Raw genomic sequence first — 57,671 nt, 5'->3', positions numbered from 1 at the left:
GCGCTCATCACTACGCAGGCGCTGGCACCGTCAGACAGTTGCGAGGCATTGCCGGCCGTGATGAACTCGCCTTCTTGCACCCACTGACCGTTCTTCCAGACGGGCTTGAGCTTGGCCAGGCTTTCCAGCGTGGTTTCAGCACGGTTGCCTTCGTCGCGGGTCAGCGTTACTTCTTCGGTGCCGGTGACGTTGCCTTCTTTGTCAAACAGCTGCTTGATGGTGGTCAACGGCACGATTTCGTCGTCGAACAGGCCCTTGGCCTGAGCGGCTGCCACACGCTGCTGGCTGCGCAGCGAGTATTCATCCTGGGCTTCGCGGCTGATGCCGTAGCGCTGGCTGACCAGCTCTGCCGTCTCGATCATCTGGATGTAGGCCGTGGGCTCTGCCGCCAGAACAGCCTTGGACTGGGCGCGATACGAATTTTTGTACTTGTTTTGCACCAGAGAGATGGACTCCAGACCACCGGCCACGGCAATGTCCAGCTCACCGGTCATGATGCTCTTGGAGGCAGTGGCAATGCTCATCAGGCCCGAGGCACACATGCGGTCGATCACCATGCCACCCACGGACTCGGGCAGACCCGCCGTGTAGCCGCACAGGCGGCCCAGGTTGTAGCCCTGTGTGCCTTGCTGGGCAGCGATGCCCAGAATGACATCGCCCACATCCTCACCCGCCACACCCACCTTGTTCAGTGCCGCACGAATGACGTGACCACCCAGCACCGGAGCCTCGGTGTCATTGAATGCACCGCGGTAAGCCTTGCCAATGGGGGTACGTGCCGTCGAAACGATGACTGCGTCTTTCATATCTTTGTCTCCTAACTAACTGTTCGTCGCGCCCTGGACAGCTTGCGCTGCCCTGATCGAGGTCGGCCACTCTGTCGGCAGCTCATCCCTCTTCATAAAAAATGCAAACGCTGCCGGGACAGCTGTTTGCACTCACTCAATTTTCCTGGATAAAAAACAATCTACTGATCGTTTCGACCACGCACCCGGGTTTGTCCTGACCCCGAACCTGCACCGTGATGCGGATCGTGACTTGCACGCCGTCCGTGCCAATCGGGGTTGCCGCAACCACCTCGCCACTGCCGCGAACCCATGAGTTCACCAGCACGGGCGATGGAAAGCGCACCTTCTCGCAGCCATAGTTGACGCCCATCTTCAGGTCTTCGTAGACCACGAGCTGGGGCAAAAACAGGTTGGCCAGAGACAGGGTCAGATAGCCGTGCGCCACACAGGCACCAAACGGGCCGCTCTTGGCTTGCTCGGGGTCCACATGAATCCACTGGTGATCGCCCGTGGCATCGGCAAACTGGTTGATGCGTTCCTGGTTGATCTGCATCCACTCGGTTTCGCCCAGCTGGCGGCCGACCGAAGCCAGTACCGCAGCTGCAGAGCCAAACACGACTTTTTCAGCAACAGCGTTCATCGCTCAAGCCCTTTGTGAGCTGACGGACACCACTTCACCCGTCATGTACGAGGAGTAGTCACTGGCCAGGAAAATCATGACGTTGGCCACTTCCCAAGGCTCGGCACCGCGGCCAAAGGCTTCTTTTTCAGACAGCTTGGCCAGCAGCTCTTCAGAAGCCGACTTCTTGAGGAAAGCGTGGATCGCAATGGAAGGCGCCACCGCATTGATGCGGATACCGAACTCAGCCGCTTCCAGCGCAGAGCAACGGGTGAACGCCATCACACCGGCCTTGGCCGCGGCGTAATGCGCCTGCTCGGTCTGAGCGCGCCAGCCCAGTACCGAAGCGTTGTTCACGATCACGCCCTTGCCGCGTGGCTGCATGACCTTGAGAGCCGCGCGGGTCATGCGGAAGGTGCCGGTCAGCGTGATATCGATGACCTTGGCCCACTCGTCGTCGCTCATGTCCACGACTTTGCAGCTGGTGCCCATGCCGGCGTTGTTGATCAGTACATCGATACCGCCCATAGTGCTGTCGGCTTCGGAGATCAGTGCCTGCACCTGCTCTTCCTTGCTCACGTCGCATAGCTTGCCGAAGACCTGGGTCAAACCCGTCTCCTTCTTGATCTGCTCCACCGCTTCAGCCAGGCGCCGCTCGTGCACATCGGAAATCACCAGGGCTTTGCAGCCTTCTTCTGCTGCACGTTTTGCAGCGGAGAAACCAATACCAGCGCCAGCAGCAGCGGTAACAAGCACAGTCTTGCCCTTGAGCAAGTCGTGGGGAGCAACGTAAGAAGGAGCGCTATTCATGAGTCATCTAAGGGGAAGTTAAGTTCATCTTCAGGCTCGCGCTGCGCTGCAACATCGTCACTTTGGACGATAGGTCATTCCCTAATGTCGTCCTACGGACACTTTTAAGGCGGGAAAGCGGCAAAAATCCTCTGGCTAACCCTAGGTTTGCTCGCATTTCCAATGACACCCGTCAGCGTATTTACCTACGCCAAAAGGCAGCAGCGCGGCCCACAAAAATCAGCGCGGCATGCCTAAAGCGCGCTCAGCCATCAGATTCAGCTGAATCTCATTGGTGCCGGCGTAGATCGTGTCCGCGCGGCTGACCAGCCACAGCTGCTGCAATGCCGCAAGAGCGGGATCCTTGAGCTCCAGCTCGCCCTGCTCGCCCAGCACATCCATGGCCAGCTCCCCCAGATCGCGGTGCCAGTTGGACCATGCGTACTTGGAGACCGAGGCCACGCGGAAAGGCGTGTCTTCACGACTGGAGCGCAGCGCATGGGCGCGCAGCGTCTGCAAGCCCATGTCGGCCTTGGCAATGCGCTGACGAATCAGCGGGTCGCGGGCCGTGCCATTGCGCTTGGCCAGATCAATGATCAGGTCCAGCTCATAGCGGAAATGCGCCTGCTGGCCCAGCGTGGATGCACCGCGCTCGCAGCCCAGCAAATACATGGCCACCTTCCAGCCATCGCCCACGGGGCCCAGATGCAAAGCACCATCGGTGCGGGCTCCGTCGAAGAAGACTTCATTGAATTCAGAAGTCCCTGTGATCTGGCGAATCGGACGCACTTCCACGCCCGCCTGCTTGATGGGCACCAGCAGCAGCACCATGCCGGCATGGCGGGCACTGGCCACGGGCACGCTGGCTTCTTCGGTGCGGGCCAACACAAAGACCCATTCGGACTCATGCGCCCACGATGTCCAGACCTTCTGACCGTGAATCACCCACTCGCCCGTGGCCGGATCGCGGTTGGCTTTGGTGCGGATAGCCGCCAGGTCAGAGCCCGCGCCGGGCTCGGAGTAGCCTTGAGCCCAGTAATCGGTGCCCGCCAGAATACCGGGCAGAAAACGGGCCTTTTGCTCAGGCGAGCCAAACGCCATCAGCGTGGGAGCCAGCAACGTCTCGCCAATATGGCCGATACGGCCTGGGCCGCCGCTGCGCACATATTCCTCATGGAAGATGACTTGCTGCGACAGGGGTGCATTGCGACCGCCGTATCGGGTGTCCCAGCCCAGACCTGTCCAGCCGCCTTTGGCCAGTTCCTGCTCCCACTCTTTGGCGAGCTCGGCGTCATAGCCTTCCGCACCCAGACCGCTGGCATGCTTGAGGGGGGCGAACTTGCCCGTCAGGTGCTGGGCCATCCATTCACGCACTTCGGCGCGAAAGGCTTCATTGATTTCTGATTCCTGCATGTTCATGCTGCCTCCGTCACGCTCTCGTCCAACAAACGCGCAGCCACTTGCTCGCGCCACTGCTCCACGGTCCCCAGACGCTGGCTGGCAGCCTGCGCGCGGCGGAAGAACAGATGGGGATCAAACTCCCAGGTAAAGCCCACGCCGCCATGCAGCTGTATGCTTTCACGCGTAGAAAAGAGAGCTGCTTCCGTAGCATCTGTGCGGGCTTGCGCTGCGAAATAGGTCAGATCTGTTGTATCACCAGCGGTATCAGCTATGAAAGCTGCAGCGTAGACGGCCGATCTGGCCGTCTCCACCTTCACCAGAATTTGCGCTGCACGGTGCTTGACGCCTTGGAAGCTGCCAACGGCTTTTCCAAACTGCTGGCGCTCTTTGGTGTAATCCACTGCCAGATTCAGCGCACGATCGGCCACGCCGACCTGCTCCGCAGCCAAGCCAATCGCCGCCAGATTGCGGGTCTGAGCCCACAGTTTTTTGAGCGCATCGCCATGCACCAGCACGGCGGCGCCGGTCAGGCTCACATCAACGGCAGCCACATGGGCGCTGCTGCGCGTGGCATCCACCGTCGTCAGCGCCTGCACGCTCAGGCCTTGTGCCTTGGCGGAGACTTCCAGCAAGCCCAGCGATCCGCAGGGCAGCGTGGCGGGCAGCAAAAACACATCGGCGTGCGAACCCGAACCCACTTGATTCCACTGACCGTTCAGCACCAGCGTATCGCCGTCAACCTTCACCGTTGCCGCAGCAGACAGCTCGCCACGCACCGTCATGCCCAGCACGCAGATCTGGCCGGATGCCGCCAGTCGCTCCACCACGGGCAAGCCTTGCTCTGTCTGGCTCAGCACCTTCCACAGCGGGGTGACGGCAATCACGGCATCAAAAAACGGCACGCAAGCCAGGTGGTAGCCCATCTGCTCCTGCAGCAGCACCAGCTCGCGCCAGCCAAGGCCCATGCCACCTGCCGCTTCAGGCAGCGCCACGCTGCACCAGCCCATGTCCACCACTTCCTGCCACAGAGCGCGGTCCAGGCCACCTTCGGTTTCTGAGACTTTGCGCACTTGCGCCGTGGTGCTTTTTTCCTGCAAAAACACCGCCGCGCTTTCGGCGATCATTTTTTGTTCTTCGTTCAGACTTAAATCCATGATGGCTCGCGTCCTGCATTTTTATTGAATAACCAGAGCCGGGCAGCGTGACCCGGCTGCTCTATTGCCGGTACTGCAATCAGGTGCCATAGACCTTTTGCGGGGCCTTGCCTTGTGCAATCAGCTGATCCACCACCGCCGTCAGTTCAGCGGGAGCCCAGCGGCCTTGCTTGTCGTTAATGGTTCCGGTGAACCAGCCATCAGCCACGGACAGCTCGCCGCCCTTGGATTCAAAGCAACGGCCCGTCACATGCCTGGACTGGCTGCTGCCCAGCCACACCACGATAGAGGCCACATTCATGGGGTCCCATACGTCAAAACCGGACTCCGGCTTTTTGACCATGTCGGGCATGGCACCTTCCGTCATGGAGGTCCGCGCGGCAGGTGCCAGGCAGTTGGCAGTAATGCCGTAGCGGGCCAGCTCGGCGGCCTGCACCAGCGTCAGGCCTGCAATACCGGCTTTGGCTGCCGCGTAGTTGCTCTGACCGATGGAGCCTTGCAGACCCGCGCCGGAGCTGGTGTTGATGATGCGAGCGTCCACGTCCTTGCCCGCCTTCTTCTGGTCACGCCAGTAGCCACCAAACACCTTGGCCATGCAGAAGTGGCCACGCAGGTGCACGCGCATGACCATATCCCAGTCTTCTTCAGACAAGCTCAGGAACATGCGGTCGCGCAGCACGCCGGCGTTGTTGACGATGACGTTCACATCGCCAAAGGCTGTCAGCGTGGCATCCAGAATCGACTGCACGCCAGCCACAGTGGTGATGTCACCGGTGTTGGCAATGGCCTGGCCGCCTGCGGCCTTGACTTCATCGGCCACCGCCTGAGCGGCTTCAGCGCGAATGTCATTGATCACTACATTTGCACCTTCTTGCGCAAAGGCCAGCGCATAAGCGCGACCCAGGCCACCGCCTGCACCGGTAATGACGACGGTTCTCTGGTTGCAAATACCCATTTCTTTCCCCTTTTGATTGCTGCGCAGACGGTCTCAGAACCCGCCTGCTTTCTTGAAATTACGCTTTGAATACCGACAGATCCGGTGTGCGATCTGCCCATGGAACGGTTTGTTCCAGCTGCGCAGCCAGGCCAAACAGACGGCCTTCGCGACCGAACGGGGCCGCAAAGTGCGCGCCCACCGGCAGGTTGTCTTTCGTCCAGTGCATGGGCACAGACATGGCGGGCTGGCCGGTCATATTGAACAAAGCGGTATAGGGCGAGGCCTTCACCGCTTCGCGTGCGAACGAGTCATAGGGCTGGTCCAGCGTCAGCACGCCCAGCAGGGGGGGGGGCACGGCCATCACCGGTGTCAGAACAAGGTCGTACTTGAGGAAGAAACGATCCAGAATCTGGCCCGCCGTATCAAAGTGGGTACGCGCCATCAGCATCTGCTCGGCGGTGTAGGCTTTGGCTTTTTCCAGATACAGCCAGTCCATCTGCTCTACCTCATCCTGGCGCACAGCGCGGCCCAGAACCTTTTCACGCGCACGGATGGTGGCCATCATGCCCACCGAGGTCACGATGCCCAGACCCGAGAACACATCAGCCACGGGCAGCTGTGGCATGTCTTCGACAATTTCGTGCCCCAGTGCCAGACAGGCCTTGATGGCCTTGTCCACGGCGGCCTGGCAATCGGCATGTACCGGAATGCCAAAGTAGTTCTTGGGCCAGACCGCAATCTTGAGCTTGCGAGGGCCCTGATTCAAGGCTTCGAGGTAGGTGCCATCGACATCACGCGGCGGCACGGTGCGCGAACCAGGCTCACGCCCCTGTGTCAGATCCAGCAGGTGTGCGCTGTCGCGCACCGAACGGCTGATGGCATGGTTCATGGACAGGCCCATCCAGCCCTCCATGTTGGCGGGGCCCGCAGGCAGGCGGCCACGGCTGGGCTTGAGGCCGAACAGACCGCAATGCGAAGCAGGAATGCGGATGGAGCCGCCGCCGTCACTGGCGTGGGCCACTGGCAGAATGCCCGCTGCCACCACCGACGCTGCGCCCCCCGACGAGCCACCCGTTGTGTGGGCAGCATTCCAAGGGTTGGGCGACTTGCCGTAGAGCAAGGATTCGGTCGTAGGCGTCTGGCCAAACTCGGGCGATGCCGTCTTGCCAAAGATATTCAGGCCAGCCGCCTTGTAGCGGGCCACCAGAGTGCTGTCGTACTCAGCCACCGCGCCCTTGAAAAAACGGCAGCCGTTGGTGGTGACCGTGCCTTTCATGTACTGGTTCAGATCCTTGACCAGGAAGGGCACGCCCCACATGGGAGCCTTGGCGGTCGCTGCGGCGCGGTCTGCAGCGCTCAGCGCAGACATCTGCTTGGCCAGATCACGAGCCAATGCATAGTCCTTGATGACAACGGCATTGAGCTTGGGCAACGCTTCTGTGCGTGCAATGGCTACGTCCAATGCCTCAAGGGGGGTGACATCACCACGGCGAATCTGCTCAGCCCATGCGTATCCATCAAGCATCTGTGACTCCTTCTTGTCCTTGGCCATTGCCGGCACCGCAGCGGAACTCATCACAGCGGTAGTTCCTTGAATAAAGCTGCGTCTGCCTATGTTTTGATTCACTGATTCCATGCTCTTGCTCCTCATATCGCTGGAACACTCAAGCTTTGAGTGCGGAAAGATCAGGCACGCGATGTGCCCATGGCAAGGTCTTCTCCAGCTGAGCAGCCAAGCGCAGCAACCGTCCCTCGCCGCCAAAAGGCGCAACAAATTGAGAGCCGACAGGTATGTTGTCGGCCGTCCAGTGCAGAGGCACCGACATGGCCGGGTGGCCGCTGATGTTGAACAGCGAGGTAAAGGCCGAGGAGTTCATGGCCTCTGCGGCATAGCTCTGGTATGGCTGATCGAGTCGCAGCACGCCCAGCATTTGTGCGGGCACTGCCGTAGTGGGCGTCAGAATCAGGTCGTACTTGGTCAGGAAGGCATCAAGCAGCTGCCCTGCCTTGTCAAAGCCAGCACGACCGCGGTACAGCTCCAGCGCCGTCGCCTTTTTGGCCGCTTGCAATGCAGCCCAGTTCAGCGGCTCCATCTCGTCTTCACGCACCGCGCGGCCCAGCTGTTTTTCACGGTATTCAATACTGCTGAGCAGGCCTGCAGACATGCCCGGCCCCATGCCGGCAAAGATCTCTGCCACAGGCAGGTCGGGCATGGCCTCTTCGAGAATGTGACCCATGGCTTCGCAAGCCTTGGCGGCCTTGTCGACAGCAGCCAGGCAGTCGGCATGTACGGGCGTGCCGAAATAGTTCTTGCGCCAGATGGCAATGCGCAGCTTGCGTTCGGGTTTTTGCATCGCTTCGAGGTAGCCACGCGGCGAATCCGAAGGTGGGCGCACACGCGATCCAAACTCAGGACCTGCGCTCAAATCCAGCAGCAAGGCGGTATCGCGCACGCTGCGGCTGATGACATGGTTGACCGAAAGACCGGTGGCACCATCCAGCGAACTGGGCCCGGCGGGTATGCGACCACGGCTGGGCTTGAGGCCAAACAGGCCGCAATGCGCAGCCGGAATGCGGATGGAGCCGCCGCCATCGCTGGCGTGGCCGACGGGCAGAATGCCTGCGGCAATCACGGCTGCCGTGCCGCCAGACGAGCCGCCCGTGGTGTGTTTGGTGTTCCAGGGGTTGAGCGTAGCGCCATAGAGCTTGGACTCTGTGGTGGTCGTCATGCCGAACTCAGGCGAGGCGGTCTTGCCAAAGATGTTGAGTCCAGCCGCCTTGTAGCGCGTCACCAAGGTGGAATCCTGCGTGGCGACGGCATCTTTGAAGAAGGCACAGCCATTGCTGGTCACGGTGCCGGCCATGCTCATGCCCAGATCTTTGAGCACAAAAGGCAGACCCCACAACGGCGCGGAATCCGTCGCCTGCTTGCGCGCATCGCGGCCCATGGCCGAGATCTTCTTGGCATGGTCGCGTGCTTGTTCGTAATCCTTGATGACCACGGCATTGAGCCGGGGCAAAGCTTCAACGCGAGCAATGGCGGCTTCAAGCGCCTCCAGCGGCGTCACGTCACCCTTGCGAATTTGGGCCGCCATGGTAATGGCATCGGCCGGTGCAGTGGCCTGCACCACAGTCTTGGCGCTGGCTTGCGCCGCTGGCAAGGTCACTGCTGCGGCTGTAATGGCTGCCCCCATGAGAAATTTTCTGCGATCCGTATCTGCCGCGTTGTCTTGCATGTCTTTGTCTCCGTTGATATTTTTTGGATGACTTGCTTAACCGCTAACCCCTGACCGTTGACTTCAACGCCACGCCATGCAGGCACCCACAGGTGCCCGCATGGCTATGCGTCAGAGTCGCTCAATGATGGTCACGTTGGCCTGACCACCGCCTTCGCACATGGTCTGCAGGCCGTAGCGGCCCCCGGTGCGTTCCAGCTCGTGTAGCAGTGTGGTCATCAGCTTGGCACCCGATGCACCCAGCGGGTGTCCCAGAGCAATCGCACCACCGTTGACGTTGGTCTTGGCATGGTCGTAGCCGGTTTCCTTGAGCCAGGCCATGACCACGGAAGCAAAGGCTTCGTTGATCTCAACGAGGTCAATGTCGGACATCTTCATGCCGGCCTTCTTGAGTGCGTACTCAGTGGCGGGAATCGGAGCTGTCAGGTGCCAGATGGGGTCATCGGCGCGCACGCTGATATGGTGAATCCGGGCGCGGGGCTTGAGGTGGTAGCGCTTGAGCGCTGCTTCCGACACCACCAGCACGGCAGCCGCCGCATCGCAGGTGGAGCTGGACACCGCTGCGGTGATGGAAGGATAGGTGGGGTCCACCGGCTCCAGCGTAGCCATCTTTTCCAGCGTGCTCAGACGGGCGGTTTCGTCCATCTTGAAGTCGCCAAAGGGCACGATTTCACGGTCAAAGCGGCCTTCGGCAATCGCCTTCAGTGCACGGTCATGGCTTTCCTTGGCAAACACTTCCATGTCTGCGCGGCTTGCTCCCCAGTGATCGGCAATGCGCTGCGCTGCGTAGAACTGGTTGACGGGAGCGTTGCCAAAGCGTGCCTGCCAGCCCTTGCTCTCCGCAAACGGCGTGGTGAAGCCCAGAGGCTGACCGGCCAGCATGGCCGAGGAAATGGGGATGGCGCTCATGGTCTGCACGCCACCGGCCAGCACCACATCCTGCGTGCCGCTCATCACCGCTTGCGCCGCAAAATGAATGGCCTGCTGGGATGAACCGCACTGGCGGTCAATCGTGGTGCCGGGCACGTTCAGGGGCATACCTGCAGCCAGCCATGAAGTGCGGGCAATGTCGCCGGCCAGAGCGCCGATGGTGTCCACGCAGCCAAAGACCACATCGTCGTAATCCGCCGCGGGAATGTCATTGCGCTCCACCAGCGCCTTGATGACATGGGCGCCAAGGTCGGCACCATGCACGGCAGCAAGAGAGCCTTTGCGCTTGCCGGTAGGCGAGCGCAGTGCGTCAACAATATAGGCTTGGGCGCTCATGCAGCCACCTCTTCAACAATGTTTTTGATAGCTGCTTGCGCAGAGCAGTCGCCGCAGGAAGCGCTTTCTCGATCAAACGTAGCGCCAGGGCCCACGGGGGCATCGGGGCTGCGCAGCAGACCTTGGGTCAGGCGGGCCGAGTGATAGGCCTTGTCGCCCCATGCCGCATCCAGCACCCAGGCGCGCTTCATGAACATCTGCAGATCGACTTCCCAGGTGTAGCCCATGGCACCATGCACCTGCAGGCTGTTGCGCGAGGCAAACCAGCTCGCTTCGCTGCACTGCAGCTTGGCGTGGGAGATGCGCACGGCCAGATCAGGCTCGTTGTGCTGCAGCGCATAGAAGGCCCGGTACAGAACAGGCTTGGCAAATTCAATCTTGGTCACGATGTCTGCCAGATGGTGCTGCACCGCCTGGAAGCTGCCGATCACCTTGTCGAATTGCTTGCGCTGAGCGACATAGTCCACAGACAGGTCCAGCATGCGCTGGGCCAGGCCCACCATCTGGGCGGCAGCCGCCAGAGCGCCACGCTCACCAGCGGCATCCCAGACCTTCTGGCCCTGGGCACCCTCAAGCACACGGGTCGCGTCAGAAGCGATCCAGCTCACCCTGGAGAGGCGACGCGAGGAGTCAATGCTCTTGAGTGCCGTAATTTCGCACTGTGCAGGAGTCAGCAGGTGCAGCTCCAGCCCCACTGCCGTAGCCTGGGGCAGCAGCAAGACATCAGCGTGCTCTGCATCGGCAACAGTCGCATTGCTGGGGTGACCCACGGCCACGCGGCAGCTGCCGCTGGCGATCTTGGGCAGATAGGCGCGGGCGGCATGGCCTTGTGGCAAAGCAGACAGCATGCCCACAGCCACATAAGCGGTATCAGTCAGCGCATCAGGCAGTGCGTAGTAGCCCACCTCCTGCAGCAGCAACGCCCAGTCAATATCGGCCATGCCCATGCCGTCATCAGCCTCGGGAACGGACAGGCCCATCAAGCCCTGCTCCGCAATCTTGGCCCACAGCTCGGGCGAGCGGCCGCTCTCGGTTTCCCAGATATCGCGCAGCAGCTCGGGGGCAGCTTCCGTCATCAGAAAGCGGCTGACCGAGTCACGGAATGCGGTTTGATCTTCGGTAAAGGTGAAGTCCATGGTGTTCTCCCAGCCGATCAGGATTTGGGCAGACCCAGCATGCGCTGGGCAATGATGTTGCGTTGAATCTCGTTGCTGCCCGCGTAGATGGGGCCCGCTTGCGCAAACAGGAAACCTTCCAGCCAGTCATTGGCTTCTTCGTCATCGATCAGCTCTGCACGCTGACCCAGAATGCGCATGGCGGTTTCGTTGATCAGAATGTCCAGCTCGGACCAGACAATCTTGTTCGTACTCGCTTCAGCACCGATCTGCGCGCCCTTGTTCAGGCGGCCCACGGTGTGGTACGAAGACAGTGTGTAGGCCTCGGCACCCTGCCATGCCCGCAGAACAGCGTCGCGGATGGAGTGATCGCGGTCGGCATCGACCTGGTTGCGCAGGTACAGGTCCACCAGTTTCTGGGCGCTGCGCTGATAGCGCGCAGGAGAGCGCAGCAGCAGACCGCGCTCAAAGCCCGCAGTCGCCATGGCCACATGCCAGCCCTTGCCTTCGGCACCAATCAGGTTCTCAGCAGAGACTTCCACATCGTCGAAAAAGATTTCGGCGAAATGCTCGCGGCCATTGATGGCACGGATGGGGCGCACAGTGATGCCAGGCGTGTTCAGCGGCACCAGGATGTAACTCAGGCCGTGGTGACGGCTGGAAGTGGGGTCGCTGCGGAACAGGCCAAAGACCCAGTCTGCAAAGATGGCACGGGTGGACCAGATCTTCTGGCCGTTCAGAATGAATTTGTCACCCTGGCGCGTGGCACGGCTGCTGATGGCCGCCATGTCCGAGCCCGCATTGGGCTCAGACCAGCCTTGCGCCCACATGTCATCACAACGGGCCATGCGGGGCAGGAAGCGGGCTTTTTGCTCAGGCGTACCAAACTCCATGATGGTGGATCCCAGCAGCAAAATACCGTTCTGGTTCACGCGAGCAGGTGCATCGGCGGCCCAGTATTCTTCTTCAAAGATCAGCCATTCGGTCAGATCGCAGCCGCTACCTCCCAGATCCTTGGGCCACATGACGGCGCTGTAACCGGCACCTGCCAGCAAAGCTTCCCATGCACGGTGCTGCTCAAAGCCTTCGCGCGTGTCGTAGCTCTTGAGGCGCTCTTTGGGAACGTTGTCCTTGAGCCAGGCGCGCACCTTGGTGCGAAAAGCCTTTTGCGCAGGGGTATAGGTCAAATCCATCTTGTTGTCTCCTCGTTGCGCTTGGCGAATCAGAATTTGGCGTCGCGCTTTTCCACGAAGGCGCTGCGCGTCTCGGCGGAATCGGGGCTCATATAGGCTTGCAGAGTGAAGCCCTGCTCCCAGCGATATTTGTCTTCCAGATTGCCGTCTTCGATGCCGGTCAGCGCCTCCTTGGCGATGCGGATCATGGCGGGGCTCTTGGCTGCAATCTTGTTGGCGATTTCCATGGCGGTATCACGCAGTTGCTCACGGGGTACCACGCGCTCGACCGCCCCCATGCGGAAGGCGTCCTGCGCTCCAATCATCTCGCCCGTAAAGAACAGATAGCGGGTCTTTTGCACACCAAACATGCGCTGCAGGTGTGCTGCGCCACCCATGGCACCGCGATCGACTTCAGGCAGACCGAAGGTCGCGTCTTCAGCGGCGATCACGATGTCGGATGCGCCGCAGATACCGATGCCGCCACCCAGCACAAAGCCGTGCACGGCAGCAATCACCGGCACCTTGTTCAGATGCACAGCCTTGAACGTGGCGTAGTTGCCTGCGTTCACATCAATGATGAGCTTGTCGTTAGTGGCCAGTTCCTTGATGTCCACACCGGCGCAGAAGCCACGGTTTTCGGCACGGATCACGATCACGCGGACCTCAGGGCGGTCGCCCAGCGACTGGATTTCGTGGGCCAGGCCATACCAGCCAGCGGAATTCAGGGCATTGACAGGAGCGCGGTCAATCACCAGCTCTGCCACGCCGTTGTCGTGAATATTGGAGTGAAATTGTTGAGTGGACATATTCCGTCTTCTCGTTGGCCTGTTAATGAGCGTTATTACGCAGTAGTCAATTCATTGAGTGCGGTGCGACGGGCCATGGCCTGGCGAACAATGCCGCTGATCACGTCTTCGCAGCTGTCGAGCTTGCCAATCAGTGCAGCCACCTGACCGGCAGACATCACACCACCAGCCGGGTTGCCGTCGACCATGGAGCGCTGCAGCAGCATGGGGGCGTTGGCCGCCATGACGGTCTGGGCCACCGAGGAGGAATCCTCACGCATGGCTTTCATGAAAATACTCATGGCCTGACCTGTGGTCATGCCGGTTTCGGCCTTCCACTTCAGTGCCAGATTCACCGCAATGCGCAGGCGCTTCATGGGGCTGGCCTTTTCCAGCATGGACAGGTATTCGTTCGGAATCATGCGCTGGGGCATGCCGTCGACCAGATGCGATACGGCGATTTTTTCGGCATCTTTAGTGGCCAGGTAGCGCTGCAGCGTGGCATCCGGAACCTTGGAATCGCTGGTCATCAGAAAGCGGGTTCCCATGGCAATGCCCGATGCGCCAAAGGCCAGCGCAGCCAGCAGGCCACGGCCGTCGTAGAAGCCACCAGCAGCAATCACGGGCACGCTCACCGCGTCCACCACCTGGGGCAGCAGCACCGTAGTGGGCACGCTGCCGGTATGGCCGCCACCTTCACCACCTTGCACGGTGATGGCATTGGCTCCCATCTCGATGGCCTTCTGGGCGTGCTTCAAAGCACCCACGGTAGGCATGCAGACGATGTCGGCATCACGCAGACGGCCGATGACCTTCTTGTCCGGGCCCCGGCCATAGCTCACCGCGCGCAAGCGGTACTTCACAGCCAGGTCCAGCAGTTGCTGAGCGTTGGGCTGGAACATGTGAAAGTTCAGGCCGAAAGGCTGATCATCCGTCTCGCGCTTGACGCGCAGAATCTCTGCTTCAATCTTGTCGGCGTGAATCGTGGCGCCGGCCAGAAAACCAAAACCCCCGGCGTTTGTCGTACCAATCACAAGATCCGCGCCCGCGACGTAGCCCATGGCGGTCTGAACGATGGGGTAACGGCATCCCAGCAAATCGCACAAAGGCGTGTGCAGTGCATTGACCTCGCTCATTGTGCGGCCTCCTTCTTATTGGCACTGGCCATGGTCCTGGCGTCTTGACCGCCGAGCTGGCCCATGCCCATGGCTTGACTGTGTGCGTGCGCAAAGTGGTGGTAACCAAAGGCCATGTCCATGGTGGAGCGCAGACCCTGCAGCTCCTCAGCCTTGTTGACTACCATCTTGGTCAGTGCCAGACCCAGACGGGGTTGTGCTGTCAGGCGCAGGGCGATGGCATCGACCTGCTCTTGCAGCTGGGCACGTGGCACCACGCGGTTGACCATGCCCATCTGGTAGGCACGGTCTGCAGTCATGCGGTCGCCCAGCAGCAGAAATTCTTTGGCGATGCGGGGGTGCAGCTCGTGGGCATGGGCAAAGTACTCCACGCCGGGGATACCCATGCGCACTACGGGGTCCTGAAAGAACGCGTCATCGCTGGCCACGATCAAATCACAGACCCAGGCCAGCATCAGGCCGCCCGCCACGCAAGCGCCTTGCACCATGGCAATCAAGGGTTTGGGAATGTCGCGCCAGCGGCGGCACATGCCCAGATAAACCTCTTGCTCGCGGGCGAACAACTGCTCGCCGCCGGGTTTGTTGGTGTGATCCCACCACAGGTGCGCACGGTCAAAGGACTTGTTAATGTCTCGACCGGGCGTACCAATATCGTGCCCCGCGCTGAAGTGCTTGCCTGCACCGCGCAGCACGATGACCTTGACGCTATCGTCATCGGTCGCCTTGCGGAAGGCAGCATCCAGCGCATAGGTCATTTGCGAGTTTTGCACGTTGTTGAACGTGGGCCGATTCATGGTGACCGTGGCAATGCCCTTGTCCACGCTGTAGAGCACAGGCTCGTCGGTTTCGTAGACGGCCTTGTCTTCGCGTGTCACAAATTCGCTGGAAGCTGCATTTTCCATATCAGGCTCCCATGGCCGTAGCGCGCAGGTTGTGCGGATCGAGCTGGGCCAGCAAAGCCAGCTGCTCGGGTGTGGGATCCGCCGTCACACCCACGTTGGCTGGGATATGCACAGGGAAACCTGTGGCTTCCTGCACCTGCCCAACCGTCACACCGGGGTGCAGAGAGACCAGACGCGCCTGATAGTCAGGGCCGCCGAAGTCCAGCACGCACAGGTTGGTAAAGATGAAACGAATGTCCGTGGTTTCTTCCAACGTCCAGCCCTTGGCCAGACGCGCGGGGTTGTAACCCACAGAGCCGACCACATCCACCTCGCCCGACACAAACACCTTGGGGCTGTGGTTAGGCACAAAGAAGGAGTTGGCGTGGTTGATGGAGTTACCCGGAAAACCGCGCACGCCCAGCATCATGGACTTGGGACGTGCGTAGTCGCTGCCCACCATGGAGATGTTGCCCTGACCAAAACGGTCCACCTGAACAGGACCCACCATGGCGTGGCGTTTGCCACCCCAGACGTTGTCGAAGATGCGAGAGAAGCCCATCCAGGACTCACGCTTGATCTTGTAGTCACCACGCGGCCCGACGGGCGCAGGTTCGCTGACCACCCAGGCTTCGGAGTCCGTCATGATCAGATCCGTGTTGATGGACTTCATGCACAGCGAAGCCGCCAAACGTGGCACCAGGCCAATGCCGGTGGCCAGAACTTCACCGTCTTTTTCCCAGGCGCGTGCCGCGGCGCAGATGACGCGATCTACCAATGCAATTTCACTCATCTTTGCCTCCTTAGAACACAGGCAGGGGCAGGCGCTTGATTGCATCCATACCACCCACTTTTTCCAGATATTCCTGCTCCGTGCACTGCACGTACTTCTGCTGGTATTCGCTCCAGCCGCCCTCTTCCTTGCTGCTGGCTACGTATTCCTTGAAGTGCTTGACATCAAAGCCATACAGAGGCGCGCAGGATGTGGGGTGAGCACCACCAGGGAGATGAACCACGCCGGTCGTCTCAGAACGCTCCCAGAACACCAGTCGCGCAGCATCCGCCGATTCGAAAGTGCTGGATTCCACCAATTCGTCGCAGCTCACGAACGTATTAGTCGCGGCACGGGCAAACAGGTCGTCCATATAAATATCGGGGCCTGCAATCTGGCAAACACCACGCGAGTCAGCGCGGTCCACATGCAGCAGAGCCACATCCAGATTGATAGCAGGCATCGCAACCCACTCCTTGTTGTCATAAGGAGAGTCCACCAGCTTGATGTTGCTGTTGTGCTTGATCACATCGGTGCCTAGACCCACGCGAGTGGGGATGTAGGGGATACGCATGCCAGCAGCTTTCAGGCCCAGCACCATGTGACCTTCGTCGATTTCCATCACTTCAATGGCACCGTTCTGGCGAGCCTTGCGGAAGTAAGGCTCCAGTGGAATAAAGTCCAGCGACACAAAGGCGAAGATCAGTTTCTTGACCTTGCCAGCGGCGCACAACATGCCCACATCAGCACCGCCATAAGCCACCACGGTCAGATCTTTGACGTCGCTGCGCAGCAGCTCTCGCACCAGAGCCATGGGCTTGCGGCGAGGACCCCAGCCACCAATACCAATCGTCATGCCATCCTTGATGGATGCCACAACGTCTTTCGCTGTCATTAATTTATTGGCCATGTCTCAAGCCTCCTATTAGTTGTTTTCAGGACGACCTACGCTGAAGTCGTGTCCCCAGAGGCTGACGGTCGTGAATTCATGCGTGATGTGGTGATCCCAGTCGATGATGGCTCCGCCATAGCCGAACTCCAGATCGAAGTTGGAAGGCGTTTTCATGTAGAACGAGATCATCTTGTCGTTGGTGTGCTGACCCAGCGTGGCCGACAGTTTGACTTCGCCCTTTTGCATGCGATCCATGGCACGGCCCACTTCGGGCATGTTGTCCACTTCGACCATCACATGCACGCAGCCCGAGGGCGAAGGGAACTCAGCCAGCGCCAGGCTGTGGTGACGTCCATTGGCGCAATGGAAGAAGTGAATGCGGATGGTCGGACCTTCGTCGCCTGCGGGCTTGAAGTTGTAGATATCCGAGAGACCAAAGCCCAGCACGTCGCGCACAAAAGCTGCGGTCTTGTCAAAGTCGGGGGCAGGCAGCACCGTGTGGCCCAGGCCATAGTCACCGGTGATGAAGCGCGACACACCTTGGGGCGATGCGAAATGGGTGAAATCGGACTTGAAGCCCCAGACGATTTCATGGCGATTGCCCGAAGGGTCCTGCACGATCACCAGCTGCTGCACGCGACGCTTGGTGCACAGTGCGGCATTGCCAATTTCGTAACGAACATCAGCGGCTTCCAGCGCCTTGAGCGCCTGCTCGAAGGCTTCCTTGTTGGCCACTTCCCAGCCGGATGCGAAGTACTTGTCCTGGCTGCCAGGCTGAACCTGGAAACGGAACTGACGTTCATCCATCTTGATCAGCAGATCGCCATCAGCGGTGGTGCTGGGCATCATGCCAAGCACGTCCCGTGCATAGCTGACCCAGCGATCCAAATCAGAGCTCTCAGCGACAACGTACGCTAGTCCACGTATTTCCATCATGATGCCGGGGCCTCCAACCCAAATCTTGTTTAGTGATGTGATGGATTCTGGTTCTGACAGAGGGTACAAACATCGTCCATTGAGACTAACGAATTGCCGTCTGTTGCAACAAATTTCATAGCACTCATCCAATAAACAGAAAGCGATACAAGCCAATAGGACGAAACCCTTTCAGCCATTTGAGGTAGTCCAGCTCGACAAGCAGACAACAATGGAGAAAACAAAAAAAAGGCCGCACTTCCCAAAGGAAATGCGGCCAACACGATGAACTACTTAGGGATCAACCCGAAGGCCGATCAGCAATCTCTTAATCAGGCGATCTGAATCTCGTCAGCCTGCGCATAGTCGTTGTAGCCCTTGGCACCAGCGGTGTAGAGGGTGTTTCGATCAAACTTGCTCAAAGGCAAGCCCAGGCGCATGCGCTGCACCAGATCCGGGTTGGCAATGAAATGTCGTGCAAACGACACCGCTTGACCCTCGCCAGCCTGCAGCGCCGCTTCAGCGCTTTCTGCATTAAAGCCATCGTTCAAAATCAGGTTGGTACCAAAGTTCTCACGGGCCAACTTGAAGGCATCAATCGAAGGCTCAAACAGTGCACGCATCACATGCAGGTAGGCAAGGTTCAGCTTGGCGGCCTGGCGCATCAGTTCTGCATGGGTGGCCTCAGAGTTTTCATCCGAGGTGTCATTGAAGGTGTTGCCAGGATTGAGGCGTAGCCCCACGCGGTCAATACCAATCGCATCACCCATGGCCGCCAGACACTCCACAGCAAACCGCGCACGTCTGGCAGCGTTGCCACCGTATTCGTCGGTACGCTGGTTGGTGCTGGAGTGCAGAAACTGCAGACTCAGATAGCCACTGGTACCGTGCAGCTCTACGCCGTCAAAACCCGCATCCACAGCGCGCTTGGCGGCTGCGGCGTGCTCGGCAATAGCTTTACGTACTTCATCAGCGCTCAAAGCATGGGGTACATCAAAGTCCTGCATGCCAGCGGCATCGGTCCAGATCTTGCCCTGCGCCTGAATGGCCGACGGTGATACCGATCGCACCCCCGCAGGCTTGATCTGGCTGCTGCCAATACGACCCGAATGCATGATCTGCAGCACGATGGAACCACCGCGCGCATGCACCGCATCCGTCACCTTGCGCCAGCCGCGCACATGCTCGGCGGTTTCAATGCCGGGCTGGCGGCAATAGGCCTGGCCCGTCACTTCAGGCCATGCACCTTCAGCCACGATCAGACCGGCATCACCGCGCTGACCATAGTGCTCGGCCATGATGTCCGTGGGCGTGCCATCTACCTCTGCGCGATTGCGCGTCATGGGCGCCATGACCACGCGGTTTTGCAGTGCAATCTTGCCGAACCGGGTGGGCGTGAAAAGTGTTTGATTCATACCGACTCCTTAGCGCACACGCATGCGCGGCGCGGGCGTTCCACGGCGCATGGTCTTGAGGAACTGCTCCAGCGGCGCAGGTGCGGCCACTTGCGGCAGCTCATCCTTGCCGGGGCGGTTCATCCAGAACTCTTTCCAGCTCGGGAACAGGTCGTGGAAAGCACCGTGATAGGGCTCGCGGCCGGGCCAGCGCATCTTCATGTCGCCAATCGGCGGCTTGTTCAGATCGGTGGCATACCAGTAGCAGGGCAGACGACGGCGAAAGAACCACTGACCGTCAATGCGCTCGTAGTCATCCCAGTACAGCATCTGCATGATGACCCACTCGGCACCGCACTCATGCTCGTTCTTGGAATAGACCACGCCGGTGGCGTGATCCTTGTCCACGAACTCGATGATGTGCTGCCCCAGATGATGGGAAGTGCCCGTGAACTGGTCACGCAGCGTGCTGTCCTGCCAGGCCATGAAATGATCACGCCCCACCTTCTCCTTGCCGACCTTGATATCGGGGGCAAACAGGTTGACGTGGGCATCCATGTCACGCATGTCCAGCGACAGAGAGTACTTGCCAGCCAGCTGACGAATCGCATCCAGCGACTCCAGACGGTCGATACGCTCTTCCAGCGTTTGTGGCCACTGATTCACGGGTTCACTCATCTTCAACTCTCTCTTACAGCGCTGTCACCAGCACGGCAGAACGACCGCCATCCACAGGCAGTGCAGCGCCAGTCACATAGCTGGCTTCATCGCTAGCCAAGAACAGAATCGCGTTAGCCAGCTCGTTGGACTGACCGACACGGCCCATGGGGATGAGCTTTTCGGTGGTCTTGCGCGAGGCTTCATCAGCCAGCATGCCAGCCGTTGCAGGCGTTTCAACCACCGCAGGGATCACCACGTTCACGCGCACGCCAGCAGGTGCTCCTTCGGCAGCAGCTGCACGAGAGAAGTTGATGATGGCTGCCTTAGCTGCCGAGTAACCCGACATGAAAGGCGTTCCCAGCGTGCCACAGATAGAGCTGATGTTGACGATGGCCCCCCCCTTGCCGCCCATCAGTTTCAGCGCTGTACGTGTACCCCAGAATGTGCCATCCACAGAAGTGCTGAAGTTGGCATGCCAGTCAGCCGTGGTCATGCCATCAATACCGCCCCATGTATAGGCCATGGCGTTGTTGACCAGAATGTCCAGGCTGCCATGCTTCTTGGCAGTCTGCTCCAGCGCGCCAACAAACTGAGCTTCATTACCCACGTCAGCCACAATAGCTTCAACGCTACCGCCGGCAGCCTTGATCCTGGCCACGACTTCATCCAGAGGGTCCTTGCGGCGACCGCAAATCACCACCATCGCACCTTCTTGTGCGAAACGCTCAGCCGTTGCGGCACCGATACCAGAGCCACCACCGGTCACAAATGCAGTCTTGCCTTCCAGGCGCTTGCTCATATTCATTCTCCTTACAGGAAGGCGCTGCCGCCGTTAACAGCCACGTTCTGACCGGTCACAAAACCGCTGTCATCGCTGGCCAGGAACACGGCCACTTTGGCAATGTCATCGGGTTCAGCCATGCGGCCCATGGGCACACCGGCGATGATGGCGTCAGCCCATTCCTGAGGAATGCCTTGCATCATGGGTGTATTGGTGGGGCCGGGAACCAGCGTGTTCACGCGAATCTTCTTGGGGGCCAGTTCCTTGGCCATGCCACGGGTCAGACCCATCAGCGCAGCCTTGGAAGCGCAGTAGTGCGCTGGGCCGTCTCCGCTTACAGCAGAAGTGCTGGAGATGTTGACGATGGCGCCGCCCTGGCCTTCTTGCATCTGCTTGACTGCTGCACGGGCGCAGTAGAAAGCGCCATTCAGGTTCACGCCAATCACGCGCTCCCAGGTGGCATCGGTGATATCGGCAAACTGATCCACAGAGCCCACGCCTGCGTTGTTCACCAGCACATCCACAGAGCCCAGGTTTTGCTTGATTTCAGCAAACAGTGTGTCGATGGCAGCGCTGTCACCGACGTTGACAGAGCGTGCCAGGTGCTTTCCGCTCTTGCCTTCCAACGTCTGCTTGGCCGCTTCTTCGTTCAGATCAACCGCCACCACGGTAGCGCCTTCATCGGCAAAACGCTGCGCAATCGCACGCCCCATGCCTTGGCCAGCCCCTGTGACCACTGCCACTTTTCCTGTTAAACGCATTCTTGTCCCCTTGTTGATGTGCAATCAAGATATGGAGACAGCGTAAAAAGAAAATGGATTCAGCCCATCGTCCATCAAGACTAAGCAAATTTGTTTAATTTGCTACGTAATCAGGAGCACGCAGCGAAATACTGGCGCTTGCAAAGAGCATTTCAATGCTGAAATAGAAAAAGCCAGAACTCGTGAGAGTTCTGGCTTATCTTGGAGGCGCGAACCAGAGTCGAACTGGTCTAACCGGATTTGCAATCCGGTGAAACGCATCGTAAAATGTTGATTTTTAATGATTATTTCAACCATAAAAAACTTGCTACCTTTTTGCTACCTTTAATTAGTCATGGAGCAGGAAAACGGGCTCGAACCGTCGACCTATACCTTGGCAAGGTATCGCTCTACCAACTGAGCTATTCCCGCAGATCTCTGTCCATTTTTTGGCGACTGTTGATTCCATTGAATTTTTCTGACGCTTTGCATAAAGCGTTGTGCAAGCTCCATAAAAAAGGACCCTGCTGGGTCCTTCTTCATGCCTGGTATCGGTGTCGCCCGGTTTCTATGAAGAGCTGCGAAAACAGCTTCCAATCAGTCAAAAACACCAATGTGTCTGGCCCATCAATTCGCATCGTTGAGCCCCTGGCGCTGGCTTGCCAGAACTCAAAAAACGGCAGTGCTTTGATGTCGCTGAACCTGACGAATTGAGTGCCATCTGACACAACGACTGGCAGCCCAAAGTATGTTTTTTCAGTCACCGAAGCCCCTCCACGGGATGCACATGAACACAGGGATCGGGCCTGCGTACTCGTTGATTGCACGTTGAACAGATGATGCAGCTGTTGGCTTTCCAACCTTAAATCGACCGCTCGGCTCATACGATGGTGAGTCTGATCGCACCTCAAACGAGATCACTCCACCCTCTTCCTTACGCTTTACAACTCCAATGGGGGTGTCGTTTTTGCCGGTGCATTTGACGCCAGACGTCAATGGACTGTTGATGTCAGCACCCGCTGGGATTTTGCTGGGTGTGCGGTAATGCTGTGCAGCATTGACGCCAATGCTCGCAATAAGAGAAACAAAAAAAACAATGGTTTTGAGGCTCATGCTTGCTCCTGTGTGGAGATTCAATGTTTGCACCTTAATGATTATTTTCAAAAGATTTTGTTGCTAGAAAGCAAATAAAAAATTCACCAAAAAAAATGACAGCTTCGTGGAATATGTGATATCAAACATATCTCAATACCTGATTTTTCAACATTGACTCAGCAAGCAAGATTTTGAGTCGTTGACTTTCGGCCAGCAACTCATCAATCTGAATATTGCTATCGACCTTCAGATTCCTGTATTCCAATATTTTTTCGCGGAGTTTTCTGCGCCAATAAAAATAAAAACCATGGTTTATTTTGTAATGAGCAAGCCTATTGACTGGACCGTTAACATCAATATCGGAAATGATCTCAATGAGCTGTTGCTCTGTGTATACGGAATGATTCATTGCGCCATCATTTTTTGATATAAACGAATGTATCACTATTTTCTAAAGCCAATAAAAAAGTGAAGTTAGCTTAAAAATAACCACAAACTAGAGTCAAGAAATGCTGTAATTAATTCGTCATCACCTTAATTTCAATGAGGGCATTCATGAAAGATCTCTCAATTAGAAGAATGCTGAAATTAGCGCGCGTCGCATCTACCGATCCAAAACTCGCTATTGATGCTGCATCAAGATTCGGCTGGCTCGAATCCAAAGCGATTAAGCGTTTTTTATATAGAGATAAACATCTCCATGAGATCGAATTCCCTGGCGGCATATACGATGGTATTTGGCACTCTAAAAGCAGAAGATTCCCTGAATCATGCGATCTTGATGATCTATATCCACACCTGGAAAGAGCGCTCTCAAGCACAAAATTTCAGATCGAGTATGTACTGAACAGCAAAAAGCACCATCAAATAACCATTGTTGTTAATGACGACTCATGCTCCATACAAGAGAAATTGGGCTATTCAGTCATCAAAGCATCTGGGATTTCGCACAACAGGCATCTTTGCATCAGTTCTCTGCTATGCATCGGACATATTCCGACCTGGATTAATATCGTCAACGATAAAAATCATTGAATCCAAGAATTATTGAGAACATAGCACGCTAATAGCGTGCTGAAATATAGATACAACCTAAAACAGGGGCTATCTATGAATCAAATCCGTTTTTCTTTTTCTCTTCGTCATGGACATCCCCAAGAGTCCATTGCAATCAAAAAACTGTTTGATATTCCAGCGTCTCGGCGTGCAACAATTATTCGCGGCTGGATTTCCAGTTCAATCGGTAAAATGCCTTCGCATTTCGACTGGAGCGACGCGAGAGAAAGCATCCATCCTCCGGCCAAATTTTCGCTTTATCTTGAGCCCCTTGCCCCTGAAGATGGCGACATCATCGACTCTATAAGCAAGATTCCACCGCAATTCATAAACGACTGGATTCGCGAACGAATTTGCGCAGCACAAGCTCCTGAATTTTTGCAGCTACAAGATAAAGCTCAACTTCAAACACCAACGCCAACACTTCAATTAGTTTCTACTGCTGCAGCAACTATTACTCAACAAATAATCGATGATGTGCCAAAAAAGCAGGCAGTTTTAAGCGGCCTTTTTGGATGAAATGATGACGACCCAGGAGACCTCGATGCTGAACGATCGCGCCGATGCGTACCTACTTTTGAAGCAATTGGGCGCTACGAAGCGTCTGCTGCTACATTTGCAATTAGTCGACGATGCCGCTGATCTGTTGATTGCAGGTTACAAACGACTTGGCATCCCTTTCGATAGCAAGCTAGTTGGATTAGGTGTCGCGATTCATGATATCGGGAAGATCAACTATCCTGCCGAGCTTGACGCTCCAGGATCGCTTCATGAGTCCTCAGGTCGAGCAATCCTGTTAAGTCAAGGTGTTCAGCCCGAGGTTGCGCAATGCTGTGTATCCCACGCAGCATGGGACGGCCCTGAAGTTTCATTCGAAGAGCTGTCTGTTGCTCTTGCTGACAAACTCTGGAAGGGCAAACGAGAAGCTGAGCTAGAGCTTCTCGTTATCGACGCATCTTCAGTTAAGCTTGGCGTTGAGCGCTGGGATGTCTATCTGCAGCTTGACAAACTCTTTGAGAGCATTGCAGCGGATGCTACTGAGCGCATCAATAGAAGCCGCAAAGTGTAATCCCTCCGTCAATGTACAGCTTGCACGCAAACTGCCAATTTTTTATAGCTTTGCTGTCATGATCTCATCCAGCAAATCAATTGCGATGCTTTTTCCTGCTTGAGATCTAATCGTCGCATCCAAAAATTCAATTTCTTTCTCAATTTTTTCATCGTTATTCGATAGACGCTGCAAAGACCACGAAATTCTATGATCAAATTTATCTTTATTTTCCTGAACTTCTCTTAACTCAATCAAGATTTTCTGCGATTCAGATAGTGTATTTCTGCCATATTTTTCAATGTGGCGCATATAACTATCAATCAATTTTCTCGATGAATCTACTGCGCTTTCTTTGTATTTTTCCCTATTTTTCTCGTGCTGCATATTGTAGCGACGAACTGTTTCAGCATCTGTTTTCGCTGCATTTATTGACTTCAATTGCTTGATGTCGCTTGTTTTTGAAACGCTTTCTATAGCTGAGTCGAGCAGTTTGTCGAATGCCTGTCCGGGTGTTTTACCAGCTGCAGTTAGCATAAATTCAAGCAACATTTTGCATGTTTTAGCATCCCCAGCGTTAACGTTTCCGAGTCTTTCTTTTGCCTTACGGTATTCATCAAACTCAACTTCTGATTTTTTCTTGGCCAGAATATTGAGATCATTAATCTGCTGCAGCAAAGTTCTTTTTGTATTGAGTGTCATTTTCTTCTCCTTACGCAGATTTTTTAATTGGCGTGACCAACGCGTTGTTTTTGTCATGCAGTTTTTTAAGCATAGATCCAACTTCTTTCGCTTGATTTCCAGTCACAACACCAGATGAGACAAGCTCCGACAGGCCGAAAATTGAGCTTTTATATGTATCTTCCAGGCCGGAAAATATGCGTTTAACAGCATCCAACTGACTACCAAGAAGCTCAAGATTTTTGTGCAATTCATCTCTCAAACGCATTGCGTCTGCTTTGTCTTTTTCGAGTATTTCGAGTTCAAGTGCGAGTCCAGACATATCTTTTTTGATCCCGGACTCTAATGCCAGCAGCATTGCGCTTTTATGTTGCTGCGCATCTGCTTGCATAGCTAGCGTTTTCTCGATCGCATTGTTGCGATCTTCACGCTCCAGAGCCTCTTTTTCACGCTTATCAATGTCAGCAGTGAGATCCGAAACTTCACTGTTTAGACGTTTGCGCAAAAGTGCTTCTTTATATCCATAGCGCATCCAGGATTTGTCTGCGCAGCGCTGCATCCCGATGGGCTCTGATACTGCTGAAAAATACTCATCCTGCAGCTCCCTGCAGCCTTCTTCATACGCAATCCGAGCACCTTTTTTACAGGCGTTTTCACGCTCTCGATACGTCAAGCCTGGTGGTTGCAGCTTCATTAAATCGTGAAGTTTTTGATCTTGTTTTGCCGCACCAGGGTGGAGGTCCCGAACAGACCTTGCATCGGGTTTTGCAACGATGATATGCAGATGCCCCATGGCCTCATCAACATGCTCATAAACAGCAAGTATGTGAGATCCCCAACGCCTCCTGGCCCACACCAGCACAAGCTCTTTCCAGCTTAAATAGCGCTGATCATTGTCATTAGGAGCCCCGGGGTAGCCGGCTACAACACCCATAAGTGTTGGTATTGATGTCGCCTGGCTGCGCTCATGCGCAGCTTTGAATTTGTCATTTTTATCGATCGTCTCCGAGACAAAAACTATGTTTGATTTTGCTCGCAATGCGTGCTCACGAAGCCACCCACGGAGCATATTGGGAGCCGCACCCTGCAGCACCACAGGAGGCTTTGCCTCTAAATTTTGCAGAGCTAGATGCTGCACAAACTCATCACCAAGCCTGCCAGCTTCACCCAAAACCCCCATCGCTTTGCTTGCTGTGTACAGCTCTGCTCGCATAAAACCAGCGTCTGCACCAGCCGCTGACTTAGCAATTTTTTCAAGAACTGGACGATTTTTCTTCCTACTTTTGACCATTTTGAACCTCCATCCCCCCAGATGAAAATTCCCAGCCGCCTAAGCAGCCCTCCCCGCAAAACCAACCAGACCTAACTCACAGACACGTTCTGTGCATAAACAACTCAAACAAACCGGGCGGCATGCTATTTTCACCCGACTCATATCGCTGTCAAGTTCGTTTTGTCACATATTTATCAACCCTCTTGGCCATAGACTTCGACATTTTTGTTCTCATCAACAATGCGCATATTGCGCCACCCGATATTTAATCCAGGTCTCGCATTGCTGACCTTGCGGCTTCAAAAGTTTCTAAATCACCGCTCTCGATGCCTTCATAGAAGGTGCTGATAGACCTGAAGAGGTTAGCTTGAATAGTAAATATATTGCCCCTTTTCTTGATACTTTTAATGTATCTTTATTTGTTTATTAGAAACAAAAAAATTTCGATGCATTAACCATATGACAACCTATCATTTAGATAAAGTGGTTTCTGTTATTATCATGTAAATATTTTAAGAACACTTGCAAACATAGACAATCTCATTATGCATGGAAAAATCAAGCTATCAATTAAATAGTAACTTATTGAAGAACATCCACTTCATTACCGAACTTTTCATCATCGAAGACCTTACGCACGCATATATAAAAGGTGCCGGATTTCAGCCCCTCCATATGGACAGGACCATCACCCTCGCATCCCCTGCTCTACCACACCGGCATATATAGGGACCACATTTCGCGCACAGGCCATTTCATTTGCGAACCCCTATCGCCAACGCCTCTCATCTCGAAATCAAAGAGTTTTCGACAAAAAATCGGCCAAAATTTGGCCGATTTTGCATTTCTATAAGAAGTAACAAGCCTCAGAGGTTGCTATCAAAATAGTAGTGCCTGAAGTGCTGGATTTCGGCTCTTCACTGGAGGAGTTGATGGCTGCAAACTTCCAAAGCACACGCTATGCTTTCCATAGCGCTTGAAGCCTTGGCATGCTCGCTCAAGTCAGGGCTTTTGAAGAACATCACACGCAGCCTGCTGAATTTTGGCGTGATCACCGCAGTGAGCCCCTTCTGGGCTGCATACGCCTGCAGATCCTTGGCCCATGCACCTCTCCATGCTGGATTGGCCACCCCTCGTCTCCCCTCCTGCACCATCGAGAGCAGGGACGCTGGTAGATCTGGCAGCGCATCAAGATCCACGGCATTGCATGCAGACCTCACATCATCATCCATGGCCAACCTCCTACCCTAAAGGGCCCAGGGGGCTGCGCCCCCCCCACACACCGTCAGCAGGCAGCGCAACGAACACGAAACCCTGCGTTGCCGAACCACCTTGTTGCGACAGCGAACCTGCATGCGCCGCATGCAAGCCACCCTACCCTATAGGTGGGTGGCCATCTGAGTTGGCGAAACCGCGAAAACGAAATGGCTTCGGTGACGAAACCTTCGGGAACGGGCTTGCAGTGACGAAAAACGGGTCTGCGAAATCCGCGGACCAACTTCGCGGGGGTGTGACGGGGACTAACGCTCATAACAGAATTAGTGTTAGTCGACGGAGGTGCGACGATGTTTGTCAGCGGAATTTTTGGCTCTTGCCGGTCCTAGCAATCGTCATAATGATCTCAAACGCAATCGCCTGATCTTCATAGTACGAATTGGCTTCGTCGACAGCGATGTCAAAGAGCAGTTTTTCATTCTGCGTCATCGTTTCGCGCAGAGTTTGTTGTACGTGTTTTTCTGCCAGATCTAGGATTTCAACAGAGAGATTTGGATGCGTTATGAGCCGCTCTTTGGCTTCCCTCAGTTGATACTGCAGCTTGGCCGTGAGGGCTTGTCTGTGCGAGTTCCCTTCCAAAATTTTGTGGTACTTCCTGGGCGTGCCATCGCCAAAAAACACTTCCGCAAGGGTTATCTGCATCCATGCAAGGAGGATTTCAAGTTCTAGTAATTCATCAATTTTTGGGTTGGCTTCAGCAAGAGTCAGATGCGCGTATTCACGTGTGCACATTTTTAGCCTTTTTTGGGATTAGCATCTGCGCTACTGCGCAGACATAAATCCATGAGTTTGCGTTGATGAAAATCCTTGAGTTTGCGTTGATGAAAATCTTTGAGTTTGCGTGGATGAAAATCCTTTTTGGGATCACTGGATGGCTTTCAGGTACTCTGAGTAGACTTCATTTGAGACATCCTTGTACGCTTTGATGCCTCGCAGCACCGCGAGGTTTTGCCAGACGTAAAGCGCGTCCCTGCTGGCTCCTGGTGGGCCTGAGAGCTTGTATATGCGGCCAGATTGGGTCTCTGCGACTAATGCCGCAATGTTGAATTTTTCAATTGGCGAGGTTGTGCGAGCTTCAGCTATCTCAATGCAGTAGCCAATCGCTGCGCGCAGCGTTTTGCCATCATGCTGGAACTCGAAAATGAGCCAGGGGCAGAGCGTTAAATTGGGCTGTTCATTGACGGATTGAACTGTCCAAATGGGCATTTTTTGGCTCCTGTATTGCCTTTTTAGTGTTCCCAATCTTTTCGTATGCTCCAAATATTTTGAAGCGTTTGCGCAACGCTGCGCGCTTTGGAGAAACGCTTTTTTTGATGTATTGGCGCGCGTAGACTGATGTGCACACATTGCATGTGAGATCACGTTGATTACGCCCTACGCTCCTGAAGGGCGCAAAGGCCGCCCTCCATTTCCTGTGGAGATGCAGCAGCAGCAGTGGTTCACGCTCAGCTGGCCGACTGTGCAAGAGGCTTTGACGACATGCCGCTGTTTTGGGACTGTGCGGAACTGCCATGGTGTTGATTTCCACGCAAAACTGACCCGCCCGAGATGGAAACCAACATCTTGCACCCAGACCTCCTGCATGCGGCGATAGCCCCATTGCAATACACAAATGCCGAGCCTTTGCGTATTCGAGCATTTGTTCGCGGATGAATGATTGGGATCGCACCACGCCCATTCACACCACATGTACCTTTGCCACGACATCCTGAATCTTTCGAAGGCTGTGCTTCCGATCTCAATTTTTGAGCATAAATAGATCGCAGTCGATCTACCTATTTTTAAATAAAGATCGCAAACGATACATTTCAATATTTTTTTATATAAATTGTTACTAAACTACTTTCACCGCACTAAATAACTTAGGCTGCCCATGCACATAACCTTGCCGCCCGACGCCCCAAGACGCACGCCAAAACAGCAGCTCGCGCTGAGCGTTACCGCAGCACTGCGAGTCGCTGGGCCAGCCCGTGCAGGCAAGCCCAACAAGCTGCGTCAGACCGATGTCATGCGCCTTACGGGGATGTCGCGCACCACGCTCAGGCCGCTACTGGATACGACTGAGTCCAGCCAGAGGAACCCCGACCTCACAACCCTTAACAAGCTAGCTCAGGCAATTGGCGTCCCGCTAGCCTTCCTTCTGATGACGCCGACGGACTGGCGAGTCCTGATCAAGGCAATCGGCGCTATCGCTGATCACCAGGCTGCAGCAAACGGTTTGGTGACCGACGCGCTCGGCAGTCCCACATTGGCGGAAGCCGTGTTGAAGCGGTGCAAGGTTCATCCTGAGCGACCACCATTTGGCGCGGACTACGACCTGCAGGAAATCAAGCGTCTTGATGCGCGCAACGAGTGGCGGCGGCGGTGCAGCTTGGTAATGGCTGCACTGGCTCAGCCCGCATCGCGTGGCAACCGCAAATCTTTTGTCGACATGACCGCTCTGGCCGCTGCCCTCGCCAACGAAATGACCCCGTACAACCCGGCACCTGACAACAGCAGCCAAGACCAAGAATAAGCCTGATCATGACCTCTCTCATTTCCGACCCGAATCTCGCTAAGGTACTAAGCTCCGCCGATGTTGACGACCTGGCCGTGCTGGTTGATCACATTACCGATAGAGGCGAGGGCCGTATCTCCCTGTCGTCGGACACCTGCAAAACGCTGATGGACGCGAAATCCGCCGGGCGAATCGACAAAGCGACCCGCGCCTTGATTGCTGAGGAACTACAGCGTTTTGGCGGTAACTCGCTGTTCAATCTGATGCGGGGCGGCGCGGGCGTGCCCTACTTGGAAATCCTCTGCGACGTGGCCAGCCACGTGAAAGCACGGCACAACCCCAAAAGCGATTGCGCCCAAATCGAGATTGCCATCCTTGAGGCGGTACTGGAGCAGTCATTGGGCAAGATGAGCGAGCAGGAGAAGAGCAATTTGTTCGCCGAGTTTGGTAGTACCTACAAGCCGAGCGCCGGCCCTGCCTTAATGGCGGCACTCCAGGCCGCTATCAATGCTTCCGGCTTTGGTGCCTACAAGCTCGCGGCTGTAGTGGCCAATGCAGTGGCCAAGGCGATCCTCGGACGTGGCCTAGCTTTCGGCGCCACCGCCGGGTTGATGCGTGGTATCAGCGTGTTCACCGGCCCCATCGGTTGGGCCATCACCGCGATTTGGACCGTCTTCGACCTGGGTAGCCCCGCCTACCGAGTCACCGTACCCTGCGTAATCCAGATCGCTTATATGAGGCAGAAGGCGGCTTATCGCAGTTGTCCGACCTGCAGGGCTCCCGCGGAAGCCGGCAAAAAGTTCTGCGGTGAATGTGGGAGCCCCCTCGCCCTGCTGCTCCGCTAAACCGGTCCAGTCAAAACCCAGCCACTCTGAACTGAGCTCAAAGGAGGATCCCATGATCATCATCGTCTCGACTCCGCTGCGAATCGCTGCGTCCTATGCCTTGGCCTTGGCCGCAGGCGCCGTACTCACCTGCCGATGGCGCATCGGCCGTAATCCCATTCGCTCGAACCCGGCAGAGTCCGCGCCTAGTCTCTGAATCAGCTATCACCCACCCAAGAATATCCCAACCCCAGCGCGGAGGACAGATTGATCTCGAACCCTTTCACCAAAAACCTCGAAGCGCTACAGCGAGAGCGTAATAAATCCAACCTCGAGCTACTGGATTGGAAGACGAAGATCGCTTGGTTCCAAGGCTTTAACCTTGATCGGGAAAACTCCAACCTAAGGCACGCTGAACGAATGGCGTCGGGAGCCCAGGCCAAGCTCCATCAGGCGCAGCAAGGTATGGTCGGGCCAGCGTCATCGGTCCAGCAACTGGAACTTCAGGCTGCCCTGGGCTTCAATCCACGATATTGGTTTTCGTCAGAACGTGCCGTAGCAAAGCGAATGCTCATGGAAGCACAGCAGGGTTTGGCCGCGCAGAAGTCGATGCTGACAAGCGCAGAGATCGAGTTCTCGAAGGCTGCGGAGCTTGGCCGCAAGATCCAAAGCGAAATCGCAATGGCACGCGCGTTTGATCCGCTACTAGCGCAGTCGGCCATCGCAGCACTCAAGGCGAACCTAGACCGAATCGAACCACAGCTAGCGAGCCTGCGCCAACGCAGCAATGATTTGGACGAAATCATGCGGGAACCGCTGGAAAACATACGCAAGCAGGAGGCCGAGCGTGACATGGTCATGTCACGGATCTCTCTCGCCGAGGCGTTCGACTCGTCGCTGAGCAACGCAAGCAGCAGTTATGAAAGAGCCAAGATCCACGAGCAATGTGATATCGAACTGGGCGATAGTAAACCGGGGAACGTGCTGCGACAGAGCAGGAGCGCATTGCGCAGCATCGACGACAGGATTAGAAAGCTTCAGGCCCGAGTCGACAGTCTCATCCGATTCGCCACCTGGGACATCCGGCACATCGTCATTGACGGCAACAACCTGTGCTACGAGGGAAAGCGCTTCCTTAGACTCGCTGCGCTTGAAGCCCTAATCCCCGTCCTCGTGCGGAAGTACAAGGTCACGCTCATTTTCGATGCCAGCATCCGACGCAAACTGGAGCTGAATACCAGGGACATTGAGGCCCGGTTTCCACAGGTGGAGCAAGTCCACATCGTTGCGTCAAAGCGTACGGCTGATGAAACCGTCCTTGCGGCGGCCGGCGATGATCCGCATACCTTCGTGCTTAGCAACGACCGGTTCGTCGACTACCCAGAAAAAATGGTAGTCAAGGAGGATCGAGTGCTACGTCACGAGATAGTCGGCCAGACTGCCTATATCCATGAACTACGGATTGCAGCAAGGTTCGAGATCACACAGGACATCGAAGCAGCGTGAGTAATGTTTTTGATTCTCTTCCGCGGCGTCCAATAAGTGGCCGGTAGTCACGGCAATAGTTAAGCCGGCTACGGTGATCCAGTTGTGTTGACTACCACACCGGCACCAGCAGCTATTGGTTCAAATTCAGCAACTACAGGTCAGCGTCGCGCACTGAAATTAAGGCATTAGCTCATCCCAGTTGCCCACCCTTGCCTATTCGAAACCGCTTCGTCCATGCATCGCATGACTACTAGGAAATTAAACATGGAACTTCAAGGTCATCTGCTCTACATCGATATCACCCAGATCTGCGGCATCGGCTGTGGATTCTGCATGTATGCCGACAAGCACAAGGTGGGCACGAGCATGGAACTGTCGACATTGGCACGAGAGAACCTTGCTACGTTGATAAATGAGCCGTCAGTGAAGCGCATCTCCATCAGTGGTGAGGGCGAGCCACTTAATAATGCGAAGGTATTCCACGAAATCCTTAACCTCTCGAACGGAGGCAAGCGATTCGAGTTCATCACAAGCGGGTTCTTCCCGCACTCCCAAATGGTCGAGTTTTATCATGAGACCAATCGCATCGTCACATCCAACGGAGACACATGCAATATTCGTCTGAGTGCAGACAGCCATCACATTGAAAAGGTCAAATGGCGTGCCCACGGGTTTAGTCTTGACTATCTGAAGCGCCACCAGCCTTCAGGGCTAAGCTTCTCATTCCGCTCCATCGATACAGACAGACACTTTACGCGTCGGTACCTCACTCAAGAGCTACAGAGCTGGGGAATCAAAGCCAATATCACCGAGTTAGGCCCCTTGGAGGATGAGCTAGTGATAGAGCAGGAACGTTTTGGTATAGATTACAAAAACTTGGTGCATCCCGCCGTGGAAACGCCTGAGGGCTACCTCAACATGCACGGCTACATTACGGCCATCGAAGCAAAGGTCAGCAAGCACTTTACCTTTGGCAGCCTGAATCCGTCGCCTCAGGCCAATGGCATGGATGTGACCATTAAACCCAATGGAGACGTATACCTGTATGGTATCGAAACCCAGTGCTTGGGCAATATACATCTTGACCAGCTGGGCTGGTCACGCTTGAAGGCTCTCTTGCTAAATGACCCACTGGCCAGGGCACTCTATACCCAACCTTTGACTGATCTGCTGACTCAATTGAAGAAGCCCAATTTAGTGAACTCGATCATTACACGGGTGAACAACCCATATTGGTTGATCAAGGAGTTGGCCAAGCACGACGGAATATTTCAGGCATGGGAGGCCGCATGATAGATTCGCACAGTCATACTTTTTACTCCAAGCATGCCACAGGCTCAGTAGATGAATTGGTGCGCGCCTCAATCGAGGCTGGTGTCAGCATCCTAACCATCACCGACCACGCGCCGTTCCCCGTGGATATGAACAACCGCCTGCTGGCGAGCGAGCTTGATCGCTATTTTGCCGACATCCAGCAGGCGCGGACGACCTACGACGGGCGGATAACGATCCTGCAAGGCTTGGAGTTCGACTACATGCCTGGGGCCGAAGCCTTCACCCGTGACCTGTTGGCGCGCTATCCACTGGATTTTGCCATCGGCTCGTGCCATTACGTGGAGATGCCCGGCGAGCCCATGGTCAAGGTCTGGGAGTTGCCACGGCTATCGACTGAGGCCTTCCTCGACTGCTACTTCGCTAATCTCGAAGGCCTGATTTCATGCGGCTTGTTTGACTCAGTAGGGCATGCTGACACACTGCTGCGCGGCTTGCCAGAGGACGTTTTCCTGCACCGCTTCGAGCCTCTGCTAGCATTATTGGCACAGAGCGGCATGGCCTTTGAGCTCAATACTTCGGGGCTGCGTAAGTCGAGCTTGACCCCGTTTACACGACAAGAAGTCCAGGGGCTCTGGTCGTACCCATCAAAACAACTGTTGCCCCAGCTTATTGCCCACAGAGTGCCGTTCACTATCGGTTCTGATACTCATGCCCCCGAAGATGCGGGCGCGGGCGTGGCTGAACTGATGAGGGTCCTCCGGCCATTGGGGCTTGAGCGCATCAGTTACTACCAGAGCCGCAGACGAGTTGATGTCGACATAGACACTCTGCAGCCTGAAGATACATCCACCATACTGAAGCAAGGGGCGGCACAGCCATGACTCTGCTTTCCTCCATTGCTGAGCGTTCTTGGACAGAGATGCTGCAGGCGTCGGACGATATTCAGTTGGCTTTATTTCGTCAAGCAGCAGCGCGCCCCTGCAGCAGTGATGTACAAGCCGGTTTGAGAGCATTCGCTGCCGACCTACTAGCGCGCGGCCTAATCGACATGGATGAGTACGTAACAGTCTTAGGAGGTACCGCGCTGGCCTGCCTGGCGCTTGGACCGCAAGGCCGTTTCCATGACATGCGCACTGGCCGCGATGCAGGCGAGCTGGCAGCGATCTACAGTAGAGCAAAGTACGGAGGGGTGGACGATATCCGTTACTTGGCTCGCTGTCTTGTCAACTACCTGCAGGATGAACTTGATGACCCGTACTCGAAATGGACGGTGTTGTTTCGGGATGCCAAAGCCAATGGCGAGTGCGTGGTGATGATGACCACCGGGTGGCGTAACGTGCCATCTACTGCCAACGTGCTTTATGACATAGTCGTGGAAGCTATCAATCTCAAGCTGGCTCACTTGGCTCTGCCCACCATTATCAATGTCAAGTTGCCTAGGCTGGCGCCACCCTGTGAAAACTATGCGAGTCTGAGTTTGAAGGAGCGCGAACAAGTGAATTTGGTGCAGGACCATGTCATTCCCGGCGAGAATTTCTATCGCTGGAGCGGTGTGCATGTAATCTTTGGCGATGACGTGCTGGTTACAGGGTCAACTGCTGACAAGGTGCTGCAGGAATCTTTGAGCAATGGTGCCAAGTCGTTCAGAGCTCTGTATCCGGTCGCAATTGATCCCCGGGTGGCGCTGGCCGATGCCACTATCGAGGAACGCTTGAACAGTGTGGTCATCGCTCACCAGTTGGACGATACACTGGCCCAGTTGCTGTCCGCTCCAGGTTATCGGCCTATCTTACGTACCCTGCGCCTAGTGTTTGGCGAGGGCAACCGAGATGAGCTCGCGACATTTCTACCCAAGGTTTCGCCCCCGGTTTGGCTTGATCTTTACAAAGCAGCCCTGGGTAACGAATTTCTAGCCCAGGCTCAATGTATTCCATCGTTGATGATGCTCAGGTTGTACCTGACCAAGCTGGGTATGTTGGATGACGTTGGGAGGGCCGCGTTGTGAAGGCTATCAGCGTGCCCTATGTCACGTACTGGGAGAATGCACCCGGCCAACTCATGCCGCCTTATGTCTCGCTGGCCCTAATATCGATGCGTAGGGTGCTGGGGGATCGCCTGCTGCTACTAACACCGAGCACCGTCGATGACTACTTGGGGGCAGACGTTGTCGACAAGATGTGGACCTTCGAGCCGCTGGCGTTCACCTTAGCCGATGGTATTGAGGCCATCATCGCCAAGAGCGACTTCATCCGCATGGCTTTCGTACACCGGCACGGTGGTATTTGGGTCGACGCCGACACGTTGTTCCTGCGCGATCCTAGCAAGGCAGTCTTTCCCCATGGGGTTAGCGCCAAGCTTCACTGGTATAGCGAATGCCTGTTCGCGTCGCTGCCCGGTAACCCGCTTCTCGCGCAGGCCCTGCTCCAGGGGATGAGTAGCCGCGCTCATGCCTGGGGTAATCCGGGCGGCATCAAAGATATCGTCGCCCGCGCTGGCGACGGCTTGGTGGTTATTCCTGGTGAGGCTATCGACCCAGGGTACCAGCCGCGCTACAGCTTCTCGAATTGCGATGTCATGCGACGCCGGGATATCGGCGTCACCGACTTTCTACGGAGGGATGTTCCCTTGCTCAAGCTATATAACACTTACTTCAGGCGCACCTGCGCACACATAGAGACTGTAGTGGAGTTTCTGAAAGGCGGAACACTGCTCGCTAACCTATTCCTGCACCTAGAGGCGGACTGCTGCTACTGGCAGGAGGAGAATGAGAAACTGATGGCCGATTTGGCCGATCAGAAGGGGCTTTTGGCACCCCATTACGAACCTCGCCTTACACAAACATTCAACAACTGTTGATTTCCACCTCGAGTTGATCCACTGGGGATGCGGGTAAAAACTTGACCAAGCCGCATAAAACCAGTCTAAATTTTTTTATGCGTATCCCCATAGTTGGATCGATTACTACAACCGCCAGCGCACGCACCAGGGCAACACATGTGCTGTGGCAGGACAATGATGCAAACGCTGATCGACGCAAAGGAGGTATGGAACGAGAAGGTAAAAGCACTCGACTAATCTGGCAACTGGCCCAGTCGAAACAAGAGCAACTACCAGATCAGATCACAGTTTTTACACGTTTAGAACGTCGGAATTAATGGAGGAGAACCGTTCAGCGCAAGATTTTTTCTGGCCATCCGTTTACAAACACTAAGCCATCAGTTCGCAGTCGAACCTCAAGCACACGCTCAACTTCACCGTCACTTTCAATCTGCGCATCGTAACGCGCGGTCAGGTAATGAAATTGTTGATTTATGGAGCCCGTCCAACGGCGACTGTGCTCCGGTAAATTCGCCTCATATGGGCCATCGACTAACACGTCCGTGTAGCGAAGTAGTTGATCAACACCAGGCAGCCGCATCGCATCAAGCTCGTTTTTTGTATACCCGCTGAATACCATCACTGACAGCCCCAGCGACTGTGCACCTTGCGCCACGACAGCCAAGCCTTGTGCTTGCAACATAGGCTCGCCACCAAGGAAGGTCACTCCTTCAAGATCATGCGCATGATGCGCATCTTCCAGCCAGTCGAGAACCGATGAAGACGAAACAAGCTCACGCTCAACCAGCTGCAGATATGCGGGATTGCAGCAGCCACGGCAACGTTTATTGCAGCCTTGCACCCACAATGCAGCTCTGCGCCCAGGCCCTTCGGCCTCGGTGCTAGGTAGGCGAGATGCAATGTTCAGCCAGTGCACAACGTCACTCCAGCTCAAACAACAATTTGCCACCAGCAATATGAACTTCAATTGCCTTACCCCTGATCTGATCAGGAGCGGCCATTTGTTCAAATAGGAAATCGGCCAATGGGTCAATCAGCTTATTGGTCAGTGCGTTGGGAACGCCGCGACCACCCGTTCCGCGATCTACATCCCTGACCAGCAAGGCCAATATCTCTGCCTCCTTAACCAGCCTCAAGTCCGAGACACCCCATTTATCCTTCAGCCCTTTGCGTAATGGCTCCAACTTGGCGCGGGCGATATCAATCAAGAAGCTATCGTCGTGCATGAAGTTAAAAGGGATGATGTTGGCTTCGCCAATGCGCCCTAGCAATTCTGGACGCTTTAATTCGTGCACGAAATGCTGCCGCACCTTTTGGATGAATTCATTGCGAACATCCTGGCTTTCATGACTCACTTCAGCTGCGCCAATATTCGATGTAAAGACGATGACGGTATCCGAAAACAACACCGTTTCACCCTTGCCATCCGTCAAGCGCCCATCTTCGAGAATTTGCAAAAACTTATCAAGGATGCGCGGGTGCGCCTTCTCGATTTCATCAAATAGCAGCAGGGAAAATGGTTTTTGCTTGACCGCATTGGTCAGTTGCCCACCAGCTTCGTAGCCCACATAACCTGGCGGTGCCCCCACCAACCGCTGGTCAGCATGCTCGTGATTGAACTCAGACATATCGAAGCGAATGCAGGCTTCTTCGTCGCCGAAGAGAAATTCGGCAATGGACTTCGCCAGTTCTGTTTTGCCTACACCCGTAGGGCCGACAAAAAACAGCACGCCCTTGGGAGTACGTTGCCTGTAAGAGTGTTGAAGTCCCGAAAGCCCCGTGAAGGCGCGCACGAGGATGCGCCGCACCGACTCAATGGCTTCCCCTTGACCTTTGACGCGCCGCCCCAAGGTTTCGACAATGGTCTGAAGTTTTTTGTGATCCAGTTGCTCCCAGGGACTGTGCCTACGGCCGTGGCGATATAGGTTGAGCAGAGACAAGGCGCTTGAGACTTCAGTCTCCTGTCGTGAAAGTCGTGCGAGATTGTGAATGTCGCGGATACTCTGGCCTTCCAAACCATCCACGAAATCAGCTAACTCTCGTCCGCCTTGCTGCAAAGGGGGCTGCAGCCGAAACACCTCTTTCAAACCCAGTACGGCAGACTCGCGAATCTGCCTTACCGGCAAGGGAATTGCTATTTCCCTGAACAAGGGGTTGTTCAGGTAGATGGATGGTGGCAATACATTCAAGCCCCCGCACAGCAACACCAGCAGCGATTGCGGTTGACCAATGCTTTCAACATTACGAACCACGGCGGCATCACGGGTGGCCTGTCCCAGCCGCAGCAGCCATCCGCGCTCGTTCTCACTCAGCGAATTGACGCTGCCAAACAAATATTGCGTCCAGTCCAGCACAAAAGCGACTGGCTTTTCGGCGCGCGGTTGCCGCAGCCATTGCGCAGCAACAGTCAGTATGTCATCCGCGCTGGCCGTGATGCCGTTGGATGCGGGGCTCGCCACAGGTGTAGGAGGCAAATCACCCATGTCATAGGCATTGCCCTCAAATGTGCTTTCTCTTGCGGCAGGTGGTGCAACTGAGCTTTGCAATTCCCCCCAAGTCCTCGCATCAACGCCGCTGACACCATTGACGCGATTCCAGAAAACTACATGCTGATACCCACGCTGACGCAGCAGATTCATCAACGCAGTAGGCAACGCTGTCCATTGCCCTGGCGCTTCAGGATCGGATGTCAAATCACCCGTATTACCGTGCAAAATCACACCGCGCCGTATGCCGCATTCGCGACGAAAATCTTCCTGCCACGGCAACAAAGCTGAACTCATTTACTTCTCTCCTGTGTGGCATCAGGGTAAGGACGGGCATCCTGATCCTGATCATCGGGATTGACCCAAATCACACGCTTATCACTCAGACTGATGCCGTAAGCATCCTGTAGCGTTGCCATAACGGGCGCGACATCTTTCTCGCAAGTTTTGCCTTTGTACTGATGAAACTTATAGTTGAGATGACCGCTCAAATTCACACGAAAATCTGCCTGCGCACCAGCAGGTCGGCGCGCGCGAATCAGCACTTCGTCTTGGCCTTGCGATACAAGATGCTCTGGCCCATCCACAACAAAGCCCGCTTGTTGCAACGACTGATAAACCGCCCGCACGACTTCACGGCGCTGGCTTTCGTTTACCGCTGCTTCATCCTGTTCTTTCGCCAGTTGACTCAAGGCTTCAACCTGCTCTGCAGGAGCCAGCCCCGTTGCATGCGCCAACGCCTCACGCAACTTGGCAGCGCGTTCGCCACTACCCCTATTCGCTTCCTGCTCCAACTGCGCTCTTTGCAGCGTCAGTACATCAATCACAGCCTCGCGTTGTGCACGACTTTTCGCTTCCTGCAACTGTCGCTCAGCGTCCGCTTCATACCGCTGCTGCACATCATGCAAGGCAGCTGAAATTTGCGTAGGAGTCATGTTGTTAGCAACATCACCCAGTAATCGCTCGCGTAGTTGTTGCAGTTCGCCAAATGCGGCATTGAGTGCGACTGGTGTATTCCAAGCGATCAAGCCTTCGCGCCACGCCGTTTCAAGTTCTGCCTTCATCAGCAACTGTCGTTCGGCCTCAGCTTGCTGCGCTTTGCGAAATGCCTCGGCTGCAGCCAACTCAGCATCTTGAAGGGAGCGGCGCTGCTCACGCGCAAATCGTGGCAAACCGTGAAATCGTCCACCCAGAGAACGGCTTATGTCTCTGGCAGCAAACGGGTCAGACTCCAGCAAAGCCTCCATGCGCCGAAGTTCAGAACTCAATTCACGAAACTCCGCTGGAATAACATCGCCAAGCCCTTGGCTGGCTACATCATTCAATACGCTCCGATAGCGCTCTACAAAAGGGCGCGTTGTCTCACGCACACGCTGCCGAGCAAGCTCTTGTCTGCGTTGTCGCTCAATTTGGTAGCGGTATTCGTCAGCACGGCTCATGGTTTCATTTCCTTGGGTTTTTTCGTTTATCGTGCTTCCGTGATTGCATATCTGACGCAGCAGCCGGCACAGCCCGCGAAGGCGCATACGCCCTGGAATCTTGCGCCCCCAGGCCAAGCGACTTCGCCTTATTGCGTAGGTTGATGTCATTACTCACAAACAAAACATCGTTCAGCCGGAAGAACAGTGCCGTTGAAAGAATGGAATGATCAGGCTCCATGGCATCCCATTCAGCAGGCAGTAAGGCCGTGTATTCTGTTTCATGGCGAATGCGAGACCGAGTGGCATCCAACTGGCGAATGGCCAAGCGCGCCTTGACCGCGCGAGTCTCATCTTCACTGGTCTTCAAACCATCTAACTCGCTCAGCACACGAAGCGGGACCACCGGAATATCGTTGGAGCGCAGCTCCTGCAAAAGCTCTGGATGTTCCATCAGAGCGCTGGTGTCCAGCACAACAATACGGCGCCCAATATTGACGGGAGCCAGCGTCTCCTGCGCCAGAAGGCTCCAGCTTTCTACCGCTTCATTCAGCGCATCCCATCCCGACGATGGGACATTCAAGGCACGAAATTCTTCTGCGATTTTTCGCCAAGCGTGAATGGCATCCAAGGCGCGCGGAGTTAAAGCACGCACATCCATTTTTCCGTTACCAACGGCCTTCAATGCCTTCTCGCCAATGTCCCGGTAGACATCTTGAACGGCTTTCTGAATCTTTTGCAAAGGCTCCAGCAAGGCATGAGGGCCGTGCAACTTAATCTCTTTGCGTTCCAAAACTCGCTCCAACCACATTTGCCGCAATTCGACGGCAAGCAATTCGTCTGGTATTTCAGTCGTGGGAGGCAAGGCAGATCGCAGCTTTGCCAATGATTCCAAGGAGCGAATGGGAGCCGCATAACGCAGCAGCGCGGCTTGCAGAGGCACTGCCCTGTCTGCAGACATCATCTGAGCTACCTGGCTCAAAAGAGAAACAACTTCTTCAGGTTCAAGCTGATTGGGCGTATGCCTCAACGACTCATCAATGGCTTTTGCCAGAGAACCTTCCCACGCAGATCTCCAGTCTTTCCTACCGGGCCGCCACAAACCAATTGCTTGTGTAGCGGGTTCGATCAATGCCATCAAATCGTCTAGTGGCTGCTTAGCACGCGTAGCAAGCCACGGCCACACCGTTTCGTCGAGTGCATCGATATCCCGCCACGCTAAGGGCATGAAGGCAATGCGTGGATCATCGGAGTGCTCGCAAGTACCCTCTAATTCTCTACGCAGCTTGGCCCATAGCGCGGTTGCAGCCTGGTCGTTCAAAGTAACCGCCAAACCACACAAGCGCACTTGTCCAGCCCAATAGAGGCGCAGGTTACCGGCCACCTCTGCTTGAGCGTTCGCTCCGCCGACCTGCGGCAGAGACAAGCTACGAAATCCCGTCATCATTCCTGCGGGGGGAGGCACAAGCAGTTTGAACACGGTCGGTTGCTTGCCATTGGCAACCAACTCCGGTGCACTCACTTCAGACGTTAAAACGATGGTGGGTATTGTCACATCCGCCGCCGCAACGCCTTGCGCAACGATGCACAACCGGGCTCTGGCTGCGCCCCCATTAGTTGCGGCAATGGGGCGGGCAGTGCGGGCATCTCGTAAGACAGAGGAGTCAATGTTGGGCAGCAAAGCATCAGGCTCGCTTGTCAGTGCATCAGCAAGCAGAATTTCCCATGCCAGTTCGGATTGTGCTTGCTCCAACCAACGCTGCAATGCTGCATCACGCGGGGCGCTCGCGGACAGCACACCGTCCTCGCTGCACGTTACTTCAAGTCGGCGCTCTACCCATCCCGCTGGCTGCACCACGGGCGTGATTCGATCTATAACAGTTGCAGGGTTTTTCCAGTCATACGTTTCCTGCGCTATGACGCGTTCAACTTGAGGCAACGGATTTTGCGGCCTCAAAGAGTTGTCGACGGCGCTGATGCGGCTCATGCTGCTTTGGCTCTGCAACCCTGCATCCTTCTTGAATGGTTTGATCTCATCGCCGATAGGGTCGTAATGATGACTGACTTTGATCGTGCGCGAGCGCACCGGCAGGCTGTCGCTGTGCAAGAATTGCAAGCCATCGGCAGTCAGTTCAAACTCAGTTAGAGGTACCTCTAGCGCATCCAGAGCGTAACGTTTGGGCAGAGCACCCAAAGCGGAAAGTTCAGATACGCAGCCTTCCAACAGTTCACGCACATCGCCTGCGCCCAGTTGATCGCGAAAAACACCCAGCAAAGACAAGTTCTGTTTGTCAGGCAAATGGAGCCCAGGATCACACAGCCGCAACACCATCCGCTCGAACACAGTGGGCTTGCGCTCGGTGTGATAGGTCACATCGGAATCAATGCGATACAAGGGCAAGGGAACGGAAATTTCTGCCAGCTTCATGCGCGGCCTCCCCGATTACCGTAGTTCTCACGATTAGCCGCAGCAGTCCGATTAAGTGGAGCATTGAACCTGCCACGCTGCTGTTGTGGCTGCTTCTGGGGCCGCATGTCAGGTGACATCAACTGCCTTGCTGGAACCAGCCGTGCATCGCGCTCCAGTTGATCCAGAATGTCTTTGTAAACGGCTCGCTTCATGCTTCCTGCGCTGTCCATGCGCGGTAAATCCACCTCATAGGACGCGTACATGCTTTTCGCGCCGAAGACGATCAGCAATGCCTGCGCACGCGAAAAGGCCACATTGATGAATTCAAAACGGGCGACATTGGCCTTGCTAGAACGACGCCGGGGCTGATTTCCCGAGCGCAAAGGGTCGTATCCATCGTGGCGCACCATGCTGACCAGTACGATGGACTTTTCCTTGCCCTGATAGCGAATCACGGTATTGACTTCCACATCCAGACAATCAAAACGCCCATTCGACTCCTTGGGTCTTCGGCGGTGGATGGCGGCTCGAATTTCTCGGCATTGGTTCGCGTAGAAAGACACCACGCCGACTTTGCATTTGTTTGACCGGGAGTAGCCCTGTGCAGCGGATTGCCGCTCAATCTGCTCAAGCGTTTCGGCAATCAACTCCGCTTCCAGTCGATTAGTACGTCGGGGCTGGTTGCCGTCCATATCTTCACGGTGGATCTGGTTGTGCAGGTTGTAGGTTGTGTCCACCCACAACGCATGGTCGCCAGGAGTGAGCAGGGGCGAACTTCCATCCGCACTCTTCAATGTCAGTCCGTGAGCACGACGAAGTTTAGGGTCTGGGTCATCGTCAGGCCGAGGGAGGCCGCATTCCAACTGACCCTCGTAAAAGTGGTTAACCATCGCCATGATTTGAGGGTGCATCCGGAACTGCACACTAAGTCGTGCACGGATGGCGTCATCCGCCATCTCAAAATGCGACTTAAACAGCGACGCTGTGACCATCTTTTCAAAACGGCGCAGATTGTCGCGGGTCAGTAAAGTTTGCGTTGCAGCAAGATCCCCTGTGCTGCTTTCCTCTGCGTTGGCCGCATCGTTTTCTTCCACTTCATCCATGAAGCTGCGAGCTTCATCGCCTTCCTGAAACAGCGGCGGCAACTGGCGATGGTCACCCACCAGCACGGCTCGGCGCGCGCGCATCAAGGGCATCAGCAATTCCAACGGCGTAGCCTTGCTTACTTCGTCAATGATGGCGACATCAAAACTCGTTTGCCCGGCATCATCCAGCGTGCGCTCGTTTTCGTTGCAGGTAATAGCTACCACATTGCAGCTCGCCAGAAAATCCGCGCCAAGATGCTGCCAGTCCTCTGCTGCGGCGTTGTTGCGACTCAGATCACGCATCCAATCTTCCAGCAACGGGCCCCATGTCTGGCGTTCATATTGTTGGCTGGCTTGACGTTGCTCCAACGCCTTGATGACTTGGGCGACAGTTTTGATGCGCAGCGACAAATTCGCAGCAGGTTCCAACGGCAACCGGTTGCCCTGCGTGATTGCATCATCCACCAGCAGAGCCTTAACCTTCTGCTCATGCTGCCTGCGCTGCTCGCCCCAGTTATCCAGCTTGCTTTGAGCGCTGCGCTCTTGGTTCCGCGCGCTTTGGACAAGGCCATCATTCGGGGCTTCAGTAGCGGGTTGCGACAACTGAGTCTGCACGGATTGCTTTAGGATTTCGATGGCCTGTTCGATCACCGGCTGCGCCCTATCCAGCGCAATCAGACTGGCATCCATTTCGTCAGCCAGTTGCATCGCGTTTTCAATGGATGCGCACCATTTGCTAGCTTGGCGAAACAGGCCGTCATAACGGCCGTGCTCCAAGCCCATACCAGCCTGCTCCAACTTTTTGAGCTCCTTGCGCGTGGCTCGCCAAGCATCTACAAAAGCATCATCCTTCTCCATCTGCTCCTCCAAGGCTTTGACCTCGTTTCGGAGCGATTCAATGCGTAGCCTGGTGCCGGCATCCTGAATCGGAGTGTTCGCAGCTTCTCGCAGGCGGCGAATGTCCGCAGAAATGGCCTCTCGCACAGTCGTGAAACGCCGCCACGCAGCCAGCATGTGCTCCAGCATTGCACCCCGACTGCTTGCATGAGCCAGCCAATCGTCCATAGAAAATTTCACGAGCAAACCTGCTGCCTCGCAGGAAGCAAGGCCTTGCGCCAAATTTCTGGCAGGCGGTTCCACATCATGCAAGTCACCATGCAGCGTTTCGGCCTCGCCATGCAGCAAGGCCTGAACGCTGTGCAGGCGCTGACGTTTGGCCTTTTCTTCATCTAGCATCGCGCAGGCGGCGCCATACGCCTGCAGAGCCTGTGTTGTCTGGCTGCGGGCCGATGCCAAGTCCGTTTCAAGCTGCCCGCGTCTGGCGTTCAACTCCTTCTCGTCGTGTAACACGAAAGCCGCGCGCTCATGCCATTCTTGCAAGAGACGCAAGTCTTTGTCACCGCGCCTCCACACTGCAAGACGGTCTTCGGTTTGTCCTGCCAAGGCCTTGTAGTAACGCTGCAAGGATGCCTGCCCCGCAAAGGCCGCACCATCTTCCGTCACCTTGCTTTCATTCCGTGCCAACCGAACTACGCGTAAGGAACCGTCATGACCCAACCTTTCCAACGCATTGTCCACAGCGGTATGCGCCTGCGATGCCAGCAGCACCCGCTGCCCGCGCCGCGCCAGTTGCACGATGGCCTCCGCAATCACAGTGGTCTTCCCCGTGCCCGGTGGCCCTTGAACCAAGCACAAGTCCGGTGCGGAAAGAATCTTGACCACGGCCTCTTTCTGGGCCGGGTTGAGCTTGTCGTTGGCCCACTGCGTCACCGGCTCCAAACGCTGCGGCACGGAAACCTGTGCAGCCTCGAACAAATAATCAGTTAGATACGGCGCATAGCCACCCTGTTCTTGCAACTGCCGCAACGCCTGCTGATGGCGTTTGATCAAGCTCATGTCGCCCGCCGTGGAAATGGACAGGAAGCCGGACTCCGGAATTCGATTCAGAATGCGCTCGCGCAAGACATCAGGCTCTTCGGCGTTGGCGAGATCATTCGCGTCGTCTTCGGTCAGTGAGACGGTCAATTCGGCAAGCACGGGCGCAGGCCAAGGACATTCCTGCGAGTTGTCGTCCTTGGGTAATTTCCTATCTTTCGGTAACGATACAGGCTCCGAGAGTTTGCCAGCCTGCCCCAGTCGGGGAAGGCGGCGCTCCTCCCTTTCAGGCAATCCGAACACCCACGCCTCTTTGGATTGCCCAACCTGAAACACCACAAGATCATCCCGCCCCAAGGCCTTGCGGTCTTTTTGCAAAGCCTGTGCGCTCTGTGCGACCAAGGAAAAAATCAACTGCTCGTCACGCCATCCACGGCTTACGTAGCGCAAACCACGCGCCTTGTGGCGGATGAGGCTTTCTTTCCATCGAAGAAATTCAGTCCACTCGATCAACTGCTTTTCGGTTTGCTGCGTGATTGGTGGCAAGTCGGCCAGCAGTTGTGGTGTCAGCAGATTATTGACCCGCTGAATGCGCTGCTGGCCCGGCGTGAATTGCAGACGGTCATGCACGGCAAATGCGGTGACTTCACGCTCGAAAGACCGCGCAGGCAGATCCGCGGTCTCGATGAAACCGTTGATGAGAAATAGTGGTGAAGAGGATTCGGTGGGCCAACTTCCCGTGGCGATGAAGGCACACCCTTCCGGAAACGGCCAATCCCGCCCAGCGGCGTTAATTCGGATCGCCATCTGTGCGTATCGTGGATTCTGCTTGTCCCGCTGCCGATTGGAAACATAGCCCGTGATTGGCATATTGTTCGGAAAAAGCAGCTCATACAAAATTTCCTCTCCATCACGACCATTGCACCAGTTTTTGAATGCCTGATGACGGCGCTGAATATCGGCGATAGCCCGACTCATCCCTTTGTTATTCTGGTCAAGCGCAACATACAAATTCATTACAAAAATGCCTCTTACTTGTTGCACCGCAATGCATCGATTAACCCCAAGCCACGCGCATTAGCGCTGCGACAAGACTTCTATGAATTCGCGCCAATCCTTTTCGATCGGCACCATCGTGTCGGTGAAGCGCAGATCGAAGCCAGTCGCAGTCTTCTGGGCGTTGATGTACTCATCTACCCAGGGCCGCACCATAGTTTCAGCCGACAGTTTCGCTGAGCACCTTCTCATGGATGATGTCCATGGCTTTTTCTGCTCTCACATTTTGCCTGTACATTTTGTACCATTTTTTACATCAAACATCTGCAACCCGTATCTTCTTTCCAGTGGGAAATACAGCCTGGGTTAGCACTGATTCAGCCCGACATCAGTGGTGACTGAATGCAATGGCGTAAGTGGCTGGCGAACCCATCTTGACCCAGCCGAGCAGCAATGCCCATCGATCAGGCAGTGCCAAGTTTCCAGCGATGCGGCGGCAGCTCCTCAATCTGGCTGGCCTTGTGCGTCGGCAGCTTTTGTCTTTGCAGCAGCATCCACTGGTGTAGAGCATCCAGAAGGGGCTGGCTGTGCTCCTGACACAGGGTCAGGCGTTGTTCGGGCCCCAGGTCTTTGGCTTAGCGCTCGATTTCGTAGATCTTGCCGATCTGCGAGAGTGCAAACTCAGCCAACTGGCTTTGGTTGGCCGCATACAGATCGAAGAATTCGCGACGTGCGTGGGCCAGGATCCCGCTTCGGTGATGCCGCCTTGCGTGAAGCTTTGCTTGTAGCCGCGGAAGTCATCGCAGACCAGGCTGCCTTGCCAATCGCCTAGGAACTTGCGGGCATGTTCTCCCGCCCGGAGTTCGCAGAAGTCGTAAGCCACTGCTTTGATGTCTTCAAACGCTCAGGGAGGCGTAGGCACAGAGGTAGGCTCGGTGCGTGCTGCCTTTGCCGGGCTTGAGCATCAGTACCGGTGTTTCGTCGGCATGCAGGACAGTGGTTTGCAGCATCTCAGCATTCAACGCATCCATCAATGGCTGCATCCGCACACGACAGATGGACTCACCAGACGCTTACGCAATGGCGCCATGTATGCTGCAGAAATATCAGGTGTAGGGCGAAAATTCGAAAGCACTGTAGTAGTAGCCGCCTACAGAGAAACGAGGTGGAAACCAAGATGAGTTGCATCACGCAATTGGACGAATCTGTGACACCTTGCACCTTTAATCGCCAAGCCAATGAGCTGGATATCCGAACATCCGTATTGAGTAGTTTTGCAGAACTGGGCCATCCTCAGACTGCATTTACACAACAACGCCCAATATTGGCAACGAGGTCACATGCCATGAAGTGGTGGCGCCAAAACACGCTGCGTGTATGGCACCGCCGGCCAAACCAGCGAGAGACAGTGCATTTGTCCTCCGCGATTTGAAACACGGCACCCTATAAAAAACGAGTCGTCGGTGACCTTGCACCAAGCGGCTTGTGAGCTTTCCACCTTACGACCATACCGCAAGGACTGCCATGCAGACTCTTCTCATAGCAGTACAACCTGTTGGATCAATCAGCCAGCGCCTTGAGCAACGCGTCACGCCCATCTTGGTAGAACTCAATGTCCAACTTGGTGGCCATCTCGTCTGACAAATCAAACAGCTGCCTACGGCACGACACTGGTAGCAGCAGGGACTGTGCGCCTTTTTCAATGGCCATCTCCGCCAACGTCACTGCGTTGTGAACAGGCTCGATGGTGCCACCCAACGTCACCTCGCCCACGACTACAAGACCGCCACGCACCGATTTTTTTAGTAGAGCGCCGGCCAAGGCAATCAGCGCTGCCACACCCGTTTTGGCTCCAGATTTCGCTGCATCAAATCCACGCAATTGCACCGAAAACTCATGCGCTCGCGGATCACGATCTCCTACCAGTTGCGGAGCGCGGGCATACAAATTCTGTTCAGCACAGCGTATGGACTCCTTGAACGATGCAGGCACTGGGTTGTTCAAAACCCGAACACCACTACCCGGCCCTTCGGAAACTTCTAGCCTAAATAGTCCAGGGTGCTCATCTTGACCGCCAGGGCTCAATGTCCATATCTGCCCGCATTCCAGCGGCTCATCACCAATCCCTCCCTGGCTTTGCAGCTCAGGCGTGCTGACGAACTTTTCTACACCCTCAGCCCCCAGCGTGTAGCTGAAATGAGTGTTGCGAAACTCGGCAGCACCAATGCGTTTTTGCTGCTCCTTGACTCGACGCCGAACTTCCAAAGCTAAGCGTACGGCCCATTCCAAGTCTTCATCGCTAACCGGCACTTGCGCATCGGGGTGAAGTAGTTTGAGCAATCCACTTACCGTCTTGTTGACCGCATTGAGATCACGGCCGGAAAGCGCCCCTCCCCAATACACGCGCCCTTGAAGCGCCGAAACCCTACTTTGATTGCGCAACTGGGTAAAGCACTCGGACAGGAAATCGCTCACAAGACCGAAGTGCTGCGTAAACAAGCTTGGGCTGAGTTTGGGTACGTCCCAGCCTGGCAAGAAACAGTGAATGCGGTCCATAAAAGCCGTGTCGTCGCGCATCTCAGCCGGTAGCGGCCCCAGCAGATGACCGATACGCTGCTGATGCTCTACATCTACATCGAAGTTACCTACCAGAACGATCGATCCATCGGCACGAATACTTTCCTTGCCTCGGGAGAACTCGCCGCTCTCCATATAGCCCTTCATGATGTTGACGCCATCCTTCTGGTCGAAGGAAACGCCAGAAACTTCGTCGAAACACACCACGTCGTACTGACAAACCAAGCCGCGTTGACCGTTGGCGTTATTGACGAACATTCGCGCCACCGTGGCCTTGCCACCCGAAATCAGGTGTGCGTAGGGCGACACCTGCTGAAACAAGTGCGATTTGCCGGTGCCGCGCGGCCCCAGCTCTACCAAGTTGTAGTTGCGCTCGACAAACGGCACCATACGCAACAGCAGCGCATCTTTGGCACGTTCTGGCAGTGTATCCGGCTCAAAACCCACGCTGCGCAGCAGTAAGTCACGCCACTCAGCAGTGGAAAACTGTCCTCGCCCCTTAGCCAGTACATCCAGCACCTCGCGCTTGGAGAGCTGAATTGCCCGCAGTGCATCCACACCAAAAGGACGCCCCCCCTTTTCCTGAGCTATCGAAGCGTCATAGCCTAACGTGACCTCTGCATAGAAACCGCCGGTCAACATGCGCTCGTTGTCCTTGACCATTTCCGGGGTCAGCCGGACATCATTCAACCGCAAGCTAGGCAAAGTTGCGATATAGGAATCGGTCTTGGCATCCAGCCGTGCCGTGATGATGTCTATGATTTTCACCGAACCCGATTCACGTGCTCGGGCCTTGAAAAGCTCTTCTTCACCTGCCTTCACCGTTCTGGAAGCCAGCTGCCGCTGCACAATATCCAACCCCTCCTGGATTTCGGTTTCATCGGTCGTCGCGCAGTAGCGCCCCAGTAAAAACTCTACAACATAGGTAGGTACCGGAAACTGGCGGCTGAAGGTGCGAACCAAATCCTTGCGTACCACATAGCCCTCAAAGGCCGAAGTTGCCTTATGGTCAAGGTCATCTAGTTGGATCATTATTTTTCCCCTACCGTGGTCGCTTGCTTGTGCATGACTTTCCCCTTGGCATCCAGCACCACCACAACCGCCGCTGCCCCCAACTGCTCATCATCCGTCACAGCCAAACTGGCCTTCCCGCCATCCACTGGCTTGACACTCGCAACCAGTGAGCTGGTGGCCAAGGCAGCTTTGGTGCGAATGTCCACCTGCCATCCCGCTGCTGCACCTTCCACCAGCACCACGCAGCGCAGCCCCTTCCACGTGACCGACTGAATCTTCGCGACTGCTAGAGAGTCCCCGATATCCCCCCTATCCAATTCCAGTATCGGCACCAGGCACTCCTGTAAGCTGACACCTCCGTGGGCATATTCAGCACCGGCTATAAAGTTAGAAACACCGGGTGCATACGCCACCTGCACCTCTTTGCACCAGTCCCAGCCAAAGGTTAGATCCGTGCCATGCGCACTGTCCTTGAGCACGGCGCAGCGCCCCCAACGGGTTTCTGCCTGGTGCTTGGCCAATTCGGCTTTAGGCAAGCCCCCTGGCATCAGCAGCCAGCCGTGATCGGTCACGATTCGGACATGCCTCCACCCAGAGTCGAGCAGTTCCGCCACTCGCTCAACCACCTGATTGAGCTGGGTGTCCATGTCTCGGGCCAAACGAATGCCATGCGCATGTCCGTAGTGATCCAGATCGCCCGCCTCCGTCCATGCACTCCCTTGTGGGTCACCACGCTCATGCCTATCCAGAGCTTGGACACCATGCTCGCCAAGCAGCTTGCGAAAATTGTGGCCAGACAGCGGCCTGCCATCTGCTTTGACCCTGGGCTGGAAATCGATATCCCCTGCGCTACCCGCAATGAATGCCGCCACTGGCGAACACCACGCTTTGCCAGATGCCGTCACCGATGGCATGCTGGTCCATCCCGCCGAAAGCCGCGTAGGCCCCAGAGCCGACAGCCGCTGCTCCAGCAGCTTTGCCACGTCATAACGCAAGCCATCCACGAAGACAGTGCAGACGCCCTCCACACCTGGCTTATCTGCGCCTTGCGCCGGATACAGACCACCCGCTTTCTTGACGGCCTCTTGCAAGCGCCTGGCCGCTTCATCCAGCCAAGGCAAGTACATCGCACGCAATGCAAGGCCGACAGCCTCCACATCTGCCTTGGTGTGCACAGCCGCCAAAGCATGCAAAGCAGCCTGATCGACCTGCCACCCCATTTGCTGATAACTGTCGGCCAATTCGGTCGGCGTCTGCCCAATGGGCAACAGCGTGCTTTGCTGGGCTACTCGCGCGAGATGCTCCAGGGCTATAGCCAAAGGCGAATACCCCATACGCGCCCATACCCAAGAGCGGCGAGTGCCATGCTCCAGTTCCACCGCCGCGAGCATGGTCCGTGCCTGTGCCGCATCCATACTCACGCAGTCGGACAGTGCCCGGCGCAAGTCCACCTCATTTTGCTCATTGACCTGTGGGTAGCCCGATAACAATTTCTGATCCGGAAACAGACCCAACTGTGGTGGCGCAACCTTTTCCAGCAATGCATAGATGTTAGGAAAGCTGGCAAATGAGTCTTGGTAGAGGGCCCAAACCATGCCCCATTTACCATCTCTACTGGCCAGCAGCTCTGCCGCCGTCAACACACCATCAGCCAACGGATCAAAACCAAAATCGGCTTTGCAGCGCTTTACGAACACATCCCACAGCACAGCACTCCATTGCTGCCGCATGGCTTCTGGTGCGTTCATCCATTGCAGCAAGTCACGCATAGGATTGGGCGCCAACAAGCCGAGCAACCACTCGGCATTGATGGCCCGCCCCTGAAGCGCGGACACAGGCTGCTCCAGCAATACGCCTACTTGCAGGGCCTGGCTCAAAGCCTCTTGTGTCGCCTTGTCCTGCGCAACGTCCAGAGCAAGCCCGCCATTCTTCGATGCCAAAAACGCGCTGACCGTCCAATCCTTGGCGTTGGCTTGGCTCCAGAAAACGCCTCGGTACTGCAATTCAGCCAACGGTTGCAGAGAGCGCGGGCAAGACTCGATAGCACGCAGATCTACCCGACTGACTCCCGGCAGGTACACCACCGGCACACTATCGCCAGGCCCATCTGGTAACAGCCCAGCAATCGCGGCTTTGAGCCAAATCGCCGGGCCGCAGCGCATCTGCGGGGCGTATTCACCCAGCGTAAGCAGTTGCGGTAATTGTGCGCGCAACGTAGGCAAGGCTGACAACCACTGACCATCCTTGTCAGGCCACAAAATGCAAGCGGGCGCCACTTGCACCCCCGTGTTGAAACGCTGCGCCTGCTGCAACGCCTGGGCCAGCGCTTGTAAGACCGTTACCGGCTTGGTTGTTGTCATGGTGCTGTTACTCCAAAGCAGGATCGCAACCTCGCCAACAAAGTGGCGGGGGCTTCTGCAATATCCAGTTGGCCCAGCAAATCGGCGGTGACTTGGCCCTGCACTGCCTGGGCGAACTGGTCCACATCTGCCGCAATCGATACAGGCACTTGGATGTGCTCGCCGTCAGCCAGCAACTGCACCAACCGCAGCACGTCGTTGCGGTGTTTGGTGATGTGTTTTCCATCAACAGCGTTCGCGTCAGCGGCCTTTCGCGCCGACAAATCCAGCCAAGCGCGCGCCTTCAAGGGAATCAAGGCTTTTTCCGTCACCACGTTCACACCAGCAAGCCGTACAGCGTGTGCATGCAAAAAAGAGTAGTAATCGCCATCCAGAAGAATCGCGGACAGGCTTTGCACCGCCTGCTCAAACGGCACGGGTGTCAGGTGGGCCCCTTCCGCCAATGGCAAATGACCTGGTTCACGCGCAAAAAACTCTAGCATGGCCGGGAAAGTTGCATCACTAGGTTTGGCAAAGCGATAAAAGCAGCGCCCAGCCTCCCCTGCCTGGCGGACTTCGTAGCCACCCAAACGGATGAAGTCCCATAGTCTGGCGCCAAACTCGGCATCCAGCGCCTCTACACACAGCACGATGTCCAGATCCTTGGTGGCACGTGCCGCCAAGCCAGCTTCCCCTAGTATCAGGTGCGTAGCCACACCACCAATCAGTACATAGCGCGATGCGTCATCCGCAAAAAAACGTGCAAAAACGTCTAAACCTCTTACCACGGTAGGATCTCCAACAACTCATCCAAAGCTAATTGCACTCGCTCATCTTGGCTACCTTGCAAGCTCAGATACAAAGACAAAGGATCGACAGCACCTTGTGCTGCCGTCCCCTCCGGCGGATAACGCCATAATTCAAGCACGCAGGTGCCGACGTCTGGTACAGGGACAGGGACCGTGACCACCCCCAAGGCACGCCACTGTCGGCTTGCCAACGCAAACACCGGTTCTGCAGGCGCTGCCAAGCTGGAGTGTTGTGCCAATGCAGTCTCTCCAGCACACCATGCTAATGCCTGAGACGGCAACAGCGCTTGCTGCACTCGCAAACGCTGGCGTACTGGGTTCTGCAATAAAGGACGAGCACGCTCCCATATCACAGCAGGGGTATCTAGCAAGGAAAAAACACGCTCGCGTCCCTGAGTTTGAGACTGCACCAGCTCACTGCCTTCCAAGGCCTTGACAGCCTGGCTCACGCTCGCAGCACTGCATCCCAGCCGCTCTGCTGTCACAGCTATCGTGATGGGTGCAAGCAAACGGCCTAACAAAAGAGCTAACAGCAACTGCTGTGCCACTGGCCCCAGCGATTCCACGGCTTGAGGAGTTGTGCGTTGTGGCCGCTGAACCGTCTCAGCACTACCCAAGGCAGGCCAAAAAAGTTGGCGGCCAGGCACTACAAAAGGCTGCCCCAGCTCAATCAAGCGCGTACGCAGGTATGGGGGCAATTGCTCAGCCACCAAGCACACTCCAACAGGTTGGGGTTGCAAGCGCGCAAGAAACTGCTGCAACTGCTTGGATAGCTGCAATGGAGACGGTAGATCTGGCTGACGCAGCAACAACACCAACCAGGTGCGACCAGCAATGGAAGCCAGTAGCGGCTCGTAGCGCTGGCTCAGATAGCTCGGCAAAGACACTCCCGACCAGGGCAACCAATGTGGAGCCTCCCCGGTGAGCTGCTGAACGTATGCAGCAAATGAATCGACAAGCGGTAGCATGCTTTAATACTACTATATTCACACTAAAAAAATAAATTTTAGTGTTTGTTTTTAATGCTTCACGCTTATGATGCATAAGCTTCCGGCGCTTGCCGACAGGCCGCACCGCCAGCTTCGCTAATTATCAAAAGTGATACTTCTCGCTACGACGTTTAAAGGCTTGCTCCGAACCTTCCATAATGTCTAGGACTGCTCGGGCCACCACTGCCCTGTCAAGGCCTCCTTCTGCCAGCAGCCTGCCTCTCCCGTCTCGCGCCTCAAGCGCATAAATAAGCTCAGCATCACCGTTCACGGGAAGATTCGCGTTATGCGTGGCAATAATGAGTTGCCGCCGCTGCTTTGTTGCGCGCAGATCTTTGACCAAGGTTTTGTAGATAAAACTTGAGTCAAGCTCGTCCTCGGGCTGGTCGATAACGATGGGGCCATCTCCACGGGCAAGCATGAGATTGAGCAGCACGGTATTTCTCTGCCCTTCGGAGAGGGCGCCACTCATCTTCCCAGCAGTTGACTGGTCATCCCGCAAGAGTTCCACGTCGATGCCGTCACTGACTCGCGTAACACGTACCTCCTCCCAAATCGGGCGCACGTCCATGCTATCGATGTGTGCGATAAGCGCAGGCTGCAAATCATCACCAAGTGGCCCACCTGTGAAATACAGGATTGCCCGAGGATCCGTTCGGCCAGCCTCCACAGTCTCCCAAGGGCTTTCTTCCGTACCACGTTCCAGCCAAGACTGAAAAAGGTCATCACCCAATTCATCCCACCGCCGGGCCAGCTTGCCACGCCCATCACGAGGCGCAAGACGCTTCCAAGCAGTGCCGAACGACGCTTTGTCTCGCATGTACGTCGTCGTAACGCGAACAGTTTGAGACGCTACTGATGCCTGAATCTCGTCAGCAGTCTCCTTACGAAGCGCAAATTGCCGTTTCCATATGCCATGCAATGACGCAAGAACAGCTGGAAGCTCTGCTGCTTGTTGTCTGGTTTTCTCCAGTTCCTGCTCCCGAGCATGAACCTGCTTCAATCGGCTTTGCTTAGTTTCTTCCAATTCTTGTAGTCGAGCGATGTCCCCAGGACGAATACCTTTTTCTTCACACGCCACCCGGAACTGCTCTTGAGCCGTTTGTATTGCTTCGAGTGCTGGCGCATTCGCATCCAAAACCTTAGCCAAAGCACCTTGATACTTCTGCAACGCTTGGCTCAGCTCTTGCGCCAAGTCATTTCTGGCACCGCTCAGATCCCGGTCTGCAGTTCGGAACCAATCAGCCGCAGGCCACTCTTTGGCCTCATCTGGCAAAGAGGTCGGTTGTGTGGACAGACGCTCAACCAAATCGGATACATCGGTTGAAACCTGTTCAGCTGCACTGAACATCTCATCCAAGTGTCGGTTGGCCCTGCGTGCAAGCTGATCGCGCACTGAGTCGCCTTGCACAGCAGCGCGGGCTTGCAACTGGCGGTCGATTTCTACAGTCTCTTGCCTCAGTGCCTTGACTTCCGCTCCCAAGCGCTGTTCGTCACGCGCCGCCTGAAAAAGTGCTTTCGCTGTTGCTTGCAGCTTGCGTTCATCAACTTGGAGCCCAGAAAGCGGCTTTCCGCAAGAGGCATCGATGAGCGCCAGCACCTGTGCCTGCCCCCCTTCGCCATCGGTCATCCGGCTGAGTTCCCCTTGGCTGAAGAACTGCACTCTGAGCAGCCGTAACACGGTTTGGAGGTCAGTAACTTCCCGCCCTTCAATTTGGCGTTGAGTCGCTGGAGGGTTGAATGGCCGATAGACCAAGGTGTCGGCCACACCTCCCTCTGCCTGAAACGACACCCGAATTTCAGCACCAGGCTGCGCTAGCGATCTCATCAGCTGATCACGCTTCCGGCCCAGCGAAGAAGCTGGGTCAGGCTTGGCGGTTTGATCTACCTCCAGCGCGAAGCGAAGGTATTCCAGCAATGAAGACTTGCCACTCCCACGGCCACCAATGACACAGTTCACGCCTTCCGAAAAATTGACCTCCTGGTCGTCCAGGAACTTCGCACCACGAACTGAGACTTTGGTAATGCGCGGGTGTATCAACACATCGCTAGGCTGGCCACCCAACAGCTGAATACGGGAAAGGGGATCCAAGAAAGCCTGCCGAAGCGCCTCTATGGACGGCTTGGACATTTTGAGCCACGTGTGCCTGTAGCCCAGCGAGTTCGCTATCGGGTTGCCTTCTGCGTCTTTGCGAAGCGACTTGGCGTCAGAAGACATCACATACGCGGGGTGACAGTCCTGTCGTGCCCATGCCCGATCCCGCCCCTCGACAATATCAAGAATCCGTTGTACTGGCGGATTCGCAGTTACTTCCAGAGCCAGAAGCCGCTTGTTCTTGTAATCCTCCATATGCCGGGGATCGTTCAGCAGCCCGTCGTTCTGATCGGCATGCGCCGCAATGACGATGCCTTTATGTTCGTCCTGAACCAGTTCCACCAACTCTTTAAGGCTGATCGCAGCGCCATTCCGGCGCAACGGCATGGGTTGCCCCTGACGAAAACGCTCGTTTTCATCCAGTCCCAGCTTGCAAAGCAGTTTGTTCACCCGCCAAACATGGCTCGCCTTCTTCGCGGGCTCAAACAGGCACAACACGTGGTACCCAATGTCCACCTCGAATCCAGGAAGGATGTGAAGCGGCGCTCGCCCCAAGTCTCTAGCAACGCTTTTGTTCTGCTCGACAAGATGCGTCAGAAACCAATCACGCTGCTCCGTCTTCTGAGAAAAGTTGTGATCCGTTACGCCAATCAGTTCAAGCCCCAATTCATGACATCGGCGCAGATACGCTCGGGCTATTTCTTGCAAGCGGCTCTCATCTGGTTTTGCAGGACTGCCTTGCCCGTTGGAGTCTAGTGCAGGTGCTGATATAGGCCGCCTGGGCTCCAGCAA

49 protein-coding genes, 1 tRNA gene and 3 pseudogenes (2 of these 53 cut by a window edge) are annotated in these 57,671 nt (G+C 55.7%); 13 read left to right on the top strand and 40 right to left on the bottom strand.

All coding sequences use genetic code 11. From position 1 onward, the window contains the following. From HF327_RS09815 to HF327_RS09700, 24 genes are all read right to left on the bottom strand, one after another. On the bottom strand, positions 1 to 806 hold the 5' portion of the coding sequence (locus HF327_RS09815) for an acetyl-CoA C-acyltransferase (RefSeq protein WP_169108043.1). It extends 397 nt beyond the left edge of the window; the window shows 806 of its 1,203 coding nt (coding positions 1-806); it begins with the start codon at positions 804 to 806; the stop codon falls past the left edge of the window. Between the two features lie 136 nt (positions 807 to 942). Continuing rightward, positions 943 to 1,428, bottom strand: a complete 486-nt coding sequence (locus HF327_RS09810) for a MaoC family dehydratase (protein WP_169108042.1) — start codon at positions 1,426 to 1,428, stop codon at positions 943 to 945. A 3-nt stretch (positions 1,429 to 1,431) separates the two neighbouring features. Continuing rightward, positions 1,432 to 2,217 carry an SDR family oxidoreductase gene (locus HF327_RS09805; RefSeq protein WP_169108041.1) on the bottom strand — a complete coding sequence of 262 codons (786 nt, stop codon included), beginning with the start codon at positions 2,215 to 2,217 and terminating at the stop codon, positions 1,432 to 1,434. Positions 2,218 to 2,436: 219 nt separating this feature from the next. Then, positions 2,437 to 3,615 (bottom strand): acyl-CoA dehydrogenase family protein, encoded by a 1,179-nt coding sequence (locus HF327_RS09800; protein ID WP_169108040.1) that lies wholly within the window; start codon positions 3,613 to 3,615, stop codon positions 2,437 to 2,439. Continuing rightward, positions 3,612 to 4,721, bottom strand: a complete 1,110-nt coding sequence (locus HF327_RS09795; RefSeq protein WP_169108137.1) for an acyl-CoA dehydrogenase family protein — start codon at positions 4,719 to 4,721, stop codon at positions 3,612 to 3,614. The genes HF327_RS09800 and HF327_RS09795 overlap by 4 nt, the downstream gene beginning before the upstream one ends. A gap of 109 nt (positions 4,722 to 4,830) precedes the next feature. Further along, complete coding sequence (locus HF327_RS09790) at positions 4,831 to 5,706, bottom strand: SDR family oxidoreductase (protein ID WP_169108039.1); 876 nt, start codon at positions 5,704 to 5,706, stop codon at positions 4,831 to 4,833. Positions 5,707 to 5,764: 58 nt separating this feature from the next. After that, a complete protein-coding gene (locus HF327_RS09785) occupies positions 5,765 to 7,324 on the bottom strand; it encodes an amidase (protein WP_169108038.1) in 1,560 nt (519 codons plus the stop codon). A 28-nt stretch (positions 7,325 to 7,352) separates the two neighbouring features. Then, entirely contained in the window at positions 7,353 to 8,924 is a 1,572-nt protein-coding gene (locus tag HF327_RS09780) for an amidase (protein WP_169108037.1), read from the bottom strand. 111 nt (positions 8,925 to 9,035) lie between these two features. After that, positions 9,036 to 10,190 (bottom strand): acetyl-CoA C-acetyltransferase, encoded by a 1,155-nt coding sequence (locus HF327_RS09775; RefSeq protein WP_169108036.1) that lies wholly within the window; start codon positions 10,188 to 10,190, stop codon positions 9,036 to 9,038. After that, entirely contained in the window at positions 10,187 to 11,326 is a 1,140-nt protein-coding gene (locus HF327_RS09770; RefSeq protein WP_169108035.1) for an acyl-CoA dehydrogenase family protein, read from the bottom strand. The genes HF327_RS09775 and HF327_RS09770 overlap by 4 nt, the downstream gene beginning before the upstream one ends. Positions 11,327 to 11,343: 17 nt before the next feature. Beyond that, positions 11,344 to 12,498: an acyl-CoA dehydrogenase family protein gene (locus HF327_RS09765; RefSeq protein WP_099737706.1), complete on the bottom strand. Its 1,155-nt coding sequence runs from the start codon at positions 12,496 to 12,498 to the stop codon at positions 11,344 to 11,346. A gap of 29 nt (positions 12,499 to 12,527) precedes the next feature. Next, positions 12,528 to 13,286, bottom strand: coding sequence for an enoyl-CoA hydratase family protein (locus HF327_RS09760; protein ID WP_169108034.1), 759 nt, complete (start codon positions 13,284 to 13,286; stop codon positions 12,528 to 12,530). 35 nt (positions 13,287 to 13,321) lie between these two features. Further along, the gene (locus HF327_RS09755) at positions 13,322 to 14,401 is read right to left on the bottom strand and encodes an NAD(P)H-dependent flavin oxidoreductase (RefSeq protein WP_169108033.1); all 1,080 of its coding nucleotides are present in this window, start codon (positions 14,399 to 14,401) and stop codon (positions 13,322 to 13,324) included. Next, positions 14,398 to 15,303 (bottom strand): enoyl-CoA hydratase, encoded by a 906-nt coding sequence (locus HF327_RS09750; RefSeq protein WP_169108032.1) that lies wholly within the window; start codon positions 15,301 to 15,303, stop codon positions 14,398 to 14,400. The genes HF327_RS09755 and HF327_RS09750 overlap by 4 nt, the downstream gene beginning before the upstream one ends. A 1-nt stretch (position 15,304) precedes the next feature. Then, on the bottom strand, positions 15,305 to 16,075 hold the full coding sequence (locus HF327_RS09745) for a CoA-transferase subunit beta (RefSeq protein ID WP_169108031.1): 771 nt from the start codon (positions 16,073 to 16,075) through the stop codon (positions 15,305 to 15,307). Between the two features lie 10 nt (positions 16,076 to 16,085). Continuing rightward, complete coding sequence (locus HF327_RS09740; RefSeq protein ID WP_169108030.1) at positions 16,086 to 16,964, bottom strand: CoA transferase subunit A; 879 nt, start codon at positions 16,962 to 16,964, stop codon at positions 16,086 to 16,088. 15 nt (positions 16,965 to 16,979) lie between these two features. After that, positions 16,980 to 17,882: a VOC family protein gene (locus tag HF327_RS09735; protein WP_169108029.1), complete on the bottom strand. Its 903-nt coding sequence runs from the start codon at positions 17,880 to 17,882 to the stop codon at positions 16,980 to 16,982. Positions 17,883 to 18,193: 311 nt separating this feature from the next. After that, a complete protein-coding gene (locus HF327_RS09730; protein WP_169108028.1) occupies positions 18,194 to 19,276 on the bottom strand; it encodes an alkene reductase in 1,083 nt (360 codons plus the stop codon). 9 nt (positions 19,277 to 19,285) lie between these two features. Continuing rightward, positions 19,286 to 19,933 carry a nuclear transport factor 2 family protein gene (locus HF327_RS09725; RefSeq protein WP_169108027.1) on the bottom strand — a complete coding sequence of 216 codons (648 nt, stop codon included), beginning with the start codon at positions 19,931 to 19,933 and terminating at the stop codon, positions 19,286 to 19,288. A gap of 13 nt (positions 19,934 to 19,946) precedes the next feature. Continuing rightward, a complete protein-coding gene (locus tag HF327_RS09720; protein WP_169108026.1) occupies positions 19,947 to 20,714 on the bottom strand; it encodes an SDR family NAD(P)-dependent oxidoreductase in 768 nt (255 codons plus the stop codon). Between the two features lie 11 nt (positions 20,715 to 20,725). Then, complete coding sequence (locus tag HF327_RS09715; protein ID WP_169108025.1) at positions 20,726 to 21,457, bottom strand: SDR family NAD(P)-dependent oxidoreductase; 732 nt, start codon at positions 21,455 to 21,457, stop codon at positions 20,726 to 20,728. Between the two features lie 335 nt (positions 21,458 to 21,792). Beyond that, a tRNA-Gly gene (locus tag HF327_RS09710) sits at positions 21,793 to 21,868 on the bottom strand. Positions 21,869 to 22,192: 324 nt separating this feature from the next. Then, positions 22,193 to 22,549, bottom strand: a complete 357-nt coding sequence (locus HF327_RS09705; protein ID WP_169108024.1) for a hypothetical protein — start codon at positions 22,547 to 22,549, stop codon at positions 22,193 to 22,195. Between the two features lie 121 nt (positions 22,550 to 22,670). Further along, a complete protein-coding gene (locus tag HF327_RS09700; RefSeq protein WP_169108023.1) occupies positions 22,671 to 22,940 on the bottom strand; it encodes a hypothetical protein in 270 nt (89 codons plus the stop codon). Positions 22,941 to 23,086: 146 nt separating this feature from the next. Between HF327_RS09700 and HF327_RS09695 the strand changes: the two genes are divergently transcribed. The 3 genes from HF327_RS09695 (at position 23,087) to HF327_RS09685 (ending at position 24,656) form a co-directional block, all read left to right on the top strand. Further along, on the top strand, positions 23,087 to 23,566 hold the full coding sequence (locus HF327_RS09695; RefSeq protein ID WP_169108022.1) for a hypothetical protein: 480 nt from the start codon (positions 23,087 to 23,089) through the stop codon (positions 23,564 to 23,566). Positions 23,567 to 23,641: 75 nt separating this feature from the next. Beyond that, the gene (locus HF327_RS09690; protein ID WP_169108021.1) at positions 23,642 to 24,106 is read left to right on the top strand and encodes a hypothetical protein; all 465 of its coding nucleotides are present in this window, start codon (positions 23,642 to 23,644) and stop codon (positions 24,104 to 24,106) included. Positions 24,107 to 24,131: 25 nt separating this feature from the next. Next, positions 24,132 to 24,656: a phosphohydrolase gene (locus HF327_RS09685; protein ID WP_169108020.1), complete on the top strand. Its 525-nt coding sequence runs from the start codon at positions 24,132 to 24,134 to the stop codon at positions 24,654 to 24,656. Positions 24,657 to 24,698: 42 nt separating this feature from the next. Here HF327_RS09685 and HF327_RS09680 read toward each other — a convergent pair whose 3' ends face one another. The 5 genes from HF327_RS09680 to HF327_RS09660 all read right to left on the bottom strand — a co-directional run bounded on the left by HF327_RS09680 (position 24,699) and on the right by HF327_RS09660 (position 29,070). Beyond that, entirely contained in the window at positions 24,699 to 25,337 is a 639-nt protein-coding gene (locus HF327_RS09680; protein WP_169108019.1) for a hypothetical protein, read from the bottom strand. A gap of 10 nt (positions 25,338 to 25,347) precedes the next feature. Further along, on the bottom strand, positions 25,348 to 26,607 hold the full coding sequence (locus HF327_RS09675; RefSeq protein ID WP_169108018.1) for a hypothetical protein: 1,260 nt from the start codon (positions 26,605 to 26,607) through the stop codon (positions 25,348 to 25,350). Between the two features lie 899 nt (positions 26,608 to 27,506). Continuing rightward, a complete protein-coding gene (locus tag HF327_RS09670; RefSeq protein WP_169108017.1) occupies positions 27,507 to 27,821 on the bottom strand; it encodes a hypothetical protein in 315 nt (104 codons plus the stop codon). 340 nt (positions 27,822 to 28,161) lie between these two features. Next, positions 28,162 to 28,596 carry a hypothetical protein gene (locus HF327_RS09665; RefSeq protein ID WP_169108016.1) on the bottom strand — a complete coding sequence of 145 codons (435 nt, stop codon included), beginning with the start codon at positions 28,594 to 28,596 and terminating at the stop codon, positions 28,162 to 28,164. A 132-nt stretch (positions 28,597 to 28,728) separates the two neighbouring features. Then, on the bottom strand, positions 28,729 to 29,070 hold the full coding sequence (locus HF327_RS09660) for a hypothetical protein (protein ID WP_169108015.1): 342 nt from the start codon (positions 29,068 to 29,070) through the stop codon (positions 28,729 to 28,731). Between the two features lie 151 nt (positions 29,071 to 29,221). On the opposite strand from HF327_RS09660, the pseudogene HF327_RS22035 reads away from it, so the two are divergent. The 10 genes and pseudogenes from HF327_RS22035 to HF327_RS22025 form a co-directional block, all read left to right on the top strand. Then, positions 29,222 to 29,373: pseudogene (locus HF327_RS22035) on the top strand (IS5 family transposase); the annotation flags it as partial. Positions 29,374 to 29,737: 364 nt separating this feature from the next. Beyond that, positions 29,738 to 30,379, top strand: coding sequence for a helix-turn-helix domain-containing protein (locus HF327_RS09655; RefSeq protein ID WP_169108014.1), 642 nt, complete (start codon positions 29,738 to 29,740; stop codon positions 30,377 to 30,379). Between the two features lie 8 nt (positions 30,380 to 30,387). Then, positions 30,388 to 31,206 (top strand): ubiquinol-cytochrome C chaperone family protein, encoded by an 819-nt coding sequence (locus tag HF327_RS09650; RefSeq protein WP_169108013.1) that lies wholly within the window; start codon positions 30,388 to 30,390, stop codon positions 31,204 to 31,206. A gap of 52 nt (positions 31,207 to 31,258) precedes the next feature. Further along, positions 31,259 to 31,402, top strand: a complete 144-nt coding sequence (locus HF327_RS09645) for a hypothetical protein (RefSeq protein ID WP_198460454.1) — start codon at positions 31,259 to 31,261, stop codon at positions 31,400 to 31,402. A 50-nt stretch (positions 31,403 to 31,452) separates the two neighbouring features. After that, positions 31,453 to 32,691: an NYN domain-containing protein gene (locus tag HF327_RS09640; protein WP_169108012.1), complete on the top strand. Its 1,239-nt coding sequence runs from the start codon at positions 31,453 to 31,455 to the stop codon at positions 32,689 to 32,691. 246 nt (positions 32,692 to 32,937) lie between these two features. Continuing rightward, positions 32,938 to 33,966, top strand: a complete 1,029-nt coding sequence (locus HF327_RS09635; protein WP_169108011.1) for a radical SAM protein — start codon at positions 32,938 to 32,940, stop codon at positions 33,964 to 33,966. Next, complete coding sequence (locus tag HF327_RS09630; RefSeq protein ID WP_169108010.1) at positions 33,963 to 34,829, top strand: histidinol-phosphatase; 867 nt, start codon at positions 33,963 to 33,965, stop codon at positions 34,827 to 34,829. Before HF327_RS09635 ends, HF327_RS09630 begins: the two co-directional genes overlap by 4 nt. After that, complete coding sequence (locus HF327_RS09625; RefSeq protein WP_169108009.1) at positions 34,826 to 35,953, top strand: hypothetical protein; 1,128 nt, start codon at positions 34,826 to 34,828, stop codon at positions 35,951 to 35,953. Before HF327_RS09630 ends, HF327_RS09625 begins: the two co-directional genes overlap by 4 nt. Then, on the top strand, positions 35,950 to 36,804 hold the full coding sequence (locus HF327_RS09620; protein ID WP_198460453.1) for a glycosyltransferase: 855 nt from the start codon (positions 35,950 to 35,952) through the stop codon (positions 36,802 to 36,804). The genes HF327_RS09625 and HF327_RS09620 overlap by 4 nt, the downstream gene beginning before the upstream one ends. A 94-nt stretch (positions 36,805 to 36,898) precedes the next feature. After that, a pseudogene (locus tag HF327_RS22025) lies at positions 36,899 to 37,023 on the top strand (IS481 family transposase); the annotation flags it as partial. A gap of 94 nt (positions 37,024 to 37,117) precedes the next feature. On the opposite strand, the gene HF327_RS09615 reads toward HF327_RS22025, so the two are convergent. The 11 genes and pseudogenes from HF327_RS09615 to HF327_RS09560 all read right to left on the bottom strand — a co-directional run. Continuing rightward, positions 37,118 to 37,702, bottom strand: a complete 585-nt coding sequence (locus HF327_RS09615) for a 4Fe-4S single cluster domain-containing protein (protein WP_169108008.1) — start codon at positions 37,700 to 37,702, stop codon at positions 37,118 to 37,120. A gap of 4 nt (positions 37,703 to 37,706) precedes the next feature. After that, positions 37,707 to 39,569, bottom strand: coding sequence for an AAA family ATPase (locus HF327_RS09610; protein ID WP_169108007.1), 1,863 nt, complete (start codon positions 39,567 to 39,569; stop codon positions 37,707 to 37,709). After that, positions 39,566 to 40,711: a hypothetical protein gene (locus HF327_RS09605; RefSeq protein WP_169108006.1), complete on the bottom strand. Its 1,146-nt coding sequence runs from the start codon at positions 40,709 to 40,711 to the stop codon at positions 39,566 to 39,568. Before HF327_RS09605 ends, HF327_RS09610 begins: the two co-directional genes overlap by 4 nt. A 4-nt stretch (positions 40,712 to 40,715) precedes the next feature. Next, positions 40,716 to 43,118, bottom strand: a complete 2,403-nt coding sequence (locus HF327_RS09600) for a PIN domain-containing protein (RefSeq protein WP_169108005.1) — start codon at positions 43,116 to 43,118, stop codon at positions 40,716 to 40,718. Further along, positions 43,115 to 47,077 carry a DEAD/DEAH box helicase gene (locus tag HF327_RS09595; RefSeq protein WP_169108004.1) on the bottom strand — a complete coding sequence of 1,321 codons (3,963 nt, stop codon included), beginning with the start codon at positions 47,075 to 47,077 and terminating at the stop codon, positions 43,115 to 43,117. The genes HF327_RS09600 and HF327_RS09595 overlap by 4 nt, the downstream gene beginning before the upstream one ends. Positions 47,078 to 47,568: 491 nt before the next feature. After that, a pseudogene (locus HF327_RS22455) lies at positions 47,569 to 48,111 on the bottom strand (IS66 family transposase); the annotation flags it as partial. A 505-nt stretch (positions 48,112 to 48,616) separates the two neighbouring features. After that, positions 48,617 to 50,665, bottom strand: coding sequence for a protease Lon-related BREX system protein BrxL (gene brxL / locus HF327_RS09580; protein ID WP_206764390.1), 2,049 nt, complete (start codon positions 50,663 to 50,665; stop codon positions 48,617 to 48,619). After that, positions 50,665 to 53,007, bottom strand: coding sequence for a BREX-1 system phosphatase PglZ type B (pglZ, locus tag HF327_RS09575; protein WP_169108001.1), 2,343 nt, complete (start codon positions 53,005 to 53,007; stop codon positions 50,665 to 50,667). Before pglZ ends, brxL begins: the two co-directional genes overlap by 1 nt. Then, complete coding sequence (locus HF327_RS09570; protein ID WP_169108000.1) at positions 53,004 to 53,774, bottom strand: hypothetical protein; 771 nt, start codon at positions 53,772 to 53,774, stop codon at positions 53,004 to 53,006. The genes pglZ and HF327_RS09570 overlap by 4 nt, the downstream gene beginning before the upstream one ends. Then, positions 53,768 to 54,676 (bottom strand): hypothetical protein, encoded by a 909-nt coding sequence (locus tag HF327_RS09565; protein WP_169107999.1) that lies wholly within the window; start codon positions 54,674 to 54,676, stop codon positions 53,768 to 53,770. Before HF327_RS09565 ends, HF327_RS09570 begins: the two co-directional genes overlap by 7 nt. Before the next feature lie 211 nt (positions 54,677 to 54,887). Continuing rightward, positions 54,888 to 57,671 carry the 3' portion of a TrlF family AAA-like ATPase gene (locus tag HF327_RS09560; protein ID WP_407927033.1) on the bottom strand. The gene runs 93 nt beyond the window's last position, so the window shows 2,784 of its 2,877 coding nt (coding positions 94-2,877); its start codon lies beyond the right edge, outside the window — the gene reads right to left on this strand; the stop codon is at positions 54,888 to 54,890.

Source organism: Comamonas suwonensis (genome assembly GCF_012844455.2).
GTDB lineage: Bacteria > Pseudomonadota > Gammaproteobacteria > Burkholderiales > Burkholderiaceae_C > Comamonas > Comamonas suwonensis.
This window is presented reverse-complemented; position numbering and strand designations above follow the sequence as displayed.

Coding starts and splice junctions, on each gene's coding strand:
- HF327_RS09650 (WP_169108013.1), top strand. CDS start 30,388: ATGACCTCTCTCATTTCCGACCCGAATCTCGCTAAGGTACTAAGCTCC.
- HF327_RS09700 (WP_169108023.1), bottom strand. CDS start 22,940: ATGAATCATTCCGTATACACAGAGCAACAGCTCATTGAGATCATTTCC.
- HF327_RS09645 (WP_198460454.1), top strand. CDS start 31,259: ATGATCATCATCGTCTCGACTCCGCTGCGAATCGCTGCGTCCTATGCC.
- HF327_RS09630 (WP_169108010.1), top strand. CDS start 33,963: ATGATAGATTCGCACAGTCATACTTTTTACTCCAAGCATGCCACAGGC.
- HF327_RS09595 (WP_169108004.1), bottom strand. CDS start 47,077: ATGAATTTGTATGTTGCGCTTGACCAGAATAACAAAGGGATGAGTCGG.
- HF327_RS09785 (WP_169108038.1), bottom strand. CDS start 7,324: ATGGAATCAGTGAATCAAAACATAGGCAGACGCAGCTTTATTCAAGGA.
- HF327_RS09790 (WP_169108039.1), bottom strand. CDS start 5,706: ATGGGTATTTGCAACCAGAGAACCGTCGTCATTACCGGTGCAGGCGGT.
- HF327_RS09745 (WP_169108031.1), bottom strand. CDS start 16,075: ATGAGTGAAATTGCATTGGTAGATCGCGTCATCTGCGCCGCGGCACGC.
- HF327_RS09800 (WP_169108040.1), bottom strand. CDS start 3,615: ATGAACATGCAGGAATCAGAAATCAATGAAGCCTTTCGCGCCGAAGTG.
- HF327_RS09720 (WP_169108026.1), bottom strand. CDS start 20,714: ATGAGCAAGCGCCTGGAAGGCAAGACTGCATTTGTGACCGGTGGTGGC.
- brxL (WP_206764390.1), bottom strand. CDS start 50,665: ATGATCCAACTAGATGACCTTGACCATAAGGCAACTTCGGCCTTTGAG.
- HF327_RS09765 (WP_099737706.1), bottom strand. CDS start 12,498: ATGGATTTGACCTATACCCCTGCGCAAAAGGCTTTTCGCACCAAGGTG.
- HF327_RS09675 (WP_169108018.1), bottom strand. CDS start 26,607: ATGGTCAAAAGTAGGAAGAAAAATCGTCCAGTTCTTGAAAAAATTGCT.
- HF327_RS09670 (WP_169108017.1), bottom strand. CDS start 27,821: ATGGATGATGATGTGAGGTCTGCATGCAATGCCGTGGATCTTGATGCG.
- HF327_RS09725 (WP_169108027.1), bottom strand. CDS start 19,933: ATGAGTGAACCCGTGAATCAGTGGCCACAAACGCTGGAAGAGCGTATC.
- HF327_RS09760 (WP_169108034.1), bottom strand. CDS start 13,286: ATGTCCACTCAACAATTTCACTCCAATATTCACGACAACGGCGTGGCA.
- HF327_RS09635 (WP_169108011.1), top strand. CDS start 32,938: ATGGAACTTCAAGGTCATCTGCTCTACATCGATATCACCCAGATCTGC.
- pglZ (WP_169108001.1), bottom strand. CDS start 53,007: ATGACAACAACCAAGCCGGTAACGGTCTTACAAGCGCTGGCCCAGGCG.
- HF327_RS09780 (WP_169108037.1), bottom strand. CDS start 8,924: ATGCAAGACAACGCGGCAGATACGGATCGCAGAAAATTTCTCATGGGG.
- HF327_RS09605 (WP_169108006.1), bottom strand. CDS start 40,711: ATGAGCCGTGCTGACGAATACCGCTACCAAATTGAGCGACAACGCAGA.
- HF327_RS09755 (WP_169108033.1), bottom strand. CDS start 14,401: ATGAGCGAGGTCAATGCACTGCACACGCCTTTGTGCGATTTGCTGGGA.
- HF327_RS09655 (WP_169108014.1), top strand. CDS start 29,738: ATGCACATAACCTTGCCGCCCGACGCCCCAAGACGCACGCCAAAACAG.
- HF327_RS09610 (WP_169108007.1), bottom strand. CDS start 39,569: ATGAGTTCAGCTTTGTTGCCGTGGCAGGAAGATTTTCGTCGCGAATGC.
- HF327_RS09665 (WP_169108016.1), bottom strand. CDS start 28,596: ATGTGCACACGTGAATACGCGCATCTGACTCTTGCTGAAGCCAACCCA.
- HF327_RS09680 (WP_169108019.1), bottom strand. CDS start 25,337: ATGACACTCAATACAAAAAGAACTTTGCTGCAGCAGATTAATGATCTC.
- HF327_RS09715 (WP_169108025.1), bottom strand. CDS start 21,457: ATGCGTTTAACAGGAAAAGTGGCAGTGGTCACAGGGGCTGGCCAAGGC.
- HF327_RS09600 (WP_169108005.1), bottom strand. CDS start 43,118: ATGAAGCTGGCAGAAATTTCCGTTCCCTTGCCCTTGTATCGCATTGAT.
- HF327_RS09660 (WP_169108015.1), bottom strand. CDS start 29,070: ATGCCCATTTGGACAGTTCAATCCGTCAATGAACAGCCCAATTTAACG.
- HF327_RS09695 (WP_169108022.1), top strand. CDS start 23,087: ATGAAAGATCTCTCAATTAGAAGAATGCTGAAATTAGCGCGCGTCGCA.
- HF327_RS09750 (WP_169108032.1), bottom strand. CDS start 15,303: ATGGAAAATGCAGCTTCCAGCGAATTTGTGACACGCGAAGACAAGGCC.
- HF327_RS09795 (WP_169108137.1), bottom strand. CDS start 4,721: ATGATCGCCGAAAGCGCGGCGGTGTTTTTGCAGGAAAAAAGCACCACG.
- HF327_RS09685 (WP_169108020.1), top strand. CDS start 24,132: ATGCTGAACGATCGCGCCGATGCGTACCTACTTTTGAAGCAATTGGGC.
- HF327_RS09705 (WP_169108024.1), bottom strand. CDS start 22,549: ATGAGCCTCAAAACCATTGTTTTTTTTGTTTCTCTTATTGCGAGCATT.
- HF327_RS09740 (WP_169108030.1), bottom strand. CDS start 16,964: ATGGCCAATAAATTAATGACAGCGAAAGACGTTGTGGCATCCATCAAG.
- HF327_RS09770 (WP_169108035.1), bottom strand. CDS start 11,326: ATGGACTTCACCTTTACCGAAGATCAAACCGCATTCCGTGACTCGGTC.
- HF327_RS09810 (WP_169108042.1), bottom strand. CDS start 1,428: ATGAACGCTGTTGCTGAAAAAGTCGTGTTTGGCTCTGCAGCTGCGGTA.
- HF327_RS09625 (WP_169108009.1), top strand. CDS start 34,826: ATGACTCTGCTTTCCTCCATTGCTGAGCGTTCTTGGACAGAGATGCTG.
- HF327_RS09730 (WP_169108028.1), bottom strand. CDS start 19,276: ATGAATCAAACACTTTTCACGCCCACCCGGTTCGGCAAGATTGCACTG.
- HF327_RS09775 (WP_169108036.1), bottom strand. CDS start 10,190: ATGAGCGCCCAAGCCTATATTGTTGACGCACTGCGCTCGCCTACCGGC.
- HF327_RS09690 (WP_169108021.1), top strand. CDS start 23,642: ATGAATCAAATCCGTTTTTCTTTTTCTCTTCGTCATGGACATCCCCAA.
- HF327_RS09735 (WP_169108029.1), bottom strand. CDS start 17,882: ATGATGGAAATACGTGGACTAGCGTACGTTGTCGCTGAGAGCTCTGAT.
- HF327_RS09805 (WP_169108041.1), bottom strand. CDS start 2,217: ATGAATAGCGCTCCTTCTTACGTTGCTCCCCACGACTTGCTCAAGGGC.